Annotated in this window: 50 protein-coding genes and 1 tRNA gene (1 of these 51 only partly in view); 30 read left to right on the top strand and 21 right to left on the bottom strand. The window is 62.0% G+C overall.

Annotation, left to right across the window (positions count from 1 at the left end):
• Together ACFQ2F_RS00005 and ACFQ2F_RS00010 are read right to left on the bottom strand one after the other, a co-directional pair.
• Positions 1-627: hypothetical protein (locus ACFQ2F_RS00005; protein ID WP_449288914.1), on the bottom strand; the 627-nt coding region annotated here is incomplete at its 3' end.
• Positions 628-710: 83 nt separating this feature from the next.
• Entirely contained in the window at positions 711-2,054 is a 1,344-nt protein-coding gene (locus tag ACFQ2F_RS00010) for an NAD(P)/FAD-dependent oxidoreductase (RefSeq protein ID WP_379083862.1), read from the bottom strand.
• A 302-nt stretch (positions 2,055-2,356) separates the two neighbouring features.
• Between ACFQ2F_RS00010 and ACFQ2F_RS00015 the strand changes: the two genes are divergently transcribed.
• Entirely contained in the window at positions 2,357-3,079 is a 723-nt protein-coding gene (locus tag ACFQ2F_RS00015) for a FadR/GntR family transcriptional regulator (RefSeq protein ID WP_379083864.1), read from the top strand.
• Here ACFQ2F_RS00015 and ACFQ2F_RS00020 read toward each other — a convergent pair.
• A complete protein-coding gene (locus ACFQ2F_RS00020; protein WP_379083866.1) occupies positions 2,988-4,085 on the bottom strand; it encodes a GlxA family transcriptional regulator in 1,098 nt (365 codons plus the stop codon). The two genes, ACFQ2F_RS00015 and ACFQ2F_RS00020, sit on opposite strands and share 92 nt — an antisense overlap.
• A 90-nt stretch (positions 4,086-4,175) precedes the next feature.
• On the opposite strand from ACFQ2F_RS00020, the gene ACFQ2F_RS00025 reads away from it, so the two are divergent.
• The 4 genes from ACFQ2F_RS00025 to ACFQ2F_RS00040 are packed head-to-tail and all read left to right on the top strand — an operon-like array spanning position 4,176 to position 9,263.
• On the top strand, positions 4,176-5,426 hold the full coding sequence (locus tag ACFQ2F_RS00025; RefSeq protein WP_379083868.1) for a sarcosine oxidase subunit beta family protein: 1,251 nt from the start codon (positions 4,176-4,178) through the stop codon (positions 5,424-5,426).
• Between the two features lie 27 nt (positions 5,427-5,453).
• Positions 5,454-5,741 (top strand): sarcosine oxidase subunit delta, encoded by a 288-nt coding sequence (locus ACFQ2F_RS00030; RefSeq protein ID WP_379083870.1) that lies wholly within the window; start codon positions 5,454-5,456, stop codon positions 5,739-5,741.
• Entirely contained in the window at positions 5,738-8,701 is a 2,964-nt protein-coding gene (locus tag ACFQ2F_RS00035; RefSeq protein ID WP_379083872.1) for a sarcosine oxidase subunit alpha family protein, read from the top strand. The genes ACFQ2F_RS00030 and ACFQ2F_RS00035 overlap by 4 nt, the downstream gene beginning before the upstream one ends.
• Positions 8,694-9,263, top strand: a complete 570-nt coding sequence (locus ACFQ2F_RS00040) for a sarcosine oxidase subunit gamma (protein ID WP_379083874.1) — start codon at positions 8,694-8,696, stop codon at positions 9,261-9,263. Before ACFQ2F_RS00035 ends, ACFQ2F_RS00040 begins: the two co-directional genes overlap by 8 nt.
• Positions 9,264-9,345: 82 nt before the next feature.
• Here the strand turns inward: ACFQ2F_RS00040 and paoC are convergent, their stop codons facing one another.
• The 3 genes from paoC to paoA are packed head-to-tail and all read right to left on the bottom strand — an operon-like array spanning position 9,346 to position 13,151.
• Positions 9,346-11,544 (bottom strand): aldehyde oxidoreductase molybdenum-binding subunit PaoC, encoded by a 2,199-nt coding sequence (paoC, locus tag ACFQ2F_RS00045; protein WP_379083876.1) that lies wholly within the window; start codon positions 11,542-11,544, stop codon positions 9,346-9,348.
• A gap of 18 nt (positions 11,545-11,562) precedes the next feature.
• Entirely contained in the window at positions 11,563-12,513 is a 951-nt protein-coding gene (locus tag ACFQ2F_RS00050; protein WP_379083878.1) for an FAD binding domain-containing protein, read from the bottom strand.
• Positions 12,510-13,151 (bottom strand): aldehyde dehydrogenase iron-sulfur subunit PaoA, encoded by a 642-nt coding sequence (gene paoA, locus ACFQ2F_RS00055; RefSeq protein ID WP_379083880.1) that lies wholly within the window; start codon positions 13,149-13,151, stop codon positions 12,510-12,512. Before paoA ends, ACFQ2F_RS00050 begins: the two co-directional genes overlap by 4 nt.
• Before the next feature lie 321 nt (positions 13,152-13,472).
• Between paoA and ACFQ2F_RS00060 the strand changes: the two genes are divergently transcribed.
• Together ACFQ2F_RS00060 and ACFQ2F_RS00065 are read left to right on the top strand one after the other, a co-directional pair.
• Entirely contained in the window at positions 13,473-14,411 is a 939-nt protein-coding gene (locus tag ACFQ2F_RS00060) for an XdhC family protein (RefSeq protein ID WP_379083882.1), read from the top strand.
• A gap of 27 nt (positions 14,412-14,438) precedes the next feature.
• Positions 14,439-15,029, top strand: coding sequence for a nucleotidyltransferase family protein (locus tag ACFQ2F_RS00065; protein ID WP_379083885.1), 591 nt, complete (start codon positions 14,439-14,441; stop codon positions 15,027-15,029).
• Positions 15,030-15,045: 16 nt separating this feature from the next.
• On the opposite strand, the gene ACFQ2F_RS00070 is transcribed toward ACFQ2F_RS00065, so the two are convergent.
• The 4 genes from ACFQ2F_RS00070 to ACFQ2F_RS00085 form a co-directional block, all read right to left on the bottom strand.
• Positions 15,046-15,252, bottom strand: a complete 207-nt coding sequence (locus ACFQ2F_RS00070; protein WP_379083888.1) for a hypothetical protein — start codon at positions 15,250-15,252, stop codon at positions 15,046-15,048.
• A gap of 7 nt (positions 15,253-15,259) precedes the next feature.
• The gene (locus ACFQ2F_RS00075) at positions 15,260-15,694 is read right to left on the bottom strand and encodes a GFA family protein (protein ID WP_379083891.1); all 435 of its coding nucleotides are present in this window, start codon (positions 15,692-15,694) and stop codon (positions 15,260-15,262) included.
• A 48-nt stretch (positions 15,695-15,742) separates the two neighbouring features.
• Complete coding sequence (nhaA, locus tag ACFQ2F_RS00080) at positions 15,743-16,951, bottom strand: Na+/H+ antiporter NhaA (protein ID WP_379083893.1); 1,209 nt, start codon at positions 16,949-16,951, stop codon at positions 15,743-15,745.
• 72 nt (positions 16,952-17,023) lie between these two features.
• Complete coding sequence (locus ACFQ2F_RS00085; RefSeq protein WP_379083896.1) at positions 17,024-17,233, bottom strand: DUF465 domain-containing protein; 210 nt, start codon at positions 17,231-17,233, stop codon at positions 17,024-17,026.
• 101 nt (positions 17,234-17,334) lie between these two features.
• On the opposite strand from ACFQ2F_RS00085, the gene ACFQ2F_RS00090 reads away from it, so the two are divergent.
• The gene (locus ACFQ2F_RS00090; RefSeq protein WP_379083899.1) at positions 17,335-18,234 is read left to right on the top strand and encodes a hydrogen peroxide-inducible genes activator; all 900 of its coding nucleotides are present in this window, start codon (positions 17,335-17,337) and stop codon (positions 18,232-18,234) included.
• A 67-nt stretch (positions 18,235-18,301) separates the two neighbouring features.
• On the opposite strand, the gene ACFQ2F_RS00095 is transcribed toward ACFQ2F_RS00090, so the two are convergent.
• Positions 18,302-19,405 carry a hypothetical protein gene (locus ACFQ2F_RS00095; RefSeq protein WP_379083902.1) on the bottom strand — a complete coding sequence of 368 codons (1,104 nt, stop codon included), beginning with the start codon at positions 19,403-19,405 and terminating at the stop codon, positions 18,302-18,304.
• 323 nt (positions 19,406-19,728) lie between these two features.
• On the opposite strand from ACFQ2F_RS00095, the gene ACFQ2F_RS00100 reads away from it, so the two are divergent.
• From ACFQ2F_RS00100 to ACFQ2F_RS00115, 4 genes are all read left to right on the top strand, one after another.
• Entirely contained in the window at positions 19,729-20,976 is a 1,248-nt protein-coding gene (locus ACFQ2F_RS00100; protein ID WP_379090533.1) for a Zn-dependent hydrolase, read from the top strand.
• A gap of 164 nt (positions 20,977-21,140) precedes the next feature.
• Positions 21,141-22,049, top strand: coding sequence for an arginase family protein (locus ACFQ2F_RS00105; RefSeq protein ID WP_379083905.1), 909 nt, complete (start codon positions 21,141-21,143; stop codon positions 22,047-22,049).
• Positions 22,046-22,579, top strand: coding sequence for a MarR family winged helix-turn-helix transcriptional regulator (locus tag ACFQ2F_RS00110; protein WP_379083908.1), 534 nt, complete (start codon positions 22,046-22,048; stop codon positions 22,577-22,579). Before ACFQ2F_RS00105 ends, ACFQ2F_RS00110 begins: the two co-directional genes overlap by 4 nt.
• 288 nt (positions 22,580-22,867) lie before the next feature.
• Complete coding sequence (locus tag ACFQ2F_RS00115; protein WP_379083911.1) at positions 22,868-24,127, top strand: tyrosine-type recombinase/integrase; 1,260 nt, start codon at positions 22,868-22,870, stop codon at positions 24,125-24,127.
• A 78-nt stretch (positions 24,128-24,205) separates the two neighbouring features.
• Here ACFQ2F_RS00115 and ACFQ2F_RS00120 read toward each other — a convergent pair whose 3' ends face one another.
• Both ACFQ2F_RS00120 and ACFQ2F_RS00125 read right to left on the bottom strand, forming a co-directional pair.
• Complete coding sequence (locus tag ACFQ2F_RS00120) at positions 24,206-26,140, bottom strand: UvrD-helicase domain-containing protein (protein WP_379083913.1); 1,935 nt, start codon at positions 26,138-26,140, stop codon at positions 24,206-24,208.
• The gene (locus ACFQ2F_RS00125) at positions 26,133-28,430 is read right to left on the bottom strand and encodes an ATP-dependent nuclease (RefSeq protein ID WP_379083916.1); all 2,298 of its coding nucleotides are present in this window, start codon (positions 28,428-28,430) and stop codon (positions 26,133-26,135) included. The genes ACFQ2F_RS00120 and ACFQ2F_RS00125 overlap by 8 nt, the downstream gene beginning before the upstream one ends.
• A 399-nt stretch (positions 28,431-28,829) precedes the next feature.
• Here ACFQ2F_RS00125 and ACFQ2F_RS00130 point away from each other — a divergent pair, with 399 nt between their 5' ends.
• The 9 genes from ACFQ2F_RS00130 to ACFQ2F_RS00170 all read left to right on the top strand — a co-directional run bounded on the left by ACFQ2F_RS00130 (position 28,830) and on the right by ACFQ2F_RS00170 (position 38,704).
• Positions 28,830-29,825, top strand: a complete 996-nt coding sequence (locus tag ACFQ2F_RS00130) for a hypothetical protein (protein ID WP_379083919.1) — start codon at positions 28,830-28,832, stop codon at positions 29,823-29,825.
• 125 nt (positions 29,826-29,950) lie between these two features.
• Entirely contained in the window at positions 29,951-30,172 is a 222-nt protein-coding gene (locus ACFQ2F_RS00135; RefSeq protein WP_379083922.1) for a helix-turn-helix transcriptional regulator, read from the top strand.
• A 65-nt stretch (positions 30,173-30,237) separates the two neighbouring features.
• Positions 30,238-30,714: a helix-turn-helix domain-containing protein gene (locus ACFQ2F_RS00140; protein ID WP_379090535.1), complete on the top strand. Its 477-nt coding sequence runs from the start codon at positions 30,238-30,240 to the stop codon at positions 30,712-30,714.
• The gene (locus ACFQ2F_RS00145; RefSeq protein ID WP_379083925.1) at positions 30,695-31,759 is read left to right on the top strand and encodes a tyrosine-type recombinase/integrase; all 1,065 of its coding nucleotides are present in this window, start codon (positions 30,695-30,697) and stop codon (positions 31,757-31,759) included. Before ACFQ2F_RS00140 ends, ACFQ2F_RS00145 begins: the two co-directional genes overlap by 20 nt.
• A gap of 64 nt (positions 31,760-31,823) precedes the next feature.
• Positions 31,824-33,407: a type I restriction-modification system subunit M gene (locus ACFQ2F_RS00150; RefSeq protein ID WP_379083927.1), complete on the top strand. Its 1,584-nt coding sequence runs from the start codon at positions 31,824-31,826 to the stop codon at positions 33,405-33,407.
• Between the two features lie 2 nt (positions 33,408-33,409).
• On the top strand, positions 33,410-34,654 hold the full coding sequence (locus tag ACFQ2F_RS00155; RefSeq protein WP_379083930.1) for a restriction endonuclease subunit S: 1,245 nt from the start codon (positions 33,410-33,412) through the stop codon (positions 34,652-34,654).
• Positions 34,655-34,660: 6 nt separating this feature from the next.
• Positions 34,661-35,308 (top strand): hypothetical protein, encoded by a 648-nt coding sequence (locus tag ACFQ2F_RS00160; protein WP_379083933.1) that lies wholly within the window; start codon positions 34,661-34,663, stop codon positions 35,306-35,308.
• Positions 35,305-38,196 (top strand): type I restriction endonuclease subunit R, encoded by a 2,892-nt coding sequence (locus ACFQ2F_RS00165; RefSeq protein ID WP_379083935.1) that lies wholly within the window; start codon positions 35,305-35,307, stop codon positions 38,194-38,196. The genes ACFQ2F_RS00160 and ACFQ2F_RS00165 overlap by 4 nt, the downstream gene beginning before the upstream one ends.
• Complete coding sequence (locus ACFQ2F_RS00170; RefSeq protein WP_379083938.1) at positions 38,186-38,704, top strand: hypothetical protein; 519 nt, start codon at positions 38,186-38,188, stop codon at positions 38,702-38,704. The genes ACFQ2F_RS00165 and ACFQ2F_RS00170 overlap by 11 nt, the downstream gene beginning before the upstream one ends.
• Positions 38,705-38,791: 87 nt before the next feature.
• Here the strand turns inward: ACFQ2F_RS00170 and ACFQ2F_RS00175 are convergent.
• Positions 38,792-38,868 (bottom strand) — tRNA-Arg (locus tag ACFQ2F_RS00175).
• 242 nt (positions 38,869-39,110) lie between these two features.
• Complete coding sequence (locus tag ACFQ2F_RS00180; protein ID WP_379083940.1) at positions 39,111-41,498, bottom strand: TonB-dependent receptor; 2,388 nt, start codon at positions 41,496-41,498, stop codon at positions 39,111-39,113.
• A 494-nt stretch (positions 41,499-41,992) separates the two neighbouring features.
• On the opposite strand from ACFQ2F_RS00180, the gene ACFQ2F_RS00185 reads away from it, so the two are divergent.
• From ACFQ2F_RS00185 to polA, 3 genes are all read left to right on the top strand, one after another.
• Positions 41,993-43,051, top strand: coding sequence for an acyltransferase family protein (locus ACFQ2F_RS00185; protein WP_379083943.1), 1,059 nt, complete (start codon positions 41,993-41,995; stop codon positions 43,049-43,051).
• Between the two features lie 213 nt (positions 43,052-43,264).
• A complete protein-coding gene (locus ACFQ2F_RS00190; protein ID WP_379083946.1) occupies positions 43,265-44,974 on the top strand; it encodes an FAD-dependent oxidoreductase in 1,710 nt (569 codons plus the stop codon).
• A gap of 302 nt (positions 44,975-45,276) precedes the next feature.
• Positions 45,277-48,240, top strand: a complete 2,964-nt coding sequence (polA, locus tag ACFQ2F_RS00195; protein ID WP_379083949.1) for a DNA polymerase I — start codon at positions 45,277-45,279, stop codon at positions 48,238-48,240.
• Here the strand turns inward: polA and ACFQ2F_RS00200 are convergent.
• The 3 genes from ACFQ2F_RS00200 to ACFQ2F_RS00210 all read right to left on the bottom strand — a co-directional run bounded on the left by ACFQ2F_RS00200 (position 48,237) and on the right by ACFQ2F_RS00210 (position 49,682).
• Positions 48,237-48,620: a hypothetical protein gene (locus ACFQ2F_RS00200; protein ID WP_379083952.1), complete on the bottom strand. Its 384-nt coding sequence runs from the start codon at positions 48,618-48,620 to the stop codon at positions 48,237-48,239. The genes polA and ACFQ2F_RS00200 overlap by 4 nt on opposite strands.
• A 336-nt stretch (positions 48,621-48,956) precedes the next feature.
• Complete coding sequence (locus ACFQ2F_RS00205; protein ID WP_379083955.1) at positions 48,957-49,268, bottom strand: hypothetical protein; 312 nt, start codon at positions 49,266-49,268, stop codon at positions 48,957-48,959.
• A gap of 159 nt (positions 49,269-49,427) precedes the next feature.
• On the bottom strand, positions 49,428-49,682 hold the full coding sequence (locus ACFQ2F_RS00210) for a hypothetical protein (RefSeq protein ID WP_379083958.1): 255 nt from the start codon (positions 49,680-49,682) through the stop codon (positions 49,428-49,430).
• 170 nt (positions 49,683-49,852) lie between these two features.
• Here ACFQ2F_RS00210 and ACFQ2F_RS00215 point away from each other — a divergent pair, with 170 nt between their 5' ends.
• Positions 49,853-50,320 carry a COG4315 family predicted lipoprotein gene (locus tag ACFQ2F_RS00215; protein WP_379083961.1) on the top strand — a complete coding sequence of 156 codons (468 nt, stop codon included), beginning with the start codon at positions 49,853-49,855 and terminating at the stop codon, positions 50,318-50,320.
• Between the two features lie 88 nt (positions 50,321-50,408).
• Here the strand turns inward: ACFQ2F_RS00215 and ACFQ2F_RS00220 are convergent, their stop codons facing one another.
• Positions 50,409-51,908, bottom strand: a complete 1,500-nt coding sequence (locus ACFQ2F_RS00220) for a gamma-glutamyltransferase family protein (RefSeq protein ID WP_379083964.1) — start codon at positions 51,906-51,908, stop codon at positions 50,409-50,411.
• Between the two features lie 22 nt (positions 51,909-51,930).
• Positions 51,931-52,671, bottom strand: a complete 741-nt coding sequence (locus ACFQ2F_RS00225) for a HugZ family pyridoxamine 5'-phosphate oxidase (protein WP_379083967.1) — start codon at positions 52,669-52,671, stop codon at positions 51,931-51,933.
• A gap of 152 nt (positions 52,672-52,823) precedes the next feature.
• On the opposite strand from ACFQ2F_RS00225, the gene ACFQ2F_RS00230 reads away from it, so the two are divergent.
• From ACFQ2F_RS00230 to ACFQ2F_RS00250, 5 genes are all read left to right on the top strand, one after another.
• Positions 52,824-53,519, top strand: coding sequence for a response regulator transcription factor (locus tag ACFQ2F_RS00230; protein WP_379083970.1), 696 nt, complete (start codon positions 52,824-52,826; stop codon positions 53,517-53,519).
• 22 nt (positions 53,520-53,541) lie between these two features.
• Entirely contained in the window at positions 53,542-55,359 is a 1,818-nt protein-coding gene (locus ACFQ2F_RS00235; RefSeq protein ID WP_379083973.1) for a stimulus-sensing domain-containing protein, read from the top strand.
• Between the two features lie 59 nt (positions 55,360-55,418).
• The gene (locus ACFQ2F_RS00240; protein WP_379083976.1) at positions 55,419-55,868 is read left to right on the top strand and encodes an HPr kinase/phosphorylase; all 450 of its coding nucleotides are present in this window, start codon (positions 55,419-55,421) and stop codon (positions 55,866-55,868) included.
• A gap of 76 nt (positions 55,869-55,944) precedes the next feature.
• On the top strand, positions 55,945-56,346 hold the full coding sequence (locus ACFQ2F_RS00245) for a PTS sugar transporter subunit IIA (protein WP_379083979.1): 402 nt from the start codon (positions 55,945-55,947) through the stop codon (positions 56,344-56,346).
• 8 nt (positions 56,347-56,354) lie between these two features.
• Complete coding sequence (locus tag ACFQ2F_RS00250; RefSeq protein ID WP_379083982.1) at positions 56,355-56,663, top strand: HPr family phosphocarrier protein; 309 nt, start codon at positions 56,355-56,357, stop codon at positions 56,661-56,663.
• Positions 56,664-56,666: 3 nt separating this feature from the next.
• On the opposite strand, the gene ACFQ2F_RS00255 is transcribed toward ACFQ2F_RS00250, so the two are convergent.
• Positions 56,667-56,835: the 3' portion of a VIT1/CCC1 transporter family protein gene (locus ACFQ2F_RS00255; RefSeq protein WP_379083985.1), read on the bottom strand. 569 nt of this gene lie beyond the right edge of the window; 169 of the gene's 738 nt are visible here — the last part of the coding sequence; its start codon lies beyond the right edge, outside the window — the gene reads right to left on this strand; its stop codon occupies positions 56,667-56,669.

A 56,835-nucleotide genomic window follows, 5' to 3' on the forward strand; every position in this document is an offset into this window, starting at 1 on the left:
GATGATGTCGAGGCCCATGGCGCGGGAGTACTCGATCACCTTCATGTAGACCGGGCGCAGGCTCTCGAACTGGTCGATGTGATAGCAGTAGGGGTTGGAGTAGCCGCCGTTGGGCTGGCCGTTCTCATCCTTCTTCAGCCACATCATCTCCGGCTCGGTGCCGCAGCGCAGATGCAGGCCGTGCTTCTCCTGGAAGGTCTCGTGGAGGCGGCGGAGATTGCCGCGTGAATCGGCGGTGAGGAAGGCACCCGGATCCTCACGCTCCTCGCGGTTGCGGAACAGCGTGCAGTAAAAGCGGCCGACGCGCTTGTCCCAGGGGAGCTGGCAGAAGGTGTCGGGCTCGGGGATGCCGACCAGCTCGGCGGCCTCGGGGCCGTAGCCGAAATAGTCGCCGTTGCGGTTCGTGAACAGATTGACCGTGGCGCCATAGACGAGCTGGAAGCCCTTCTTGGCGATGGACTCCCAATGGTCGGCCGGGATGCCCTTGCCGCAGATCCGGCCCGTGATCGACGGGAACTGCAGATAGAGATACTCGATCCCAAGCTCGTCGATCTGCCGGCGAACCTCTTTCACCAGCTCAGCGCGGCCGGGGGCGTCTACAAAATTCTCAATGTCCGTCTTTGACACGGGTTCCTCCCTTTATGGTCCGGCGGACCCCTGAAGGAGCACCGCCTTCTTTCATTGACTTGTCTTCGGCGCTTCCGTCGGCGTCAGCTCCAGGGGAACGGGCTGTGAGATGTCGGGTGCAGCTCGCCCTTCTCGAAGCGGTCGAAGCGGAACGGCTTCAGCAGGTCCTGCTCGTCGCCCATGACCTCGTCGGCCACGAGCCGTCCGACGCCGAGCATCTTGTAGCCGTGGTTGCTGTCGGCGATGACGGTGGCGTTCTCGTTGAAGCGGTCGAAGACCGGGAACGAGTCCGGCGTGAAGCAGCCGATGCCGCCGGATGGCTCCCGGTGATAACGGGGCATGGAGCCCTGGAAGCGCTTGTGGCAGTGGGCCAGCGCCGAGACCCACATGTGCGCGAAGTCGGGGCTGGAAACGAATTCCGGGCTCGCCGGACCGTAGGGGTCGATGGCGACCTCTTCCGCCGGGGTGGGCACCTTGTAGGGCGCCGCACCACCCTGAACACCGCCGAAATGCCAGTCGGGCTTGTAGTAGATGCCCCACATCTTGTCGGTGATCATGCTGCCGTCGACGTCGGACATCAGCGGCGCGTCGGTGTCGACGTGGATGACCGGCGGGATCTTGCCGTCATTGGTCAGCAGGGTGTCGGGATCGACCTTGAGGACGCCCTCCTCCAGCTGCCAGAAGCGCCACATATCGACGCCTTCGGCGACCTGGCCGTCGGGGCTCTTGACCCGGATCTTGGTCGGCAGGCCGAGCATGTTCCAGAAGTCTCGGACCCATGGGCCGGCGCCGACGATGAGCTGATCGCAGCCGATGGTGCCGCGGTTCGTCTTCACGGCGCGTACCGCGGGCGAGCCGCTCTCGGTGATCAGCTCCAGCACTTCGGTGCCGGTGATGATCCGGACGCCGAGATCCTCGGCCTTCTTGGCCAGGCCGTACATGGATTTTGTGTTGTTGGCGTAGCCGCCGCGCTTCTCGTGGAGCACGGAGGTGATGCCTTGCGCCTGCCAGTCGTCGAAGAACCCGCGCATGTAGTTGGCGGAGTCCTTCTCTCCTTCGATGAAGACGCTCTCATAGCCGATGGCCTGCTGCTCCCGATGGATCTGCGCGACGTCCTCGTGCATGGCCTCGCAGGAGATCTGCATGTAGCCGACCGGGTGGTAGCTGAAGGCTTTGGGGTCGCTTTCCCAGACATCGACGGAATGGGCCATGAGATTGCGCATGGCCGGCTGGAAGTAGTTGTTGCGCACCACGCCGCAGGCGATGCCCGAGGCGCCGGCGCCGATGCCGGCCTTGTCGAGAACCACGATGCGGCCCTCCACGCTTTCGCCCTTCTCTTGCAAGCGTTCGGCAAGCCGCCACGCGGCTGAAAGGCCGTGAATGCCGGCGCCGATAATTACGAACTCCGCATGCTCAGGAAACGACACTTGGATCCTCCCCATTTGGCCGTTTCAACGGTCGGTCTGGCGCTTGTCCCGCTCTGGCACCGCCGTTGAATAAACCGCAACAATGAAGATGATCCTGTCCGCATATGATCCAAAAATCAAGCAGTTTTGGTCCACTTACTGCGGAAGGAGTAGTTTAAGGCTTGTTTTGGTTCTATATTGGTACTATAGTTTTCCCTATCGGCTGATAGCTTCTGGCTATGAATCGATTGGTATGCGACAACTTGACACTAATCGGGCTAGGCTCGATCCCCCGTGGTATTGGTCCACAAATGGAATTCACTTTGGCTCAGACAGAAAACGATTTTTCCTCCGATCCGACCCGCCCCTTGGAGACTTATTCGGGCTCTGCGGACCTCGCCGCGGTGCTCCGGCGCGACATCAAGGAGGGCCGTCTCGCCTCCCATGAAAGGCTGCTTTCGGAGCGCAAGATGGCGGATCAGTTCGGGGTCGCGCGCGGAACCGTCCGGGAGGCGCTGCGCCAGCTGGTGGATGAGGGGTTGGTGGAGATCAGGCGGGGCAGCGGCGCCTATGTGATCTTCGAGCCGCCGGAGCCTTCAAACGACATCATCGAGAACGCGCGTCCGCTGGAGCTGATGGATACGCGCTTTGCGGTGGAGCCTCATATCTGCCGGCTGGCGGTGCTCCATGCCCGGCCCAAGGATCTCGCCTTTGCGGGCTCGCTCCTAGAAAAGATGGAAGCGAGCGAGAACGATCCGACCGCGTTCGCGGCGGCGGATACGGCTTTCCATACAAGGCTGGCGGAAAGCACCGGCAATTCGCTGCTGATCTGGTTTGTGGGTCAGATCAACTCCGTGCGGCATCAGCGGGAGTGGTCGATGATGCGCGAGATCACGCTGAGCGAGAACATGATCAAGGAATATAACCGGCAGCACCGGGCGATCCTGGAAGCCATCATGGCTCGCGAGCCGGAGCGGGCGGCGAATCTGATGAAGGAGCATCTGGAGACGGCGCGGCTGTCCCTGATGCGGTCCGCGGCGGCGTAGGTTCGCCCTCCTCCGGTTTCTTCGGTTTTCGAAACGCAGACGGGCTCGTGCCGAACTCGGTGCGAAACGCGGACGAGAAATGCGCCGAGTTGGCGAAGCCCGTGGCGAGGGCGATATCGGTCAGCGGCAAGGTGGATTGCTGCAGGAAATTGCGCGCAACATCAAGGCGCAGGCGCCGGTAGAAGGCCATGGTGCTGCGCCCCAGCCTTTCCCTGAAAAGACGATTGAGCTGCCGCGGGCTGGTGCCGGCAAGGGTTGCGAGCTGCGCCAGGCGCAACGGGTCGGCCACATGGTTCTCCATGGCCTCGATGGCCTGGATGACGGCCGCCTCGGTCGTGCCGTGACGTTCCACCAATCCGGACCGCTGGGGGCCGCCGGACGGGCGCACCTCCGTATGCATGAACCAATCCGAAATCGCGCGTGCGAAATCGGGCCCCTGGCGCTCGGCTAGGAGCGCGTACATCAGGTCCAGCGGCGCAGTACCGCCGGCCGAGGTGATGCGGTCGCGATCGACCACATAAAGGGTGCGCTCGATCAGAAGCTCGGGATAGATCTCGGCCAGCGCTCCGGCATGCTCCCAGTGCACGGTCATGCGGCGGCCGGCCATGACGCCTGCAAGCGCCAGGATGACTGGTCCGCCGGACACGCCGCCGAGACGTACGCCGTGTCGGCCCAGGGAGCGCAGCCAGCTGAAGCTGTGCTCGTCTTCGAAACTCACGGGATCGCCGCCCGCCACGACCAGCACCAGATCGAAATCAAAGTCGACGCCGATTTCCGCATCCGCTTCGATACGGGCACCGCTTGAGCTGGTGGCGAAGGCGCCTGCGGGCGCGGCATGGCTGATCTCGTAGACCCGCCGGCCGGCGAGCAGGTTGGCCGCCCGGAGCGGCTCTACGGCGGCCGCGTAGGACATCAGGGCGAAGCCATCGATCAGCAGAAAGCAGATTCGGTAGGCGTCGCTCTCCCTATCCGGTTCGCGATTTCCCTTTCCGTCGGCGCTGTCCATTTCCTGCAAATATCCGTCGACTTTAGAAAAGTCAATTCGTCGCATCCGATTCTAGCGTTTGGTTCGAACCAGACGGAGCGTTTGCAGTCCATGCGGTACTCAGCTTTCAAGATCCTCAGCGAAGGCCTGAAGGGCAACAAGGGTTGGACGCGCCAATGGCGCGACCCGGAGCCCCGCAAGGAATACGACGTAGTGATCGTCGGCGCCGGCGGCCACGGTCTGGCCACCGCCTACTACCTCGCCAAGGAATTCGGCATCACCAATGTGGCGGTGCTGGAAAAGGGGTGGCTGGGCTCCGGCAATATCGGCCGCAACACGACGATCATCCGCTCCAACTACCTGCTCGAAGGCAACGAGCCCTTCTACGAGTTCTCCATGAAGCTCTGGGAAGGGCTGGAGCAGGACCTGAACTACAACGCCATGGTCTCCCAGCGGGGGATCATCAATCTCTACCATAATGACGGACAGCAGGCGGCCTACTTGCGTCGCGCTAACGCCATGCGCATGGCAGGCGCCGACTCGGTCATGCTGAACAAGGAAGAGCTGCAGAAGATCTGCCCCTTCCTCGATTACGAGAACGCCCGTTTCCCCATCAAGGGCGGCATCATGCAGCCGCGCGGCGGCACGGTGCGTCATGATGCGGTGGCCTGGGGCTATGCCCGCGGCGCAGACGAGCGCGGCGTCGACATCATCCAGAACTGCGAGGTCACGGGCTTCCAGATCAAGAACGGCGTCTGCTCAGGGGTCGAGACGAGCCGCGGCCCCATCAAGGCGAAGAAGGTGGCGGTCTGCGTGGCCGGCTCCTCGAGCCGCGTGATGGAGAAGGCCGGCATCCGGCTGCCCATCGAGAGCCATGTGCTGCAGGCCTTCGTGAGCGAGGGTCTGAAGCCCATCGTGCCCGGCGTGGTGACCTTCGGCGCCGGCCATTTCTACGTCAGTCAGTCCGACAAGGGCGGCCTGGTCTTCGGCGGCGATCTCGACGGCTACAACACCTATGCCCAGCGCGGCGGTCTTCCCGTGGTGGAGGATGTCTGCGAGGGCGGCATGGCGATCATGCCGATGATCGGCCGCGCCCGCCTGCTGCGGAGCTGGGGCGGCATCATGGACATGTCCATGGACGGCTCTCCCTTCATCGACCACACGCCGGTGGACGGGCTCTATTTCAATGGCGGCTGGTGCTACGGCGGCTTCAAAGCCACGCCGGCTTCCGGCTTCTGCTACGCGCATCTCATCGCCAAGGACGAGCCTCACGAGGTGGCCACGGCCTACCGGCTCGACCGCTTCCGGCGCGGCGCGATGATCGACGAGAAGGGCATGGGCGCCCAACCGAACCTCCACTAGTCAGTACGGAACCAGGCAGATCCGACCATGATCATCGACCACCCTCTTCTCGGCCCGCGCGACTCGGCAGAGTTTGTCTATCTCGGTGACGCCTGCCTGATCGAGCGTCCGGACTGGGAAGCCGAGAATGCACAGGATGCGTTCCACGACTATCTCTATCTGCGCGACAACCCGGCGGGCGAGCATCGCGAGCTGTGGTTTCACGAGCAGGGCGACCGCTCCTGGCTGGTCGTGACGCGCAACACCCTCACCCACGAAATCACGAAGGTCGAGCTTGCCCGGGATGTCGCCCGTGCGCTCGGACGGAGCAAATGAGCGAGAACGGTTCGCGTCAGTCCAATCGTCTTTCCGGCGGCCTCGTCGATCGCGGCCGGACCCTGGGCTTCACCTTCAACGGCACCCGCTATCAGGGCTTCGAAGGCGACACGGTCGCCTCGGCTCTGGTGGCCAACGGCGTGAAGCTTGTCGGCCGGTCGTTCAAGTATCACCGGCCGCGGGGCATTCTGACAGCGGGCTCCGAAGAGCCGAATGCGCTGCTCACCATAGGAGAGGGCGCGTGGACGGAGCCCAACACCCGCGCTACGGTGGCGGAGCTCTATGACGGGCTTGCCGCAAAGAGCCAGAACCATCGCGGACCGCTCGGCTTCGACGTGATGGCGGTGAACGACTTCCTGTCGCCGTTCCTGTCGGCCGGCTTCTACTACAAGACATTCATGTGGCCTCGCTCCTTCTGGGAGAAGGTCTACGAGCCGCTGATCCGGAACTCCGCGGGCCTTGGCGCGCTTTCCGGCGAGCCGGACCCCTCGACCTACGACAAGGGTTTTCTCCATTGCGACGTGCTGGTGATCGGCGCCGGTCCTGCAGGGCTGATGGCGGCCAAGACCGCGGCACTTTCTGGCGCGCGGGTCATCCTGGCCGATGAAGATTTCCGCCTCGGCGGCAGGCTGAACTCCGAGACCTACGAGATCGACGGACAGCCCGGTGCCGAGTGGGCGAAAGAGATCGTCCGCGAGCTTTCGGAGATGGACAATGTGCGGGTGATGCCGCGCACGACCGTCTACGGATCCTACGATCACGGCATCTACGGCGCGCTGGAACGTGCCGGCGACCATCTGCCTGAGAATGGCGGCAAGCCGCGGCAGATCCTGTGGCGCATCTATTCCAAGCGCGCGATCCTGTGCGCCGGCGCTATCGAGCGTCCCATCGCTTTCGGCGACAACGACCGGCCGGGAATCATGCTGGCGAGCGCGGTGCGCTCCTACGTGAACCGCTGGGCCGCGGCGCCGGGCAAGCGGATCGCCATCTTCACCACCAATGACGACGGGTGGCGGACAGCTTCGGATCTGGCCTCCAAGGGCATCGAGATCGCGGCGGTGATCGACCCGCGAACCGGGACCGCGCCCTATCAGATTCCGAACGCGCAGATCTTCATGGGCGATGCGGTCGCCGGCACCTATGGCCGGAAAGGCATCACCCAGATCGCGCTGGCGGGCGGGCGCGAGATCCCGGTCGATTGCCTCGCGGTCTCCGGCGGCTGGAGCCCCAATCTGCAGCTCACCTGCCATCAGCGCGGCCGCCCCGCCTGGCGGGAGGATATCGCTGCCTTCGTGCCGGACCAGGGGATGCCCGTCGGCATGAGCGTGGCGGGCGCCGCCAATGGCGGGCTTTCGCTTCAGTCGGCCCTGACCGAAGGGCTGGCCCAGGCCAACGCGGCCCTGAAGGATCTCGGCTTCAAGACGGGCCCGCAGGCCGCGCCCAAATCCGACGACGAGCAGATCGCGGTGACGCCCTTCTTCTACGTGAAGGAAAGCACGTCGCGCGCCTGGGTCGATCAGCAGAACGACGTCACGGTCAAGGACGTGAAGCTGGCCCATCAGGAAGGCTTCCAGTCCGTCGAGCATCTGAAGCGTTACACCACGCTCGGCATGGCGACCGATCAGGGCAAGACGGCCAATGTGGTCGGCCTCGCGATCATGGCCGACCAGCGGGGCATCAGCATTCCCGAAGCCGGCACGACCATCTTCCGCCCGCCCTATACGCCTGTGCCGATTGGCGCGCTTGCGGGGCGTGCGCGGGGCAAGGAGTTCCGTCCCTACCGCCTGACGCCGAGCCATAGCTGGGCCGAGGAGCAAGGCGCCTCCTTCGTGGAGGTCGGCATGTGGATGCGGGCCCAGTATTTCCCGAAACCCGGCGACAAGAGCTGGCGCGAGACGGTCGACCGTGAGGTCGAGACCACGCGCAACTCGGTTGGCATCTGCGATGTGACCACGCTCGGCAAGATCGACATTCAGGGCCGCGACGCCGCGGAGTTCCTGAACCGGGTTTACATCAACGGTTTCGCCAAGCTGGCGGTGGGCAAGACCCGTTATGGCATGATGCTACGCGAGGACGGCATAGCCGTGGATGACGGGACCACCGCCCGGCTTGGCGAAACGCATTACGTGATGACCACGACGACGGCGAATGCCGGGCCGGTGTTCCGCCATCTGGAGTTCTGCCGCCAATGCCTGTGGCCGGATCTGGACGTGCATCTGATCTCGACCACGGACGGCTGGGCACAGTTTGCCGTGGCCGGCCCGAACTCGCGCAAGCTTCTCCAGAAGGTCGTCGATTCCGACACGGATCTTTCCAATGAAGGCTTCCCCTTCATGGCGTGCTCGGAGATCACGGTCTGCGGCGGCACGCCCGGGCGTCTGTTCCGCATCTCGTTCTCCGGCGAGCTCGCCTACGAGATTGCGGTGCCGGCCCGTTATGGCGATGCGCTGATCCGCGCGCTCATCAAGGCTGGCGAGGAATTCGGGGCGGCGCCTTACGGCACCGAAGCGCTGGGCGTGATGCGTATCGAGAAGGGCCATGCGGCGGGCGCAGAGCTGCCCGGCACGACCACGGCCCAGAATCTCGGCATGGGCGGCATGATCTCCAAGAAGAAAGACTGCATTGGCAACACGCTTTCCGAGCGGCCCGAGCTCAATCGCGAGGATGGCCTGCGGCTCGTCGGCTTCCGCCCGGTGGATCGCGGTCAGCAGCTCAAGGCCGGCTGGCACTTCCTGTCCAAGGGGTCGCCCGCCGACATGGCCCATGACGAGGGGTGGATGACGTCGGTCGCCTTCTCCCCGTCCCTCGGCCATTCCATCGGCCTCGGCTTCATCAAGAGCGGCAGCGACCGCATGGGCGAGATCGTCCGCGCTGTGAGCCCCGCGACCAATGTCGACATCGAGGTGGAGATTGTCTCGCCTCACTTCATCGATCCCGAAGGAGAGCGTCTCCGTGTCTGACACTGCACTCTATTCCACGCCCGCGCTGGACGGGTATCGCGCCGAGACGGACGGGCTTCTCGTCGAGGAGCTGACCCGGCTCGCAATCGTCTCCATCGCCACGCCGCTCGGCGGCGACAAGGCTTTGGCGGATGCGTTCCAGAAGAGCTTCGGTGCGGACGTGCCGGAAACCGGACGCGTGACCGTCTCGAAAGACGGCAAGATCCGATTCCTCGGCATGGCGCCGGGACAGGTCTTCGCGGTGTTCAATCACGACGGGCCGGACGCTGAAGCGCGGCTCGCCAAAGAGTTCTCCGACGCCGCCTATACGACGGATCAGACCGATGTCTGGGTCGCGCTGCGGGTGGCGGGCACCGAGGTCGTCTCGGTTCTGGAGCGGATCTGCCCGCTCGATCTCCACAAGGACGCCTTCCCGGCTGACCGCTGCGCCCGCACGGTGATGGAGCATATGGCGGCGATCGTCCTGCGGGACGGCGAGGACGGGTTCGCGCTGCTCACCGCCCGCTCATCGGCGCGTTCCTTCCTGCATGCCGTGGAAGTCTCGATCGAAAACGTTCTCTAGCTGGCTTGTTTGAAAGTCAGGCTCCCTCCGACTAACTGGGCTCTTCGCGTATCGAGGGCCCAGTTTTTTTGTCTGGAGTCGCCTACGCCAGCCGGCCGAGATGGTTCTCCAGGGTAATGGGATAATCGCGGGTGCGGATGCCTGTCGCGTTGTAGATCGCGTTGGCAATAGCAGCGCCCACACCGCACAGCCCCAGCTCGCCGACACCCTTCGCCTTCATAGGCGAGGAGTACGGATCCACATCATCGATGAAGGTGACCTCCTGATGCGGGATGTCGGCGTGGACCGGCACCTCGTAATTCGCCAGATCGTGGTTCACGAAGAAACCGAAGCGGGTGTCCACGGCGAGATGCTCCATCAGCGCCGCGCCGGCGCCCATGGTCATAGCGCCGATCACCTGGCTGCGGGCCGCTTTCGGATTGAGGATGCGTCCAGCGGAGCAGACGGCGACCATCCGGTCGATGCGCGGAACGCCGGTGAAGCGGTTCACCGACATCTGGACGAAGTGGCTGGCGAAGGTCGCCTGCTGATACTTCTTGTCGACATCGGCGTATTCGATGGCGTCCTCACCGACGAGCTCGCCATCGGCGGTCGCCTCGGTGAGCGGCACGCTCTTGTTGCCCAGATGAATCCTGCCGTTGGTGAAGTTCGCCTTCTGGGGATCGAGGCCGACCTTCTCGGCCGCCTGCTCGCGCAGCTTCACGCAAGCCGCATAGACGCCGGCGGTGGAGTTGTTGGCGCCCCACTGGCCGCCGGAGCCGGCGGAGATCGGGAAATCAGAATCGCCCAGGGTCACCTTCACCTTCTCAAGAGGCAGGCCCATCATCTCGGCCGCCGTCTGGGCGAGGATGGTGTAGGTGCCCGTGCCGATATCGGTCATGTCGGTCTCGACGCTCACGACGCCGTCCTTGCCGAGACGCACGCGGGCGGCGGACTTCATCAAAATATTGCCTCGGTAGCCCGCGGCCATGCCCATGCCGACCAGCCAGTCGCCGTCGACGGTCTTGCCCGGTGTGGCGCTGCGCTTGTCCCAGCCGAAGGCTTCCGCGCCCTGGCGCAAGCACTCCACGAAGTTGCGCCGTGAGAACGGCCGGTCGGGATCCATGGGATCGACTTGGGTGTCGTTCACGATGCGGAACTCGACCGGATCCATACCCAGCTTCTCGGCCATCTCGTCCATGGCGATCTCGAGCGCCATGAGCCCGGGCGCTTCGCCCGGCGCACGCATGGCGTTGCCTTCCGGCATGTTCAGCTCCGCCAGACGCAGGGCGACCTTACGGTGAGCGCCCGCATAGAAGACCTTGGTCTGATTGACCGCCTCTTCCGGCTTGCCGCCCGGCAGGTTGCCAGAGGTGCTTTCATGGGCGATGGCCGTCAGGCGACCGTCCTTGGATGCGCCGAGGCGGATGCGCTGGATCGTTGCAGGACGATGGGTCGTGTTGTTGGCGATGAGCGGACGCTGCAGGGCCACCTTCACGGGCCGCCCGGACTGGCGTGCGCCGATGGCCGCGATCACCACGTCGGAGCGGATGAAGAGCTTTGAGCCGAAACCGCCACCGAGGAAGGGGGAATCCAGGCGGACTTTCTCCTGAGGGATCTTCAGTGCGTTGGCGAGGTCGCGCTTGCCCCACTGAATCATCTGGTTGGACGTCCAGACCGTGAGCTTGTCGCCGTCCCAATTGGCGATGGTCGCGTGGGGCTCCATCATCGCGTGGGTTTCGGCGGGCGTGCGATAGGTGGCGTCGGTGGTGACCTCAGCACTCTCGAAGGCTTTGTCGAAATCGCCATGGCGCTCGACCAGGTCTTCGCCCTCGGGACCTTTCGCATAGTCCGCAGAGTCGGCCTGGGCCTCTAGGTCGAATGTACCGTCGTTCCGCTTGTAATCGACCTCGATGAGATTGGCGGCGGCGCGGGCCTCCTCGAAAGTCTCCGCCACCACCAGAGCGATTGCCTGGTGATAATGGTCGATCTTGGCGCCACCGAAGAGGTTGGCCGTGTTTTGGGGGCCCAGAGGCGCAGGCTCGTAATCGAGGGTCGACACCACGTCGATAACGCCCGGGGCTTGCTTGGCCTTGCTCACATCCATGGACCGGATGCGGCCCGTGGCGATAGACGAGCCCAGGATGTAGCCATAGGCCTGGTTCGGCACCACGTCGTGGCGCTCGTAGGCGTACGGCGCATTACCGGTAACCTTGAGCGGGCCGTCGATCCGGTCCGTCGGCTTGCCGATCACCTTCTGCCGGTCGATCGGATTACGAGATGCGGGTGTGTCGAACAGCATGAGCCTAGCTCCTTAAGCCTAGCTTTTGGCCTTCTCGATCACCGATGCGAGCGTGCGCTCGACGAGCGGGACCTTGAATGCATTGTGTCGGGTGGTCTTGGCGCCATCGGTCAGCACGCGGGCGACCGCGGCAGCCCCTTCGGGTAGCGCCGCATCGGCTTCCGGCTTCCGCCAGGGCTTGGGCGCGATGCCGCCGATGGCGACCCGGCCGGTGCCGTCGGGCTGGATGATGGCGGCCACAGACACCAGAGCGAAGGCGTAGGACGCCCGGTCGCGGACCTTGTGATAGAAATGCTTGCCGCCCACTGGCGGAGGCAGGATCACCGCGGTGATCAGCTCGCCGGGGTTGAGGGCGTTCTCGTCCTCGGGCGTATCGCCGGGCAGCTTATGAAACTCTTCCAGCGGGATCTGGCGGGTTTCGCCATCGGGGCCGATCGTCTCCACCACCGCATCGAGGACGCGCATGGCGATCGCCATGTCACCTGGATAAGTGGCGATGCAGCTATCGCTCACGCCGACGATGCCAAGCTGACGGCTGTAGCCGCCGATGGCCGCGCAGCCCGATCCGGGCTCGCGCTTATTGCACGGCATGTTGGTGTCGTAGAAGTAAGGGCAGCGGGTCCGCTGGAGCAGATTGCCGCCGGTGGTCGCCTTGTTGCGAAGCTGACCGGAGGCGCCCGCGACGAGGGCGCGGCTGAGTACGGAATAGTCGCGCATCACGCGCTTGTCGGCGGCGAGGTCCGTGTTGCGGACCAGGGCGCCGATCCTGAGACCGCCCTCCTCCGTCTCGGTGATCTCGTCGAGACCGAGACCGTTCACATCGATCAGGTGGGCGGGCGTCTCGACCTCGAGTTTCATCAGGTCGATCAGATTGGTGCCGCCGGCGATGAATTTGGCCTCCTTGCGCGCCATGGCCGCGACGGCGGCATCCTGTGGCGTGGAGGCGCGTTCGTAGGTGAAGGTCTTCATGCGGGGACTCCTGCAACTTCAGCCATGGCCTCGGCGATGTTGGAATAGGCACCGCAGCGGCAGATATTGCCGCTCATGCGCTCGCGCATCTCCATGTTGGTGAAGCCGGGCTTGGCCATGAGATCCTCGGTGACGTGGCTCGGGACGCCGGCCTCGATCTCCTTCAGAGTGGCGACGGCGGAGCAGATCTGGCCGGGGGTGCAGTAGCCGCACTGATAACCGTCATGCTTGATGAAGGCGGCCTGCATGGGATGCAGATCGTCCGGCGTGCCGAGGCCTTCGATGGTGGTGACTTCGTCGCCCTCATGCATGACGGCGAAGCTGAGACAGGAATTGATCCGCTCGCCGTTGACGAGAACCGTGCAGGCGCCGCATTGGCCGTGATCGCAGCCCTTCTTGGTGCCGGTCAGCTTCAGATGCTCCCGGAGCGCATCCAGCAGGGTGGTGCGGGTATCGACATCGATGTCGCGCGTCTCGCCATTCACCTTGAGACTGACGCCGCTGCGGGACGGTGTCGGAATATTCGTCGACTTCGTGATCTGCTTTGCCGCTCCCGGCGTCGCCATGAGCGCGGTGAAGGCCACGCTGCCAGCGAGAAAGCTCCGTCGGGAAAGTGGGAAAGACTGTCGTAGATTCATGGATCTCGCTCCGGCCTAGGGACTTGATGGGATGAGCCGATCCCATGCATGTAATGAAAGAATTTCAATGCGGTAGGTGAAACCATCCGGCCGCAGTTTGGTTCGATGGCCGTAGCAATACAAGGGAGCGACCCGAGGTCGCGCTTGGATCCGGCGCTCCAAGACCGACCTAAGACGATATCCTGCAACCGATATTTTCGGCTTGAATCCGCGGCCCGCGACGCCCGAAGAGCGGTCCCTGAAACGCGGTACAACCCCCGACTTCAGCGCCGGTCATTTTTCTTCCCGCGTGGCCCGCAGCCGCCGACAAAAAAGGACTTCATGAACGCGTTTTCCGATCTCTTGCGCTTTCTTCTCCACGCCACCGAGCACGGCGAGCGCACAGCGCTGGTGACGATCACCGACGTGATCGGCAGCTCTCCGCGCGCGCCGGGCACCCATATGGGGGTGACCGAGAGCAGCGCCTATTTCGGCTCGGTCTCCGGCGGCTGCGTGGAGGCGGCGGTGGCCACGGAGGCGGTCCGCATCATGAAGTCGGGACGCGCGGAGGAGATCCGGTTCGGCCGGGGTTCGCCCTTCATGGATATCCGCCTACCTTGCGGCGGCGGCATCGATCTCCTGTTCACGCCGCAGCCCTCTGCGCAGGTGCTGGCCGAGGCGCTGCGCCGTCATGAGGACCGGCGCCCCCTGGCCCTGGCGCTGGGCCGGGACGGAAGTCTCGAGCTGGTCGAGCAGAACGGCGCCGGGAGCGTCTGGCACGGCGACGTCTTCTTTGCTTCCCACCGGCCGCGGCTGAAGCTGTGCGTGTTTGGGCGCGGGGCAGAGGTCCGGTCGCTCTTGCAGCTTGCGCCGGGGCTCGGGGTGGATCTCTGCATCGCGACTCCGGAAGAAGAGCTGATCGCGGCGGCGGAGGCGGCAGGCGCTCAGGCCCATCACCTCATATCGCGAGAGAGTCCGCCTGGGTTCACGATCGATCAGGACACCGCGGTGGTGATGCTGTTCCACGATCACGGTTGGGAGCTGGATATTCTGGAGCAGGTGCTGCCCCATCCGGCGCTGCTCATCGGCGCCATGGGAAGCCGCCGCACCCATGCGGACCGGCTGGCGGAATTGCGGGCGCGCGGTGTCGACGAGGCCATGCTGGAGAAGGTGGTTGGACCGATCGGCCTTATCCCCTCGACGCGGGATCCCCAGACCCTGGCGCTGTCCGTGCTTGCTCAAGTCGTGGAGCGCTATAATGCGGCGGCGTCCAGCCGGTAGCGGTCTGGCGCGTAGCGAAAGCCCGACATGACAACTTCGCCCTTCATCGCAATCCTTGCCGCGGGCCGCGCCAGCCGCTTCGGCAAGCCGAAACTGGATGCGCCGCTGGCAGGCAGGCCCGTCGGACACTGGGTGCTGGAGGCGGTCTCATCGGCGGGACTCCCGCCCGGCGTTGTGGTGGTCGGTCCGACACCGCCGGACTTTCTCCAGGCGTGGCCAGACTGGGAGAGGCTGGAGAACCCCGATCCTGGAAGAGGGCTCGGGTCTTCGCTAGCGATTGCCGCGCAGGAAGCCGCGACGCAGGAAGCGGATGCGATGCTCGTACTGCTCGCCGATATGCCGCTGCTCGACCCGGTGTTTCTCAACGAACTCGCCTCCGCCGAAACCCCTGCCGCAACGATACAAGACGACGGACGACCCGGAGCCCCGGCTCTGCTGCCCCGCTCTTCCTATGAAGCGCTGCAGGCGCTCGACGGGGATCGCGGCGCAGGGAAGCTGCTCGCCCAAGCGCCGGGACTTACCCTCCTTAGGCCACCTACCGGCATGCTGATCGATATCGACCGGCCGGAGGATTTGGCCCGCGCGGAAGCGGAGCTTGCTTCGCGCGCCAAGCGTTGAGCGCCAAGTCGTCGTTTCAGCAGCCGCCGAAATTCTCGGTTTCGGAGCGATGGGAGGTGGGGCGGAATTCCCAGCTCTGAGCGCCGGACGGAAGGTCGGTTAGCTTCGATGCGATCCGCCAATCCTCGCCTTCCCGATAGACATAGACCGGCTTCGACTGGGCATCGGCCTGTCGCACGGCTTCGGTGCATATTTCAGAGGGTGGCTGGCCGGAAACGGACATGGCGCGCTCAGAGGGGGTTGCCGCGCATGGTGCCGGGAAACTGCGGAAGATCGTCTTCGATCTCGTAATAGTCGCCTTTCTCGGCGACGAAGATGTGCCGCACGGTCTGCAGCCCGGTCGGTGGGTCCAGGGTGCCGGCGGCGATTGCGATGGAGGAGCCCTCCGCCGGGTCCCAGAACAGGCTCCCCCCGCAAACCGTGCAGAAGCCCCGGCGCGCTTTCTCCGAAGATCGATACCAGCGGAGGCCAGTCTCCTCGGTCAGGACGAGGTCCTCTCTTTCCGCGGAGGTGTAGCCGATGAAGTGGCCGTGGGTCTGGCGGCATTGGACGCAGTGGCAATTCACCACCGGGCGCAATGTCCCCCGCACCTCATACCGCACGCTGCCGCAAAGGCAGTGGCCGGTCTTTACGTCTGCTCTTGCGGTGCTCGTACCGTCCGCCACGCTTTCCTCCCTTAACCGATGGGAAAAGCGTAACGCGCAAGGCGGCTTCTATGAAGCCTGAGTGTGTCCAACTGGTCGCTCGGCGACTGTCCTGGGTGATGCGGTGGCGAGCACTGTCACGCCGATCACGGCGGATATCAGCGACCCGGTCAGCACACCCATCTTTACCGCGTCGATCTGATCTGCATCGGTAAAGGCAAGACCGCCGATGAACAGGCTCATGGTGAACCCGATACCGGCAAGGCAGGCGAGACCGTAGACGTGCCGCCACGTCACGTCGGGTGGCAGGGTCGCCAACCTCGTTTTCGCAGCGATCCAGCAAGCGCCGAAGACGCCGATCTGCTTGCCGAGGACGAGACCGGCGGCGATGCCCAGCGAAAGCGGTGCGAGCAGCGCTTCGAGCCCGGCACCAGCGAACGACACACCCGCATTGGCGAAAGCGAAGATGGGCAGGATCAGGAAGGCCACCCACGGATGAAGTGCGTGTTCCAGCCGCTCCAGCGGACGTTCGTCGCCGGTCGCGATGGGCACGAACATCGCCGTCACGACACCCGCCAGCGTCGCGTGGACGCCTGACTTGAGCACGCAGATCCACAAGAATGCGCCAAGCAAGAAATAAGGGATCGTCCGCGCCACGCCCAGCCGGTTCAACAGCAGCATGCCCACTGCGGGAACGAGCGCGAGTGCAAGCGCACTGAGGTTCATGTTTTCGGTATAGAAGAGCGCGATGATCGCGATTGCGCCGATGTCGTCGATGATAGCGATCGCCAGCAGCAAAGCCTTCAGTGCCACGGGCACACGGCTGCCAAGTAGCGCGAGAAGGCCGAGTGCAAAAGCGATATCGGTGGCAGCCGGGATTGCCCAGCCGTCGAGGTTCTCCGGGGATCCGGTATTGAACGCGACGAAGACCAATGCGGGCACGATCATGCCACCCAGCGCGGCATAGACGGGCAGCGAGGCTTGCTTCCAGCTCCTCAACTGCCCGGTCACGATCTCGCGCTTCACTTCCAACCCGATCAGGAAGAAGAACAGCGCCATCAGCCCGTCGTTGATCCAAAGCAGCAACGGCTTGTCGATCGCGACGAGATTGCCCGCGGTGAAGCTAACCGGCGTGGCGAGGACGCTTTCGTAGCTGCCGAGCAAGGGCGAATTGGCAATGCCGAGAGCGATCGCGGCGGCGGCGATCAGTACGATGCCGCCTGCGCTCTCGCCGCCGATAAACTCGATCAAGCGCTCGGTAGGAGTGGGTTGGGTCATTGGAATTGAGTCATGGGAAAAAGGGCGACGATCCGATTCGGGGGGTGGGGGCGAGGATCGTCGCCCGGAGGGTCAGCTTGCGAAGCTGCGCCCATAATAGTGCCGCTGAAGCGCTGCGATCTTGTCCTTCAGGCGGAGGCGGAGACGCTTCATCGCCTTCAGCTCCTCGCGCGCACCGGGCGCCTTGGTGGTATCGATCAGCCTGTTGAGCGCACGGTGCTCCCGCAAGAGCTTGCGCAGGTGGGGAATCATGATTTTTTCGTCGGGGGTCGTTCGGGCCATCACACTCTCCATCCTTCGATGGAAGGACAATGCGGCTTTCGAACGCGATAATCCAATTCGAACTATTGCCTCGCCTCGATAAAGTTCTCTAATGAGAACTGATGTTCACGCTCAAGCAGATTGAGATCTTCGTCCGGCTCGCTGAGACCGGCAATATGGGCGAAGCGGCGACTGCGCTCGGACTGACGCAACCCGCATTGAGCCATCAATTGCGCGCGCTCGAACACCGCCTGGGTCTTCAGCTGTTCGAAAGAGTGCCGAAGGGTATGCAGCTCACGCCGAGCGGACGTGAGCTTATCGCCGCAGCCCGCGGCGTTCTCAGCGCGACGCGCGACTTCGGCGACGCGGCCGATTATGTCGCGGCCAAGCCCGCCGGGTCGATCCGGTTCGGGGTCACTCCAACGCTCGGCCCATATTTGATGCCGCGTGTCATCAAGGTCCTGCACAAGCGCTATCCGGAGCTGCGCCTCTTGATCCGGGAGGGCATTCCGGCGCTGCAGCAAGCCAAACTCGCGGCAGGCGAGCTCGACATGCTTCTGTCGCCCATGCCGATTGACGGAAGGGGCGTGCACATCGAGCCGCTGTTCCGCGAACCCTTACGCATTGTGGCGCCGCCCGACGATCCGCTGCTGGCATCGGAGAAATTGCGAAACGAGGACTTCGAGGGCAGGACGTTCCTAACCCTCGATCACCGCCACCATTATCACCGCCAGCTCGAAGCTATCTGTGAGGCGTTGGGCGCCAAGATTTCGGCCGACTACGAGGGCACCAGCCTCGACGCGTTGCAACAGATGGCGGGTTCGGGCGCCGGTCTTGCGCTGTTGCCCGAACTCTATATCCGCTCGGGTGCGGGCGGTCTCGACGTCGTCAGAATCGCCGAGCCGGAAGGCTGGTCGGAGTATCGAAGCGTCGCCGCCGCATGGCGGTCAGGCGCTGCCTACGCCGAGCTGTACGCTGAAGTCGCTCACGTCATCGCTGAAGAAGGGCGGCTGAAGAGCTAAACCGCCCTGGCGGCGGTTCCGCTCGAACGCTCTGCTTGTAGCCTGACCAACCGAGAGACTGGCGCACTCACGCAATCCGGATGGATTCGATCATGGCGTCGACCGCTCGCTGAACGTCGGGCTGATCCAGGCGGGCCATGGCGATGATCTCGACATACATGTGGCCTTGGCCGAGCCAGGCATGCCGCGTGGCGACCGGCTGGGCCACTTTGCCGAAGCCGGCGAGATTGGCGCCCGCCGGCATCTGCCTGACCAAGGAGAACCCGTGCAGACCGCCGAGGGACAGATCCTTCGTCGTCTTCAGAACCTTCAGCTTGTAGATCTCGGCCCAGGGGTCGTTGAGCACCTCGTCGAGGGTCTTGGTCAGAGGCTCCTGGCGGATGGTGAGGGTCAGCCCTGAATCCGGTGCGCCGCGCACGATGAGGTTGTTCCAGCCTGCGCCGTCCCGATAGGGCTGCTCCTCGCCGGGGCGGATGAGGGTCTCCAGCAAGGTCACCCCGAAGATTCTCAGCGGGCCGATACGGTCGTTGCTCATAGTCGCGGCCCAGGCGGCGGGCACGTCGATGGTGACGCCCGTGCGGTCATGGTGGATGCGCCGGATCGCATCGGGAACCTCGCTATCGCCGGCGCTTGGCTCAGCCGCCGTTGCCGGCTTCGACTCAGCCTTCAGGAACTCGGCAGCACTTTCGCCAGCCCAGCGGGAGAACCCATCCCGCCACGCCTCAAGGGTGCGCAGCATATCTTCCGGATTGTCGAGCCCATGAAAGCCGGGATGGCGGCGCTCGCGTTTTCGATTCCTCCAGCGCATGTCCGGATCGAGCGCCCGCCACCAGACGGCATCGGCGCTGATCTTGAATTCGCGGATTTCGCCAGGCTTCAACGACCGCATCAGCTTATCGCCACGGATGGAGAGAACCCGCCTGTCGGTGATCGCATAGGCCCAGTTGGCACCCCTCTCGTTCCAGAGATTGCTGAAGATCACCAGCGCCGGCCCGACGACTACGAGCGCGAGAAGAATGCGTGTCCCGGAGAGCGGTTCACCGGGAATGGAGATGTAGTTGTCCAGGGCGCCGTAGGCTGCAAGGCCACCGCCTGCGATGAATGCCAGACAGACGGCCATGCCCACCGGCGACAGGAAGGTGTTCGGCCGCGGCGCGCCCTGCCAGAGCACAGTCTCGCCGTCCTCCAGATGCTTCGTGATGCGCGGGTTGAGATCGGCGGCAGGGATGGGGTTGAGGGCGGGCAGGAGACGCCTCCTCGATGATCAAGCGCAACAAGACGCCCCACGCGGATCGTGAGGACCCGCGTCGCACTGGGGTGGATACGAGGTGTACACGCATTTCTTAGCACAACCGGAGCCTGCAGAAACACAGGTGAGGGAGGATAGATGTGGACACGACGCGCAAAGCCCGCCTCGTAACGCCGTTCTAAGGCTCGATCCCCCATATGGCTGAGCTACTATCCGGTGAGTTCGTTGCTCTGAAAGTACCCGACATGCCCGACCACAAGACCGTCCGCGTCGACGCCGACCGCCTCTGGAACAGCTTGATGGAGATGGCCAAGATCGGACCGGGCGTGGCCGGCGGCAATAACCGGCAGGCCCTGACGGACGCCGACGCCGAAGGACGCGCGCTGTTCGCGGCCTGGTGCCGGGAGGCCGGGCTGGAGCTCACCACCGACACCATGGGGAACATGTTCGCGCTCCGCGCCGGCACCGAGCCCGGACTGCCCGCGGTCTATATGGGCAGCCATCTCGACACCCAGCCGACGGGCGGCAAATACGACGGCGTTCTCGGGGTTCTGGCGGGGCTGGAGGTGGTCCACGCCCTGAACGATGCCGGGATCGAAAGCCGATACCCCATCGCCATCGTCAACTGGACCAACGAGGAAGGCGCCCGCTTCGCCCCGCCCATGATCAGCTCCGGCGTGTTCGCCGGTGCCATCGACCTCGACTACGCCTATGGCCGCCGCGATGACGATGGAAAATCCTTCGGTGAGGAGCTGGAGCGCATCGGCTGGAAGGGCGGCGAGCCTGTCGGGGAGCGCACGATGGCCGCCTATTACGAGCTGCATATCGAGCAAGGGCCGGTCCTCGAAGAAGAAGGCTGCGATATCGGCGTGGTCACCGACTGCCAGGGACTTTGGTGGCTGGAGTTCACCCTGACGGGCCGCGCGGCCCACACGGGCTCCACGCCCATGGGCATGCGAGTCGATGCCGGCCTCGCCATGGCCCGTATTATCGCCATGCTGCGCGAGGTGGTGGAGAAACACGCCACGGACAATGCCATGGGCGGGGTCGGCCATATGGGCTTTGCGCCCAATTCACGGAACGTGCTGCCTCAAACGGTGGTGTTCACGGTCGATCTTCGCTGTCCCGACAAGGCGGTGCTCGATGAGTTGCGCGAGACCGTGGAGGAGAAAGCAGAAGCGATCTGCGCCGCGCTCGGTGTGGGCTGCGCGGTGGAGGCCGTCGGGCAATATGCGCCGGTGCATTTCGATCCGGGCCTGGTGGCCACCGTGCGCGAGGCTGCCGAGGCCCTCGGCCTGAAGCATCGCGACATCATCTCCGGCGCCGGTCACGATGCGTGCTGGGTGTCGAAGGTGGCGCCGACGACGATGATCTTCTGCCCCTGCGTCGGCGGCATCTCTCATAACGAAGCCGAAGAGATCACGGCAGAATGGGCGGAAGCCGGTGCGAACGTGCTGCTGCAGGCCCTCTGCAAGACCGCAGGCGCAGGCTAGGATCTCGGGGACCCGCACTCAGGCGCACCGCTCACGCCGCGGCTACCTGCTGTCTTTACTGCAGCCCCCTTCCGCCTTGTCCTCAGCGTCCTTTCGCCTTGACGAGCCGGCGGCGTCACGATAGATGCATGATGCATCGATCTTTACAAACCCGCGAGACCAGCATGGTTCAGAACTTCAGTATCATGGGCGCCCCCGTCGACAGCGAGGGAACGCCGGCCGGCACGTCCCGGGGCCCGAGTGTCATGCGGCAATTGGGGATTTCGAACGTGGTGCCCCATGTTGCGGATATCGGCGATCTACCGGTCTCCATTAAGAGCACCGAGCGGGATCCCGTCAGTGGCATGAAGGCAGCGTCCGAAGTGATCGATCTCACCGCGAAGACGCGCTCGGCGGTCGCAGGAGAGATCCGTTCGGGGCGAAAGCCCCTGATCGTCGGCGGCTGCTGCGCACCCATCATAGGGGCCATGGCCGGAGCGCGCGACGCGCTTGGCGATGTCGGGTTGGCTTATGTGGACGGGCATGCGGACCTCTATGACGGCAAGACCTCGCCCAGCGGCGATTGCGCGGACATGCCCATGGCGTTTTTGCTGGGCCGGGCCGGAGACCTTCTTAGGGAGGCTGCAGGCCCGAACGGCATTCTCGCTCCGGAGGAGGTCGCGCTGCTGGGCTATCGCGACGACTACATTGCAGGGCCGGAGGGATCGCTGATGCCCGAGGACATCGGAGACTCACTCTATCGCCGTAATCCGGATGCCCTGCGGCGCGACGGGATGGCGTCAGCCGGCCTGTCCGCCCTCTCCTACTTGCGCGCCGGCCCCGGCCGCTTCTGGCTGCATCTCGACTGGGACGTTCTGGACGAGGACGAATTTCCCTCTTCCGATTATCCGATGCCGAACGGGCTGACTTGGTCCGAGCTGGCCGAGCTCGTGCGGCCGCTGGGCTGGTCGCCCGAACTGATCGGCATGTCGCTTGCCTGCTACAATCCGGACAACGATACGGATCTCACAGACGGCCGGAAAATTATCCGCTGCCTGGACGCGATATTTTCCGGCGACGGAGGTGCCCAATGACAACCGCAAAGACCGCAAACGTTCTTGGCGCGCTCGCCCTCACCTTGTCCGACCGCATCCAGGCGGAGGCCGAGGACGTGGCCGGTCTCGGCGGCATGGGACCGGCCATCCTCGTCGGCGTCCATGAGGATCCGGGAATCCTGATCGAGCGTCTCGCGGTGGAGCTCGGCCGAGGCCAGTCCAGCATGGTCCGGGCCGTGCAGCAGCTCGAGCGCAGCGGATTGCTGGAAAAGCGTCAGGGCAAGGACCGGCGGACCTTCGGCCTCCACCTCACCAGGTCCGGTCGGGCCCGCGTGCGCTCCATCCTCGACAAGCGTGCGAAAGCGCTCGACGCCGCGCTGGGCGTGCTGTCGCCGAAGGAGCAGGTGGCGCTTTCGGGACTGGTCGAACGGATGCTTGAGGGACTCGTCAGGGTCGAGGACGACCGCTTTCCCATGTGCCGGCTTTGCGATGAGGCGGCCTGCGGCCCGTATAGCGAGTGTCCGGTCGAACGCGGCGCGGCGCGGTGCCGGGAGGATCCGGGTGCGTAACGGGGAGCGACTGCCACAGCCGGCCGAAGGATTTGGGAAAATGGCGCGCCGCGATGGATGCGCTGCAGAAAGTGGCGCACCCGACAGGATTCGAACCTGTGACCTCTGCCTTCGGAGGGCAAGGGATTGTGTTTTCTGAGCATTCCTGATCATTCCTCAAAATCCTTCAAACATCAGAAAAACAACAAAAATATAGGATATTGCCTTCTGGCGGTTCCTTGACGTTCCATCCTCGGTGGTTACTATGCGGTTCCTTCCCGCAAAAAGTAACCACCGAAGTTGGAGCCGATGTCGAAGAAGCTTTCGAAATCCGTTGTCGATCGCGCACAACCCAAGGCGGGCGACTACTTCATCTGGGATGGTGAGCTGAAGGGCTTTGGCGTGAAGATCGCCAAGGGCGGCCGTAAAACGTACGTCTGCAAATACAGGGCCGGTCGCGGGCGTTCCGCGCCAACGCGGCGCATGACCATTGGCGCTCATGGTTCGCCCTGGACAACGGATCAAGCTCGGGCGGAAGCGCGGAAGGTCCTTGGGCGGGCGATCAATGGAGCAGATCCCGCAAGAGAAAGGCAGGAAGCGAAGAAACAGATCACCGTGGCTGAACTCTGCGACCTCTATCTTGAGCAGGGAACTGGCACAAAAAAACCAAGCACTCTCGCGACCGACAGGGGACGCATTGAGCGTCACATCAAGCCGCTCTTGGGCAAGAAGAAGGTGCCGGACGTGACGCGCGCCGACATCAAGCGCTTCTTGCAGGACATTGCCAGCGGCAAGACCGCAAACGACGAGAAAACCGGTCCGCGCGGACGGGCTATCGTGAAAGGTGGAAAGGGTACGGCAACTCGTACCGTCGGATTGCTTGGCGGCATTTTCTCGTTTGCCTTCGATAGTGGCCTGATCACCGAAAATCCCGTGCGGGGCGTGAAGCGCTTTCCCGACAACAAAGGGCAACGTTACCTCAGTCAGAACGAACTGGCGTCGCTTGGCCAAGCCTTCGACAAGGCCGCCGAGGAAGATACGAACCCCTTCGCTGTAGCGATCTTGAAGCTCTTGATTTTTACAGGTGCACGTCGGGGCGAAATCGAGGCGCTCAAATGGAAAGAGGTCGATCTCGAAGCCGGCTACCTCCGTTTGGCCGATTCGAAGACCGGACAGAAAGCGATCTTGCTAAGCGCTGGTGCGCTTGAAGTTCTGTCGCAGGTGCAGCGATTCGAGGGCAGAGAGCATGTTTTCCCATCCAGCTCTGGAGACGGTTACTTTGTCGGCACACCGAAGGCATGGCGCAAAATTCGAGAAGCGGCGGGTTTGGCCGACGTGCGCATCCACGACCTGCGGCACAGCTTTGCCAGCATCGCAGTTTCCGGTGGGGCCAGTTTGCCAATCGTCGGCGCCCTTCTTGGTCATTCAGACAGTTCGACGACCCAGCGTTACGCGCACTTACATGATGACCCGTTGAAAGCGGCGAGTGAGGCAGCTGGCCACAAGATCTCGGCGTCGCTTAGTGGGGGCATGCGCGAACTTCGACCGGTGAGAGATTCAACCGAATAGCCGCTTTTGGGCCTGGAGCGGACAGGCTACTTTCTGATGGTGGGAATAGGGAAGCGGCCGATCGAGCCGCGACGGCAGCTAAGCGAGCGCGTCCTGCGAGAGGATATCCGCTTCCGGGAAGAGCCCGAGCCCGCGAATGTGCGCTGTCGCCTTTGCGGGATCGGCCACGAAAAGAATGACCACTAAGTCTTGCCGAGCACGTGTGCAGCAAACGTAAAAGAGCCGCCTCGTTCGCTCGACGCCGGTTTCACCGCCTTCCTCCAGCGTCGTTTTGTCCCGCGCGGAAAGCTCCTTCAGCCCAAAGTATTTTTCATAGGAGAACTGAAAGTGCGTGCCTTCGTCGTCGTCGAGCACAACAAGCACTCGATCAAATTCAGCCCCCTTCACACCTTGCTGGGTGGAAAAAGGCGACTCCTCGCTGACGTAAGCTTGATAAGGCCGGAGCTGATTGGCCGGGCACGCGAGGAACGCGGCCATCGAATTGATCTCTTTTGAAAGATCTTCCTCCACCTCCGCTTCGCCGTCTTCGTTCTCTTCGGCCTCGGGTCCATTCGCCGCGATATCTTCAAGGTAAGCGGAGAGGCGGGGGTCAAACGCCACCAAGCGGCTATCTTTGACAAGCATCAACACATCACGGATGGTCGCCTGCGATTCCGGCCCCATCAGATCACCGATCTTATTGCTCACAGCCTGAAGTTGATTGAGGCGCTCGGCGACGTTCACTCCTTGCAGATTGGCCTTCACGAGCAGCGGTGAATGAAGGCGAAGCAGTCGCATCGTATCGAAATCTCTCCCGTCGCGGACAGCCTCCGCAAGCGGTAGTAGAAACGAAACCAACGGTCGCAGCGGCCAGGCCGTCGCATCCAGAAATCCATTTTTGAAGGCTTCCGGCGCCTTGTCGTTCAACGCTGCGTAGAGGTCTCCGAAACCCAATCGCTTCGCCGCCATGCGATGCACGATCACCAGCATTTTCACCGGATCGTTCTCGGCGCCGGGCTGCCACAGCTCGTCATCGTTTGCGTTCGCAACCCACGCCCGAACTTCCGCCACGCGTTCGTCGCGATGGGGGTCGGTCGGCAGGACGAACAGCCGCGCCGTGCCTACGATCGGCACTTCCTCCTCGCCTTCTTTCTTCTTCCGGCCACCGACCTGAACCAGATCGTCGCCGTCACGCCGGATGGCATTTGCGAGGTTCAGTACCGATGTCGGCGAACGGAAGTTTTCCGGCTTGGGGATCGCCCGCCAATCGTCGGGTTTGGGTACCGTCCCGATACCGGTGGGATAGATGCGTTGCATCGGGTCGCCGAAGAACCCGAGGCAAAAGCGGGCCTGCTCCTGCTGCTGAACCGCCATCAACGCTTCGACGATGACAGGAAAGGTATCCTGGCTCTCGTCCACGAAAACGAACGGAAATTGCTGCGCGACGAGAGTTCGGAAAAGCGGGCGATGGATCATCAACTGCGAAGCCATCTTGATGATATCGTCGTGGCCGAGGATGCCCTTGGCGTAGTCACTTCCGGTTCCATAAGTAAAGGTACGAACTCGAGCGATAGCCTCGCGCTGCTGCTCGTAGCGCACGACATCGCGGGCATTCTTGTCTCGTGTTTTCTGCTGAACGCGAGGGCCAAAATTGGCGGCGGCGTGCAGCAATTCTCCGATCCGCTCGTCGATCCTGTTTGCGACCCAAACGGCGATGTCTCGCTGGAAGCCGCGCGCGATCGACCAAAGGAAACTATGGATCGTGGAGACATGAACGAGGGGGTTATTCCCCACGTCCGCCCAAATCTCCCCGGCGGCGATCTCGGTATAGGTGATGCATGCCACGCGCTGCCTGCGCAGCCGCAAACGCTCGCCGTGGATGGCGAGGATCGAGGCGAGCCCCTTAATCAGCGACGTGGTTTTGCCCGAACCCGCCCCAGCGACCATGTTGAAGCTGGTCGGCGGCTGCGCTTCCAGGCAGTGCCGAAGGTCTATGTCGGCCTGCGTGTCGAGCTGTTGCGCGCGGCTATTCACCCACCCCGGCCCCTTCTATTTCGGCCTCTACTTCAAGATCGATCTGTACCTTGAGCCAAGTGAGACCGTCTCGAATGTACGCCGGAACCTGCCACTCTTCCGGTCCGGCCGTTAGCACCCCAAGGGCGAACTTGGTCTTGTCGAACTTGTCGCCACTAACCCGCTTGTGAAGCCCCGCCGCCAGCGCGGCAGGATCAGCCAGTGCACCGCGTAAGCGCAGCCCCAACTTTCTCTGTTCTGCGCTCTGGCACCATTCGGCGTTCTCGAGCCCAAAGGCTTCTTCCAAGGTCCGCCCGGCCAGTTCGGCGGTATAACCATTCCACACGACGGGCACGGGCGTCTGATAGGCCACCCGGACGCGGGTCGTGCCCTCCGCCGGGGTTTCCTTCTCTTGCTCTGTCGCCGCGAAAAGATCGTCGATCGAATGCTTCGCGGGAAGCCATTTCACGAGGGTCTGGTTGGAAGTGACCGCCCCGGCCACGCCCGGCAGGCATTTCTTACCGTAGCGACGGGCGGGCGCAGGGCCGGCAGCCTCGCCGGCCGGCGCGGGCGAAGCGTCACCGTCCAACAACGCCTCGAAGTCATCACCGGCTTCCGCTTCCGTGCCCTCGACTTCGATCTCAAGCTCGACATCGTCGTCATCATCGCCGTCATGATCGGCAGATAACAGGGTAACGCTGTCCACGTCGGTGATGATCAGCGTGACGATTCCGAGGAATTCAATCAACGATTTGAACTTGTGACCAAAGGCACCGCCAACCTCGAGAATGCAGATGCAGGAGGAACGCAGCGATCTCGCCGTTTTCGATATCATGATCGGGAGCAGCAATCGCTCGACGTTGCCCTCCACGAGCACGGCGGCATCCGAGAAAAACAAATCGCAGTGGGTGAGCTTCAGATACCGCTGCAGAAAATCGCGATGCTCTGTTTCCTGCGCGTAGAACGCGGAAAGGTTGAGTACTTCGGTGACCTGATCGTTTCCAACCAAATCGCGCCGGAAGTAGCGGATCGGCTGAAAGCCGCGCTCGTAGAGGATGTGCGGCGAGTGTGTCGTAATGACCGCTTGGCTGGCGAATGATCCCTCGGCCTCACCCGGTATGACCAGCAAGTCGAGAATATTGCGTATGAACACCTGTTGGAGTTGCGCGTGAAGGTGCGCCTCGGGCTCCTCAATGAAAATGAGATGGAGGGGAGCGCGCCTCTCCTCTTCGGCCTTCCAGCGCTCCTGAAGGTCGAGTACCTCGACCACCATATAAATCAGGTTTTTAAAGCCGAGTCCGTTGTAGGTGTCAGGCAGCATGATCGTCTGCGCACCTTCGCCCACGACGTAGTGGACGCGCGCGTCCTGCGCCATGATGGACGCGGGGCTCAGACCCGACTTGATTTCGAGCCGTGGGTTATTGAGGCCGGGATAACCCAAGCGTCCCAATCGCTCCAACGTGTCTTTGAAAACTTCCGCGAGATGCTGGTCGAGACCCACCTCAGACTCGAACAGCGCCTTGAGCGCCTGATGGTCGTCCTGACGCTGATCGAGATTGCGCTGATAGAAGCGGCTTAACCGCTTCGACAAATCCTCCGATCGGCCGCCGACGCCGGAAACCGTTGATGGGTCCGCGAGGTGCCGCTGCGCATTCAGGAAATCGACCTTGATGAGCGATTTTAGCATGGCAGCGCCGCCCGGTTCGTTGCCTAGCGGTAGCGGCTGATATCCTTCCTCCGCCTGAAACTTCGCATCAAACTGCGTGTGATCGAGGACGAAGTAGCGCAGCTCGTACTCGAGTCTCAGTTCCTCAAGCAAATAAGCCGAGAGCGATTTCGGCCAAGGTACATAATCTCCCGCGCCACCGACCAGCGCCGCGGCCTTCGCCCGGCCATCATCTCGAGCGGCGCGGTAACGCTGGATCAATTCGGCGATGTTCTTTGGCGCGAATTCTATACGAACGCCAACGAGCGTTCCGGCCCAAGCCATCGAAGGCAGGATGGGGATAACGAGATAGAGGTCTTCCGCTCCTACCTCGAACCAAAGGTCGAGCGAGACGGCAGGAAATTCGGCTTCGGCGATCTCGCCCTCTCGTTCGCCGATCTCATCCAGCAACGGCCAAACATGCGAGCTGAAATCATACAGCGAGAATGCATCTTTGCCGCCGGAGAGAAACATCTGCATCGCCTGCGTCGCAGATGTTTTTCCGCTGTTGTTTGCCCCGACGAAAATGGAGATGTCGGATGCAAGCTCGACATGCACGTCCCGAAGCCGCCGGAAATTCCGCAGTCGATACGAGTGTAGGTGCATCGTGTTTCCCCCAGGATGGAGGCTACCGGCTGACAACCCGCTTGGGAATCTCAAACACACGCCGTTTCAGCGATTGAATCTGTTGGTGCGGGCTGTCCCTAGTGTCGTCGGTTTCCGATACAGCTCATGAGCGTCCGCTTTCAGAACTGGATCGGCCGAGACTGAATGTCCGAGTAGAGGGCGCGTATCAGCCATAGCCCGCAAGCTGAGCGAAGGACCGCTCTCGGGTGTTCGGACCGGAAGCCAGAACGACCAGGTTTGGGGCGCAGAAGCGCCATCCGCGCTTACATAGCCGCTTAGCGGCCACTTCAGCTGGGCGAAGGGACGACCCCTCTCCCAGGTTGCGATCATCGGGGCAATCGTACAATCTCCATCGCTCTGCAAGTCTGGGGCTCGCGATTGGTCGACGAAAACTACACCCTGCTCGGGCCGCTCCATCCCGCTGAAAAGTGTTACCTCTTTGAGGTGTTGCTGTGGCGTGCTTTCGCTCGGCTTCCGGAACCGTACTTTATTGAGGATCAAGAGTGGCGCTTCCACCGGGAAATGCTGGAGTCTTACGACGCCCCAAATCCCGTTTGTGACGCGTTGAGCGACGAAGAGTGCGCCTACGCTGGAATTCCGCCAGATCCGCGCTTTGCAGCGCTCCTTGGCAATCAGGAAACACTTCCTGTCGAGCACTATGACAGGATGATCCAGCTGGTTGAGGGATTTGACCCGCCCGAACCGGAGAAGCTCAAGGAGCAGATCGAAAGCCGAGAGCGCGCAGTCTCGTATCACGCCGAAGTCGCTGACTGGCTTCCCTTGCTGGACGACTATCTGGACCAATTCAAAATCCAAATCTGTCTCGCGCTCTTGCAAGGCAATTTGACCGCTTACGGCACCGAACTACCCCACAAGGATATCAACGAGTGCGATCGTATCCTGGGCGAAGAAGATATGTGGCTCGATGAGCTGCCCGTCTTGCCTGTTGAGAAAGAGTGCTGGGTTTCTTCCGGAATCGAATGGGAGCGAAGTGCGCTCAAAACCCGGACCCGCCACTTCATCTGGGTGCATCTCGTCGTGAAGGATGTGATGCAAGTGTTTCCGCCCACGATCCTCCTCTCAAAAGATAGCTTAAGACCGATTGGGGGCAATTTCGCGCTTGTGGGTGGAGCCTTCTCGGCATCAGCCCAACATACCACCAAGCGGGGACGCCCGAGCCTTCCGTGGGATGATTTTCACATCGAGGTGGCGCGTATGTTCCGCGATGCCGAAATGCCAGACAAAAAGGAAGCGGCCATAGCGGCGCTGCAGCAGTGGTTTATCGAGCGAAAAGGAAAAACGGTGAGCCGTGCCGCAATCGGCCAGCGATTGACCGGCTATTTTGACGCTTTGATACGCAAAGACAAAAAATAGCTGATCGCGATATTCTGTCTCTTTCCGATACATTTATGGCCGCGAAGAATTTGAACTGAAAGCCTTCGCAATCCCACTCTCCAGCATGTTCCGGCACTGTCCGGCCAACCGATGGAGATGGACCAATGAGCATCGAATCCCCTCTTGTTCTGAACGCGGCAGATGTCGCAAGGCGGCTGAACCTTTCAGTCAGCACACTCGCGAAGATGCGGCTATCCGGGGCTGGACCCGCCTATTCAAAACTTGGCCGCCGAGTTGTCTACAGGCTTGATGACCTTGAAGCTTGGATTGCGGCTAACCGGTTTAGGTCGACATCCGAGTACTCGGGCAAGCGCGTTCGGGTCTAAGCGTGCGGAAAGCCAAAAAGCGAAACGTCGATCTCCGCAAAATACGCCCCACCAAGGTCTATTCGGTGATTGAGGTCGCCGAAGCTCTTGGTCGATCGCGGACCACGGTCAATCGCTGGATACGCCACGGCCTGCCTACTCTAAGCCCCGATCGGTCGCCGCTCATCTTGGGGGCCGAATTGCGCGACTGGCTGAAGACACAACGGGACGCGCGCAAACACCCCTGCGCGTTGTTCGAGCTCTACTGCTGCCACTGTCATCTTCCCAGGGCGGTGGCATCCGGATCAGGTCGCATTCTTCAACGTTCGCTCAAAACAGTCGCCGTTCAGGGTCGCTGCGCCGTTTGCAATACGCGGATGAAGATGACCCGGTCTCGATCAGATCTGTCGGAATTGGAGAGACACTTCGGATCAATGAAACCGGAATTGCCAGCCCTAGATGTGTGTCCCAATCCCGGCGCAGATAGTCTCATTCGCCCGCTCCCAATCCTCCCACCCGATCAGGCACCGAAAGGCCAGGAAGATGAGCAAAAGGAATGCTGAAAACGAGCGCGCGAAGCTTCGCTATCTCGAGATTCTCAGGCACGCCGACGGAAGGTCTGAACAGACTGTACGGCAGATCGAAAAGGCACTGCTACGCTTTGAGGAGTTCACGGGGTTCGCCAGCTTCAAAACATTCAATCAGAAGCAGGCCGCCGATTTCAAGCGCGCGCTCTCGAACAAAGGGCTTGCGCTGGCAACAACGCTTTCGACGCTGAAAAGCCTGAAGAAGTTCTTTGTCTGGCTGTCGTCTCAACCGGGATACAAAAGCAGGATCAACGCCGACAGCATCGCCTATTTGCGCCTATCTGAACGGGATGAACGCATCGCCCGTGCGCCTGCCGACAAGTCCTATCCAAGCCTTCTCATGGTCGAAAGGGCGGTGAGTTTGATGCCGTCGGAAACGCCAATAGAGAAGCGTGATCAGGCGATGATTGCCCTTGCGGCAGTCACCAACATTCGCGTTGGCGCTCTGATTTCGCTCAAACTCAAGCACTTCGATCCCGACCGGATGCTGGTTTTGCAGAATCCGAAAGAGGTCTCTACCAAGTTCGGCAAGCCGATTTACACGTTCCTGATCCAGCTCAACGATGATTTCGAGCGCATATTCCTAGACTGGTGCCGTTTCCTTCGCGAGGTCGAACTCTTCGGCGACAACGATCCGCTGTTTCCGAAAACGGCGATGGCCCATGATGATGAAATGTGCTTCGTTCCGGCCGGTCTGTCGCGCGAACACTGGGCGACGAGCGCGTCTGCGCGAGAGATCTTCAAGGCTGCCTTCCGGACCGGCGGGCTTCCGGAGTTCACACCCCACAGTTTCCGACACATGCTGGTTTCTGAGGCCTACCGGCGCAAATTGACGCCGGCCCAGCTGAAGGCGTGGAGCCAGAACCTCGGACATGAGAGCCTGCTGACCACTCTCGGCAGCTATGGAAAACTGTCACTGGAAGAACAGGGGCAGCTCATTCGCGAAGTCGCCGCAACGCCGGAGGAGCCGCCACTCACTTCCTCGCAACTTGAGGAAATCCTGCGCAGGCGCGGGCTGTAGCGTGCAAACCCCACATGTTCACGCTACCAATGTCCTTTCGTGTGAGTGATTGGGGGGCATCGCTATGACCGAAGAGCAGAAGCGCCGGCTCGAACAGCAGCTTTGGAACATCGCCAACACGCTGCGCGGCCGCATGGATGCGGACGAGTTCCGCGACTACATTCTCGGCTTCATCTTCTACAAATACCTCTCCGAGAAGATGCTCGCCTATGCCGATTCGATTCTGGAACAAGACGGGCTGACCTACCTCTCCATCGAGGAGGCGCAGGCCGAGGGCGAAGAAATCCTTGAAGCCGTCAAGGAAGAGGCCGTTGCCGAACTTGGCTACTTCCTGCGCCCGTCGGAGCTGTTCGGTGAACTTGCCAAACGTGGCGGCGCGAAGGGGAAGGAAGGCGTTAGCACCTTCATCCTCGACGACCTGACACGTATCCTGAACAATATCGAACAGTCCACCATGGGCACGGATAGCGAGGAGGATTTCGACAAGCTATTCGAAGATCTAGACCTGCAGTCCACCAAGCTCGGGCGCAACGAACAGGCTAAGAACGACCTCATTGTAAAGGTGCTCACCCACCTCAACGAGATTGATTTCGAGCTCTACAAATCCGATTCCGATGTGCTGGGCGATGCCTATGAATATCTGATCGGAAAATTTGCGGCTGGCGCCGGCAAGAAGGCGGGTGAGTTCTATACGCCGCGCGAAGTCTCAACCGTGATCGCCCGAATCGTCACCACCGGCAAGGACCGGCTGAAGACGGTCTACGATCCAACATGCGGCTCCGGCTCGCTCTTGCTGCGCGTTGCACGCGAGGCAAAGAATTCCGAAGAGGTCGAATTCTTCGGCCAGGAAATGAACCGGACAACTTACAACCTGGCGCGCATGAACATGCTGCTGCACGGCGTGCACTACACGCGGTTCGACATTCGCCAGGAGGATACGCTCGAGCACCCGCAGCACGAAATGGACCGGCGCTTCGAGGCGGTGGTGGCCAATCCGCCCTTTTCGGCCAAATGGAGCGCGAACGTCACGCTGGAAACCGACAACCGGTTTTCCCAGTACGGCCGCCTGGCGCCGTCGTCCAAGGCCGATTTCGCTTTTGTGCAGCACATGCTGCATTACCTCGACGACAACGGCACCATGGCCGTCATCCTTCCGCACGGCGTCCTGTTTCGTGGCGGTGCCGAAGGGCATATCCGCGAATATCTGATTCGTGAAAAGAACTGGCTCGACGCGGTGATCGGCCTGCCAGCCAACATCTTTTACGGCACCTCGATCCCGACCTGCATTCTGGTGTTCAAGAAATGCCGCGAGAAGCCGGACGATATCTTGTTCATCGATGCGAGCGCGCATTTCGAAAAGCAGAAGAACCAGAACTATCTGAGACCCGACGATGTGGACCGTATCGTCACGACGTACCGAGACCGGACCGAGACCGAAAAATTCAGCCACAAGGCGGCGCTGAGCGAGATCATCCAGAACGATTTCAATCTCAACATCCCGCGCTATGTCGACACCTTTGAGGAGGAGGAGCCGGTCGATCTCGATGCCGTGACGGCGGAGCTGAAAGCGCTCGAAGCTTCGATGGCCGGAACTGACAAGACCATTGCCGATTTCTGCGCGGAACTCGGCATCAAGGCGCCCTTTTAGCCATGGCCGACACCAAGCCAGGTGTGCCGCAACTGCGCTTTCCCGAGTTCGAGGGGGAATGGCCGGAAAGGCGTCTTGGTCAGTTTCTCGAATTCAAAAACGGCGTGAACGCCGACAAATCGATGTATGGCCGCGGCCACAAGTTCATCAACGTCATGGATATTGTTTCCGATCAGCCGATCACTTCGGAAAATATCATCGGCAGTGTTTCTATCCCGGATTCAGAGTTCAAAAAGAATGAGGTCCTGTGCGGCGACCTCCTGTTCCAACGCAGTTCTGAGACTCGCGAAGAGGTTGGCCAAAGTAGCATCTACGTTGACGCTGAAAAGTCTGCGACCTTTGGAGGATTTGTTATTCGAGGTCGGCCCATATCGGATATGGAGCCGATGCATTTTCACTGGATGCTGAAAACGGCGCGTGTTCGAAAGGACATGACGTCTCGCAGTGGTGGAAGCACGCGTTACAATGTGGGGCAGGACGCTCTTGCTGCGGTCGTTGTTTATCCCGCACCCACTCTCCCCGAACAAAAGAAAATCGCTGCCTTCCTCGGAGCCGTGGAGGCGAAGCTCAACGGACTGCAACGCAAGCGCAATTTACTTACCGGCTACAAGCGCGGCGTGATGCAGCGGCTCTTTTCCGGAGTTCTCCGCTTCAAACGCGATGATGGCAGCGCCTTCCCCGATTGGGAGGAGATGCGGTTAGGCGAGGTACTGTCGGAGCATGGCCTGAAAAGTACTGGCCTAGAGCCGGTCTTTTCCGTCTCTGTCCAGAAGGGCTTGGTAGATCAAATTGAGCACTTAGGCCGCAGCTTCTCGGCCAAGGAGACCGACCACTACAACCGAGTGTTGCCGTCGGATATAGTATACACGAAGAGCCCAACCGGCGAATTCCCATTGGGAATTGTGAAGCAAAGCAAACTCTCATCAGAGGTTATCGTATCACCGCTGTATGGTGTTTTTGAGCCAGAAACGAAGTGGCTGGGCGTGATGCTGGATGCCTACTTCGCGTCAAACATAAACACGACCAACTATCTCAAGCCCATCGTTCAGAAGGGCGCAAAAAATACGATCAACGTTACAAACACTGGTTTTTTGAGCGGAACTCTGCCCCTTCCAATCGACCATGGCGAACAGCGCAAAATCGCTGATTTCCTGTCCGCACTTGATGCAAAAATAGATGCCGTCGCCTCGCAAATCACCCAGACAGAGGCCTTTAAAAAGGGCCTGCTGCAACAGATGTTTGTGTGAGACACCATGCAGTCGCTCAAAGACCTCATCGAACGGCACTCACCTGAAGAAAGCGACTTTCGCTACTACATCCCGCTCATTGAGAAGGCCAAGCGCAACGAGGTCGACCATTCGGATATCTGCATAGAGTGTTGCTCTTCCCTGTTTCAGGGAATTTCCAAATCCATTGTATTTCGGCTCGATAGAGGCTGTAACCGGCCCGCGTTCGAAAAGCTCTCTGTGCAGCAACAAGTCAAACAGGCGCTGCGTCTACTCAAGCAAAACGATGATGTATTGGAGGACGCGTTTCCAGTTGCCGCAGAAAATTTGGCGCGCATCGCCGGAACGCTGCGGAACACGCGCGGGGACATTTCGCATGGCCGAGCAACGCCGAAGGAGCGGCAAAGCGATCGCAGCCTAGCGCGCGTCGTGTTGAAGGTCTCCGAGCCCGTCCTTCGATATATGCTGGCTTCGTACTTCGCCATTAAACCGGAGGTCGAACCCGCTATCGAGTATGAGGCAAACCCCGAGTTCAACGCATTTCTCGACGAAGAGAATCCGATTGCCGGAAAGCCGCTCTACAGCCTGGCGCTCTATCAGCAGTTTCATGAGGACTATCGCATTCAGCTATCCGCCTTCCTTGACGACGAAGAACAGGAGGGGGCAGCAGAGTGACTCAATCCGAAGCCGAGCTTGAGAGGAACCTCGTCACGCGCCTGACCGGGCTCGGATATGAGCCCGTCATCATAGGCGACAGCGCCGCGCTTCTGGCCAATCTGCGCACCCAGCTTTTCAAGCACAACGAGAAAGCGCTCGGCGGCATACCGTTCACCGATGCCGAGTTCGAGAAAGTGCTCAACCATCTCGACAAGGGAAACGTATTTCATCGCGCCAGGACGCTGCGCGACCGCTTCGCGCTCAGCCGTGAGGATGGCACGACCGCCTATCTCCGGTTCATCAACATGGAGGAGTGGTGCCGCAACGAATATCAGGTCACGCACCAGATCCCCCAGGAGGGCAGCTACAAGAACCGCTATGACGTCACGCTTTTGATCAATGGGCTGCCGCTGGTGCAGATCGAACTCAAGCGGCGTGGCATCGAGATGAAGGAGGCGTTCAACCAGATCAACCGCTATCAGCGGCACTCGTTCTGCGCCGAGCGGGGGCTGTTCAATTACGTGCAGATCTTTGTCATCTCCAACGGCGTCAACACCAAATACTACGCCAACCAGCGCAAGCAGCATTTCAAGCAGACATTCTTCTGGGCCAAGCCCGACAATTCCCTGATTACCCACCTCGATGAATTCGCGGACGCGTTTTTGGAGAAGTGCCACGTCTCCAAGATGATCTGCCGCTATATCGTGCTGCAGGATACCGACCGCATCCTGATGGTGTTGCGGCCTTACCAGTATTACGCGGTCGAGCGTATCGTCGAGCATGTCAAGAGCAGTCGGAAGAATGGCTATATCTGGCACACCACCGGCTCGGGCAAAACGCTGACCAGCTTCAAGGCTGCGCAGATTCTCACTGGCCTGCCCAAAATTACCAAGGTGGTCTTCGTCGTCGACCGCGCCGATCTCGACTATCAGACGACCAAGGAGTTCAACCACTTCTCCGAGGGCAGCGTCGACGGCACCAACAACACGCACCAGTTGGTTAAACAGTTCGGCGATCCGAACCGAAGGCTGATCGTCACCACGATCCAGAAGCTCAACAATGCGGTGACCGGGGAGCGGCACGACAAGACCATGCAGGCGGTCAAGGACGAGCGCGTGGTCTTTATTTTCGACGAGTGCCACCGCTCCCAGTTTGGTGACATCCACAAGCGCATCACTGAGTATTTCTCAAAGGCGCAGATGTTCGGCTTCACCGGAACACCGATTTTTGCCGACAACGCTGCCCGCAACTTACTCGGCAAGCGCACCACCAAGGATCTGTTCGGCGAGCAGCTGCATCAATACGTCATCACCGACGCCATTCGCGATCATAACGTCCTGAAATTCTCGGTCGAGTATTGGGGCAAGCTCAGGCGCAAAGACGGCAGCCTGATCGACGAAAAGGTCGCCGGCATCGACACGAAGGAGTTCTTCGAAAACCCGGACAGAACCGAAGGCATTGTCGATTGGGTCATCGCCAATCACGGCCGCAAGACTCACGGCCGGGATTTCACCGCCATGATGGCGGTCGGCAGTGTCGATATGGCGATCCAGTATTACGAACAGTTCCAGGCCAAACGTGAAGCCGGCGAGCACGATTTGCGTGTAGCGACCATTTTCACCTTCGCGGCGAATGAGGAAGACAAAGACGCTGACGGTTTGATCGGCGACCCCGATTTCAACATCACGAACACCGCGCCGGAGAATCGCCACAGCCGGGAAAAACTCGATCAGTTCCTTGCCGACTACAACGCGCTCTATGGCACCAATTTCAGCACCAAATCGAATGACGGTTTCTACAACTACTACAAGGATATCGCGAAACGCATCAAAGAGCGCGACAAGGAAGGCTTTCAGGACAAGGAGCGCGTCGACGTCCTGCTTGTCGTCAACATGTATCTGACTGGCTTTGACGCCAAGAAGGTCAATACGCTCTATGTCGACAAGAACCTGCGCTACCATGGGTTGATTCAGGCCTATTCGCGCACCAACCGCATTCTGAACGATGTGAAGAGCCAGGGAAATATCGTCAGTTTCCGCAATCTGAAGGCGAACACGGACGAGGCGATTGCGCTGTTCTCCGACAAGAACGCCAGCGAAGAAATCCTGATCGAGCCCTACGAAACCTACGTCGAGCAATTCAACGAGGGAGTAAAGGAGCTCCTGCAGATCTCGCCGGCGCCCAAAGCGGTTGATCTTCTCGAGGACGAGAACGAGCAGCTGGCCTTCATCAAGGCGTTTCGGAAGCTGATCCGGCTCCTCAACGTTTTGACCAGCTTCTCGCAATTCAGCTGGGCCGATCTGTTCATGGACGAACAGACCTTCAAAGACTTCAGGAGCAAATACCTCGACCTTTACGACCAGACGCGCGGCCAGCAGGGCGAAGAGGACAGGGCATCAATCCTCGACGAGGTTGACTTCGAGCTTGAGCTGATCCGCCGCGACGAGATCAACGTCGCGTACATTTTGTCGCTTCTGGCAAGGCTGAAGGAAGCCGAGACCTCAAGCGATGAAAATGAGCGCGCGTCGGTCGATCAACGACGCAAAGCGATCCTCGATCTTCTGGGATCGGAGCCGCAACTTCGCAGCAAACGTGAACTGATCGAGCGCTTCATAAACGAGAACCTAGCGCACATAGCGACTCCTCAAGATGTTGAAAGCGAATTCGACAGCTTCTGGATGGCCGAGCGTGAAAAGAGTCTGGCCGCCTTATGTGAAGACGAAGGATTGGAGCAGGACAAGGTCGCGGAGATTATCTCCGACTATCACTTCACCCAGCGCATGCCGCTCAGGGAGCGCATTGTTGCGGCGCTTTTGGAGAAACCGAAAATCCTGGAGCGCAAAACACTCATTGAGCGGGTCACGCAAAAGCTGATGGATTTGATCGGGACTTTTGATGACGTCTGATTCTAAGTCCGGCAGTTCCGAGACTGTTGCGTGGTTGCAGTCAACCCTCCCCGACTTTGCCAAACTCACAGGGGATGATATCGAGGCAGCGACTGATTTTTTGCTGTTGTGGAGTGTATTCGAGCTGCAAGCGCTGGACGGCAACGCGAGCGTAAACACGATTTCTGAGTTCGCAAGGCGTGTTTCTGACGGTGGCAAAGTGGACGCGAACGTCATCCAGAAAGCCGCCCACTATTTTCGCCAAAGGTATTTTGAGGACGGGGATTTCACCAACGCGTTCCACGAGCTTTACGCTCGAGACGACAAGGGAAAGTCAATGGTTGAGCAGTTCCTGTCAGCAGCTCAATTCTCGCCGGACGACTCACTCCAAGCAAACCTGCTGATCACCTATCGTCTCAAGAACAATTTCGTACATGGCTCGAAAATGGCCTATGGCCTGGCGGGTCAGTTCGAGAATTTTCGCCATGCAAACGCCGTCATCAAAGCGGCATTGAACGCCATCTACTGACGGCCAACTTAGTGTGGCAGTGGTTACTATGTGGTTCCTTTTGTGGAAACCAAGAACGGCACATCCATGCTAAGTCATTGAAAAGAGTGGCGCACCCGACAGGATTCGAACCTGTGACCTCTGCCTTCGGAGGGCAGCGCTCTATCCAGCTGAGCTACGGGTGCTTGATCGCGTGGACGCGACAGTACTGGAGCCCCGGCCTCGGGGCAATCGCAGCGCGTCAGAGGTGTAGGCGTTGCGGCGCGATTTGCCAAGGGGCCAGGTGGAACAGGCAAGAAGCAAAGTGGCTCTTGTTATTCACCGCACATTATGAAAATCGCCGCTCTTGGAGAGAGTCTCTTGGAGCCTCCTGCGGAGCCGCCGGCCTGCAGGCCGGCGGCTTTAGGCGTATCCGTGGCTCTGTGGCCTAGAAATGCCCGTTGAGGGTCACCCCGACGATGCGCTCCTCGCCGACGAAGGCGTAGGCCGGCGCCAGGGGAGGCGCGTTCGTGCGATCGACCTGGGTCAGATACTGTTCGTCGAACAGGTTCTTGGCGAAGGCGGTCAGAGTAAATCGCTCCCACTCCCAGCCGACACGCGCGTCGACCACGACGTAGCTGTCGACCTCGCGCAAGGGGCTGTTGGAGAGGTCGCCGGTGCTGAAATAGCCGCCCGTGTAGCGCAGATTGCCGCCAGCGAACCAACCCATCTCGGACCGATACATACCGCCGGCGGAGAAAGTGACGGGCGGTGCGTCGGGGAACTGGTTGCCCGCGAAATCGCCCTGGCTGGTGGTCATCTCTTCGAATTCGGTCTCAAGCAGGCCGAGTGCTGCGAAGAGCTGCAACGGCTCGACAGGACGCCAGCGCGCCTCGAGCTCCGCGCCATAGGCCTGGGACTTACCAGCATTGAGGATCTCGGCCACACCGTAATACTGGTTCAGCACCGTCACCTGCTGGTCGGTGTAGTCGTAGAAGAAGACGTTCGAATTGAAATCGAGCGTATTATCCAGCCAGGTCGAGCGGTAGCTGAATTCGTAATCGTCGAGATATTCCGGGTCCACGGTGACGTAGCGGTTGTCCGGTGTCAGCTGCTCGAAACCGGTCCGGTAGCCCTTGCTGTAGCTGACGCCGATGGTCTGGTTGTCCGTCAGGTCGTAGGTGATGCCGAGCTTGGGCAGGAACTCGTTGAAGCTCGCTTCGGAGTCCTCGGCAGCGGAATCGTACGGATTGACCGTCGGGTCGAAGAAGCTGGCGAACAGGTTGTCGAGATTGAGCGCTGTGCCGGCACCATGGGTCGTGACCTCGTCATGCAGAAGCCGGCCGCCGCCGATGAAGGACCAGCGATTCAGCCGATAGCGAAGATCGGCATAGGCGGCGAGGCTGTTGGTCTCCGCACTGAGGGTGGCGTCCCGGTAGGGCGCCGTATCGATCGGTAGACCCTCGCCGAAAAAGTACGGCAGATAGATGGTCTGATCGTTATAGGAGGCGCGCTCGAAATAGCCGTAGAACAGACCGGCCACGCCTGAGAGGCCGTTGCCCTCATTGGCCAGCTCCAGCCGCAGATCCTGGGTGAAGTCCTTGCCGGTGGTGGAGTCGCCATTGCGGCTGAACGCGGCTCCGGCGGCCGTCTTGATCAAGGTCTCGGTATCGGCAAATGCCGACACGCTGCGCAGTGTCAGGTCCGGATTGATCTCATAGGCGATGTCGGCGACGTAGTTGTCGGAGGTGGCATCGCGGAAATCGGTGAAGGCTGCGGAGCGCACGAACTGGCGCTCGAAGAAATCGGACTCCGGGGCGATCGGATCGTCGGACAACGCCGAAACGATCGAGGAGCCCGGCTTGTCGACGGTATGGGAGATCGTGAACAAGGCGCTGAGAGCCGGCATGGTGTCCGGTTCGATCAGCAGCTTGCCGCGCAAGTTCCAATACTCGTCTTCGCCCATCTCCGCGTTTGCGGGAATCGCATAGTCGATATCCCTCTCGTGATTGTAGCTGTAGCCGGAGATGCGGAAGGCCGACTGTCCGGCCGCGATGGGCGAGTTCAGCACAAAGCCGCCAGTGGTCAGCTCGCTGGTGCCGGCCGTTCCCTCGACGATAATCTCGCGCTTGTAGGTCGGGTCGTTGGTCTTGATGACCACAGCGCCGCCGAGTGAGTTGCGCCCCTGAAGGGTCGATTGGGGCCCGCGCAGCACTTCCACCTGATCGATGTCCCAGAGGCCGCGGGCGCCCCGGCGCACGGCATCCGGATTCTGGGTGGCGCCGTCGATGGTGACGGAGATCAGCGGCACGCCGGAGATGTGCTGCAAGCCGGTCAAGCCTTCGGAGTTCAGACCTCGGATGGCGAAGCCGGTGCTGTCGTCGGAGGTGACGACATTCGGCTGCTGAGACAACACTTCCTTCAGATCGAAGAGCTGACGGTCGGTGATCTCCTGGCCGGTGACGATGCTGACGCTGGTGGTCGTGTCGTAGATCGTGCGAAGCACCTTCTCGCCTTCGACCACGACCCCCGGCAGCGGCGTCGTTCCTTGGCTCTCGCCGGAGCCGGCCGGCGCCGGCGTGGCAACCGGCGCGGCTCGCATGGCCTGCTTCTTTTCGTTGCGCTTCGCGGGTGCGGCCTCGACGACCACCTCAGGCAGCACGTAGGCGCCGGAATCAGCCGAATCGTCCTGCGTGGACGCATCCGGGCTCTCAGGCAGGGAGGTGGACGGCTCCGATGAGCCTCTCTCCTCCGTCGCCTCTTGTGCAGTTGCAGTTAGTGAACTTCCCCCAAAACTCGCCAGAATCACGGCGATGGCCGTTACGCCAGAACGCATAATCTTCCCCCAAAACTCAAAAATCGGGCTGAAAACGCCCGGCACGTTCGAGGATCAGATTTGATTGAGGTCCTGGAATTCGTTCTTCGCCGCCGACCGCAGTCGAGCGGAAAGATCCTGTAAGCCCCTAGCCCGTCCCCATTGATCCGTTTAGTTTTTATTAACTCTGACTACAAGAGTCATATTTTGCACTTCGGGGCAGACTTTTGCCCTCCCAATGGGCCGCAGCCGTGGCGAGCAGGTCTTTGCCGCGAGGCTGATGGGCGATGGAAACTCGGCTTCATATTGAAACAGTGGGCTGTCTAGACTGTCCCGCTATGGGGCAAGCCCGGGTGGCACGAGGGAAGACGCCCGGGGTGGCCCGGCAGAAGACTCCCCAGATTCCTGCAATTTTTTATGGTTAGCGAAAGGTTAGCCCCGCTCTTGCAAGGTCTTAAGGCATCCAATCTTTTCACGGCCATCCTCTGGGGGAGCCGTGGTAGAGGCCGGAGATCATGGAAGCCAATAAGCAAAGAGTCGGCTGGGTCGATTACGCCAAGGGGTTCTGCATCGTCATGGTCGTGATGATGCATTCCACCCTCGGCGTTGAGGCTGCGGTGGGCGAGACCAGCTGGATGGGGGCGCTGGTCGCGTTTGCGAAGCCCTTCCGCATGCCCGATTTCTTCCTGATCTCCGGTCTCTTCCTCGCGCGGGTCATCGACCGGGACTGGAAGACCTATCTCGACAAGAAGGTCGTCCATTTCGCTTACTTCTACGCCCTGTGGGTGACCATCCAGTTCGCCTTCAAGGCGCCGGGCTTTGCTGCAGAGCTCGGCTGGACGGGCGTGATCGAGGAATACCTCCTCTCCTTCATCCAGCCCTTCGGCACGCTCTGGTTCATCTATCTGCTGCCCGTCTTCTTCTTGGTAACGAAGCTGACACGCCGGGTGCCCGTGCCGCTCATGTTCGCCGGCGCCTGCGCCTTGCAGATCGCGCAGCCGGAGACCGGCTGGATCGTTCTCGACGAGTTCTCCACCCGCTTCGTCTATTTCTATACGGGCTATGCGTTCGCGCCCTTCGTCTTCCGCTTCGCCGACCGGGTGATGGCGCAGCAGCGTGGCGCGATCGCCTTCCTTGGCGCCTGGGCGGTGTTCGAAGCCGTGATGGTGTTCGGCGGCTACTCCCATGTGCCGGGGATCGGGTTGGGCCTCGGCTTCCTGGGCGCCATGGCGGTGGTGGCCTTTTCGGCGCTCCTTTCCACCTGGAACTGGGCGCGGCCGATTCGCTTCGCCGGCGAGAACTCCATCGTGGTCTATCTCGCCTTCTTCCTGCCCATGGCGGTGACGCGCACGGTGCTGCTGCACCTCACGCCCGATATCAATGTCGGGCTGGCGGCCCTGACCGTCACGGCGGTGGGCGCGGTCACGCCGCTCATCTTCTATGTGCTGGTGCGCCGGACACCGCTGATGTTCCTGTTCCGCCGCCCAGCCTGGGCACATCTGGAAGCGCCACAGCGGGTCCGTACGGCGGCGCTCTCGGGCGCCGGGCAAGCGGAGCCTGCCGCGCGCTATTAGACGAGCGCCTTGAACATTTTCGTGGGGCCTACCGGTCGCTATTTGCGGGGGCTTACCAGCCCTGAGGGCCCAGCCAGAGGGACGGCTGGGCCCTCATTCGTTTTCAACCGAAGCGTCAATGTTGCAGCGCAGCACGACTTGACGTGGCCTGCCATAGGGGTACCTATCTGGGCAGGGTTGAGAGAAGCGATGCCCCCGGCAGGTGCGGGGCGAATGGGAAAGACTTTGGCGCAGAAAAACGCAAGCGAGAAAAGCCAGGACAAGAAGAAGGTCCTGGTGCTGGGCGGTGGCTTTGGCGGCGTGTTCGCAGCGAAGTCATTGGCCAAACGCGGCCGCGACACGGTCGATGTCGAGCTGGTCAACTCCAACAACTACTTCGTGTTTCAACCGCTGCTGCCGGAGGTGGCCGCGGGCGGCATCCACTCCTCCGACGCGGTCGTACCGCTGCGCCAGCTCCTGACCGGGGTGCAGGTGCGACAGGCCGAGGTGGCCGGCATCGATTTCGAGAAGAAGTCTGTCATCGTGGTGCAGGGCTCCAGCCGAATCCCGGTGGAGCTGACCTATGACGAGCTCATCATCTCGCTGGGCACCACCGTCGATCTGAGCCGCTTCCCGGGCCTGCCTGAGCATGCGCTCACCATGAAGCAGGTCTCCGACGCCCATAAGCTCCGGAACCATGTGCTTTCCTGCCTGGAGATGGCCGACGTCGCCACGAGCCCCGCTCAGAAGCGTCAGCTTCTCACCTTCGTCGTGGTGGGTGCGGGCTTTTCCGGCGTGGAGACCGTGGGCGAGGTGAACGCGCTGATCCATCAGGCGATCCGCTACTACCCCAACGTCACCAAGGACGATATCCGCGTGCTGCTCGTGGAGTATGCGGACCGAATCCTCCCGACCTTTGCCGAGGACCTTGCGAATTACGCGGCGCGGCGCCTGAAGCTCGAAGGCATTGAGGTGATCACCGGCGTCGGCACCAAGTCGGCGACCTCCACCGCGGTGGAGCTGACCAACGGCGCCCTGATCCCCACCGGCACCATCGTGGCAACCATCGGCAACGGGCCGCGCCAGCTCGTCCAGGCGCTTGGTCTCGATATGAAGTGGGGCCGCATCAAGGTGGACGACAACATGCGCGTTCTCGGCCACGACCATGTCTGGGCGCTGGGCGACGTCGCCCTGATTCCGCTGGAGGACGACCCGGGCGACGACCCGCAAGCCTATGCGCCGCAAACGGCCCAGTTCGCCGTGCGCGAAGGCCATCAGCTCGCCCTGAACCTGCTTGCCGCGGTGAAGGGCGAGGAGAAGAAGATGAAGCCCTTCGCCTACAAATCGAAGGGCTCGCTGGCCTCGCTGGGCACCACCAAGGCGGTCGCCGATGTCTACGGCTTCAAGCTCACCGGCTTCTTCGCCTGGCTCTTGTGGCGCGGCTTCTACCTCTCCTTCATCCCAGGCTTCCAGGCCAAGGCACGCCTGCTGTTCACCTGGATCCTGAATGCATTCATGCCGCCGAACCTGGTGCTCATTCAGGGCAACCCGCCGTCGACGCGCTACATTCACTACCGGAAGGGCGACATCGTCTTCGAGCCCGGCATGATCCTGGACGGCTTCTATCTCGTGCTGTCGGGCAAGCTGAAGCTCGAGATCGACAATCCGAACACGGACGAGCATCTGGTGCGGGAGCTGAAGCCGGGCGACCATATCGGCGAACGCATGATGGTCCGGCCTCTCCTGCGGACGGGCCTGGTCGAGGCGCTGGAGGACACCGAGGTGCTCTTCATGGTGAAGAAGGATTTCCTCCGCTTCGCCCACGACTTCCCGGTGCTGCGGAAATATTTCGAGAAATACATCGAGAAGAGCTTCGGCGGCGAGGGCAAGAGCTTCGCGCCCCAGGGCTCCGAGCAGCAGCCCGAGATGGAAAAGTCGAACTAGCGGGCTCCGCGCTCCTTGCTCATGCTGTCATCCCTGCGAAGGCAGGGATCCAGTAGCCCCTGCCTTTAAGACCAAGGCACGTCGGTGATTACTGGATTGCCCGGTCAAGCCGGGCAATGACGATGGAGTTGCTGCAACTCTCCCACGCCTCCTTCGAGGCTCGACCGTCATCCTGACGTGCCCGCGTAACGGGCGTCGAAGGATGACCGAGCACCTCAGGATGACGTGGGAGATGAACTCACACCGCCGCAGCCAAATCCCGCTGCTGACGGGCCGGGCGCGGCACCCTATATTCCCTCCCCATGACCCTCACTGACAGCGATGCACCGGCGGCGGAAAACACCGCCCACGCCAAGCCCGTGGCCAAGGGCGACCATGTCTATCTGGTCGACGGCTCCGGCTATATCTTCCGCGCTTATCATGCGCTTCCACCGCTGACGCGCCCTTCCGACAGCCTGCCCATCGGGGCGGTACACGGGTTCTGCGGCATGTTGTGGAAGCTCTTACGCGATGCGGGCGAGCTGCAGCCGCCGACCCATCTCGCTGTCGTCTTCGACTACTCGGAGAAGACGTTCCGCAATGATCTCTATGAGGGCTACAAGGCCCACCGGCCGGACACGCCGGAGGATCTGATTCCGCAATTCCCGCTGATCCGCGAGGCGGTGAAGGCGTTCAACGTCGCCTGCATTGAGCAGAAGGGCTACGAGGCCGACGACATCATCGCGACCTATGCCTGCCAGGCCCATTCGGCGGGCGCGGACGTCACCATCGTCTCATCCGACAAGGATCTCATGCAGCTCGTGCGTCCGGGCATCCAGATGTACGACACCATGAAGAACAAGGTGATCGGCGAGCCGGAGGTCGAGGAGAAGTTCGGCGTGCCGCCCTCCAAGGTGATCGAGGTGCAATCGCTGATCGGCGATACGACGGATAATGTGCCCGGCGTGCCCGGCATCGGCGTGAAGACCGCGGCGCTGCTGATCAATGAATACGGCGACTTGGAAACGCTTCTCGCCCGCGCCGACGAGATCAAGCAGAACAAGCGGCGGGAGAACCTGATCGAGTTCGCCGACCAGGCGCGGCTCTCCCACAAGCTCGTGACGCTCGATTGCGACATGCCGCTGGACGTGCCCCTGGACTTAACCGCGGTGCAGACCCCCGACCCCGACACGCTGACCAGCTTCATGCGCAAGATGGAGTTCACGACGCTCCTGAAGCGCGTGGCTGAGGGACTCGGCCATGAACTGCCCGAAGGCGCCGTGCCCACCAAGCCGAAGCGTGGCGGGGCCGCCTACGATCACCCTCTGCGAAAGAAGACGAACGGCGACGGCGGCATGGTGGCGCCGACCCGCGCCGGGGGCGAAGCCGGCACGCCGGCGCAGCTGGCCATCAACCGTGCCGAAGCGCTTTCGGAGATTCCGCTGGACCGCAGCCAGTACGAGACGGTGATCGATGCGGGCCGGCTGGAAAAGCTGCTGGAAGCGGCGCGGGATTGCGGCCATCTGGCCTTCGCCACGAAGCTGGACGAGCAGGTCGCCATGCGGGGCAACCTCACCGGTTTTGCACTCTCCCTGGAGCCGGGCAAGGCAGCCTACGTGCCCTTGGCCCACAAGGCCGAGGACGGGCTGGAGCTTTCCGGTGCGGCCCCCGACCAGATCGATATGCGCACGGCGCTCGATCTGCTGAAACCCATCCTTGAGGACGACAGCGTTCTCAAGATCGTCTCGAACGCCAAGTTCGACATGATCGCGCTGCGGCGCTACGGCATCGAGCTCACGGGCTTCGACGATCCCTGCCTGATGTCCTACGCACTGGATGCCGGACGCGCGAAGCACCTGCCTCACGAGCTTGCTGGTTCGCTCCTCTTTCACACCTGCCTCACCCAGAAAGAGGTGATGGGCACCGGCAAATCGGCGTTGACGTTCGACAAGGTCGAGATCCCCAAGGCGACGGAATTCGCCGGCGAGGAGACCGATATCGCGCTGCGGCTCTGGATGGTGCTGCGCCCGCGGCTTGCGGCGGAGCATGTCACCACGGTCTACGAGACGCTCGAGCGCCCAATCGCGCCGGTGCTGGCTGAGATGGAAGCGGCGGGTGTGAAGGTCGATCGCGCGTTCCTCGGTAGCCTCTCGGGCAAATTCGCCCAGGAGATCGCACGGCTCGAAGAAGAAATCGAGGAAGCGGCGGGCGAGAAGTTCAATATCGGTTCGCCCAAGCAGCTCGGCGAGATCCTGTTCGACAAGATGAGCCTGCCGGGGGGCAAGAAGACCAAGACCGGCGCCTGGTCCACCGACGCCTCGATCCTGGAGGAGCTGGCGGCTTCCGGCCACGACCTGCCCCAGATGATCCTGGACTACCGCCAGATCGCGAAGCTGAAGAGCACCTATACGGATGCGCTGCCCGGCTACATCAACGCCGAGACGGGGCGCGTCCATACCTCCTATGCGCTGGCCGCGACGACCACGGGGCGGCTCTCAAGCCAGGACCCGAACCTGCAGAACATCCCGGTGCGCACCGAAGAGGGGCGCGCAATCCGCAAGGCCTTCATCGCCGAGCCGGGCAAGGTGCTGATCTCGGCGGATTACAGCCAGATCGAGCTGCGGGTGCTGGCCCATATGGCGGAGATCCCGGCGCTGGTTCAGGCCTTCGCCGACGATCTCGACATTCACGCCATGACGGCAAGCGAGATGTTCGGCGTGCCCATCGAAGGCATGGACCCAAGCACGCGGCGCAAGGCGAAGGCGATCAATTTCGGGATCATCTATGGCATCTCGGCCTTCGGACTCGCCAATCAGCTCGGCATTCCGCGGGGCGAGGCCGCCGATTACATCAACACGTATTTCGAGCGCTTCCCGGGCATCAAGGACTACATGGAGGAGATGAAGGCGGAGTGCCGGCGGACCGGCTATGTCACCACCATCTTCGGCCGGAAGGCGCACTATCCGGAGATCAACACCAAGAACCCGAGCTTACGGGGCAATTTCGAGCGCGCGGCGATCAACGCGCCGATCCAGGGTTCGGCCGCGGACATCATCCGGCGCGCCATGATCAAGATGGCGGCGGCGCTGGAAGAGGCTGGGGTTCATGCGCGCATGCTCATGCAGGTGCATGACGAGCTGGTCTTCGAGGCGGACGAATCGGAAGCGGAGAAGACCATGGAGATCGCCAAGCAGGTGATGTCCCGTGCCGCCGAGCCGCTGGTGCAGCTCAAGGTGCCGCTGAAGGTCGAAGCGCGGGCGGGCGCCAATTGGGAAGCGGCGCATTAATCCGTGATCGGCATGCCTTCCGCCGCGCAGATCTCCAGAAGGATGTGTTGTCGGTTCGGCGTGGCGAGGTTTATGTCGGGCTTCCCGCTTGTGGGCCGCATCATGGCGAAGGCGCGCCAGCCCGGCCCGGAACGGACCTTGCCGCAGGTCTGGATGCCGCCATGGGCGGTGAGCGAGAGCACCTTGCCCAATTCAATCTCGCCTCCGCCGAGAACCGGCCTCAAGGTTGCAGCGATGTGCGCGCGTTCCTCGGCATCGGGCGTGTAGACCCGGCCGGGCGGATGGGTGATCCGGGGCGGATGATATGGCGCAGGGGGCTCGTCCGGGGTGGCGCAGGCAGCGAGTGTCCCGCAAAGCATGAAAACGACCAGCAATCGCATGGGCTAACTGCCCCCCTTTCCTCCCGAGGATAGCGATGGGGGACTGAAGAGATGATTACGAGAAACAGCGCCGAGCGTCGTTTTACGCGCTCGACCTCTCGGCGTCATGGCCGGGCATGTGCCGGTCATCCACGTTTGTCCGCCTTGCGCTGTCGTTTCGTGGATACCAACCGAAACACCGAGGCCTGCATCCTTCGAGACACGCGCTACGTGCGCCCTCAGGATGAGGAGAGATTCCGGGTGTGCGGCAGGCTAGCTGGCCGCAGCGTTTTCCTCATGGTGAGGGCTGGCGAAGCCAGCGTCTCGAACCATGAGGCCGCTGAGTCCGATACTAGACTAGTCCTCCAACCCCAGACCGCGCGAGCGGCAGCGGGCCATCAGGGCCTCTTCCTGGCCCGGCTTGCTGATATTCATGCGGGAGTTGCCGTCGGCCACCACGGTGAACTCGAAGATTGACCATTGGGTCTGGCGGCCCGAGGGCTCGATGGCGTGGACCATGCCGCAGGAATAGCTTCCGCCGCCCGGCACCAGCGCGAAGAGCGCCTTGCCGATTTCGGGCTTCATGTCCTTCGGCAGCTTCTGCTTCAGATTGTGCATGAGGATCGCCCGCTCCCGCTCCGTGGCGGGATGGGGCGACAGGCGCGGCATCGGAGGCTCGTTCTGCACCGGCTCGGGCGTCGTGGCACAACCCGACGCGGCCAAGCACAGCGATAGGGCGCAGACAGCGCCGACTATTTGATGACGTCTCCCCAAAACGCCGCCGACTTTAGCGCGGTTTCTCGCTAAGGCAATGCGGTGACTTATTATTTAGCCGCTCCTCGGCCGCACCACGGCGACGAGATTGGTCTGAACCACACCCTCGACCTTGGAAATATGCCGGAAGACGGCCTTCTCGGCCGCGTCCGATGTCTCGCAGTCGAGCTGGGCCACCAGCTTCTCGTCGGAGAGCTTCACCACGTTGGCAAACTGGCACTCTTCCATCTTCAGCGCATTCATCTGGTCCATGGCGACGGTCGGGTCGGCCGCACCCAGGAGTTCGATGAAGAGATAGACGTTGATCATGCTCGCTTCCTCCCTGTTGCCCCTTGTCTGGAGCTTCGTTGCACGGGAAGAAACGTTCGGCCGAAGGCGTGGTTCGCCGCCGGAGGCAACGCGAAATGCGGCGCGGGCGGACGGAACAGGTGGGGGCGTCAGGCGTCTACTCCCTTTAAGGACTTTAGAGGAGTGACCCTATGCGTATTGGATTTCTGGCGCTGATCGTCAGCGCGCTTTTCTTCGGCCTTCCTGCACAAGCCGCGGACGGCAAGATCACAATTCAGAACAACGAGACCCACGGCAACTTCATCGCCGATGCGGAAGGCAAACCGCTTTATCTCTTCACGACCGACACCCAGGGCACGGACGATACCAAGCCCGCCATCAGTTGCTCCGACGACTGCCTGAAGGCCTGGCCGCCCTACATCGCCAAAGAGGCGCCTGAAGCCGGCGAAGGCGTGAAGAAGGATCTGATCGGCGTGACGGACAGCGCGGGCTCCTCACAGGTTACCTATAACGGCTGGCCGCTCTATTACTTCGTGAAGGACGAAGGCAAGGACACGCCGCAAGGCCAGGACAAGCACGGCTTCGGTGGCGAGTGGTATCTGCTGACCGCCGATGGCGAGAAGGTGCACGAGCACGGCGAGGAGCACGACCACGATTAGTGGCGCTGCTCGACCTTTTCCGTCGAGCTCGTCCAGTCAGCTAAGCATAAGGCCACGTCATCCTGAGGCGTGGCCTTATCCCGCAACTTCAAACAATCACGCTGTCCCCGCCGCGGCGAGGATCGCCGGCACCTTCGAGCAATCCGTCCGGGTGGCGGCGGGCGGCGTGGACCCCGCCGAAGAACAGATTGCGCTCCGGCCAGGCATGGGATTCGGCCGCCTCATCCAGTGCCGCCCCCATGTCGAGGCCGGGCTCGTAGCTCAACACCCCCGATTTCTCCACATGCATGCGCGGGGCGCAGACGGCCTGCTCCAGATCCATGCCGTGCTCGACCAAGTTGAGGGCGACCTGGAGGATGGCCGTGCGGATGCGGTTGGAGCCGCCGGTGCCGAGCGCCGTCACCGTGCCGTCGGCCTCGCAGACGATGGTCGGCGCCATCATGGAGGATAGGCGCACGCCCTCGCGCCACTGGCCAATCCCGTCGGGCGACAGGTCCTCCTCCCCCAGCATGTTGTTCAGCATGAAGCCGTGATCGCCCACCATGTGACCGTTGCCCTCCCCGTTGGAGAGGCTGACGGCTGCGGCGTTGCCCTCCCCGTCGATGATGCTGATATGGGTGGTGCCGCGATAGGCCGGCGGATGGGTCGCGAGTTGGGCGAATTCATCCGCCAGCGCGGCCTCGCGCAGCCGATCCGCCAGGCCCTCGCCATGACGCCGGCGTGCGTCGTTCGTGGCGGCAAGGGCGCGATAAAGATGAAGCGTATCGGGCGGGCCGTCCTCGAGGGCTTCCAGCACGCCCAACCCGTATGCGATGAGGGGGCCACTGGCGGCGGGCGGCGGATTCAGGAACAGCTCCGCGCCGCTGTAGTGCCAACTGAGTGGATCGCGCTTGGCGACCCGGTAGCCAGTAAGATCCGCTTCCGTCAGATGTCCGCCTTCCGCGTGCGCCTGAGCGCAGATGGCCTGGCCAATCTCGCCATCGATGAAGAGAGATTCCCCTTCCTCCGCGAGACGCTCCAGGGTCTCGGCCAGCCCCACGTTCTTCAGCACATCGCCTTCGCCCAGCAGTTTTCCGTCTGGAGCGAATGTCGCGCGGGCGCTTGTCGATGCGGTCAGGATCGGCGCGATGACGCCGAAGAGATACGCCTGGAAGCGGGAGAGCCGCATGCCTTCGCGAGCGGCGGCGATGGCAGGCGCGAAGAGCCGCGCGACGGGAAGCGTTCCCAGCTCCTTATGGATCGCGAACATGCCCGGCACCTGGCCGGGGGTCGCGGTGGTGCCCAGCCCGATATGGAATTCCTGAGTGGCGGGACCGAAATCGGCAACGATCGCCTCGATGGGCGCCTCGCTCGCAGGCCGCCGGCGGAGCGGCGTCTCCACGAAGAAATCGTAGAGCGCCGTTTCGCCGTTCGCCCGGCGGGCCATGAGGAAGCCGCCCCCGCCCAGGGACGACAGCACGGGCTCTGCCACGCTCGCCATGGCGATCCCGGCGAGCGCGGCATCGAAGGCGTTGCCGCCTTCGGCCAGAATTTCAGCGGCGGCCTGGGCGGTGAGCCGGTGGCCGGCCGCGACGACACCGCGTCTCATGAAGTCTCGGCAGCCCGACAGGTCATGCGGCTTTGGCGCGAGCGCGCTGAGCCAGGTTCACCAGCCCCTTATGCACGTCTTCGGGCACCTTGGCCGGCTCGTCGAACGGCAGCCGGATGATCTTGGCCCCGAGTTGCAGATCGCAACCTTCCGAATCGCAGGAGACCATGCGCCAGCGACCCGGCTCGGCACCGAGAAGCTGGGTGGCATAGAGCTCGATGGCGTCGGCGTGATCCTCGTTCATGTGAGAGATCATGCCCTCTTCCGCCTCAAACAAAGCGTGCAGGTTGCGCGTGTCGGTCAGCAGCTCTTCGGGGGAAAAGTCGAGGATGCGGCCGAACCCGCCGATATAGTGTGCGCCGATAGGCTTCAGTCGCCAGAAGCCGAAATCGTTGAAGCCGGCATAGCCGGCGGACGATTCGTGGCGGGCGACGAAGCGCTTTGCGACATGCTCGTCCTTCACGGGCTCGGCCACGCCCTGGACGGAGATGCGCGCGCCTTCCAGCGGATTGCCCAGCCCGTCCGTACCGTCGATCAGGACGGATGCACTCGGATTCGCCACCAGGTTCTTGGTGTGGAGCGCCAGGGTCGAGATGAGGAAGGTGGGGCACCCTTGCGGATCGGTCGCCAGAGTGACGAGGGAAGCGTAAGGCCCGCCGGTCTCCGCATCCAGAGTGGCCAGGGCGCCTTTCAGGGCGCGGCGGAGAAGAGAACGGGCATCGGCGGCGAGTTCGGCTCGGCTCGGATTATCGTCGGTAGACATATTTACTTGCACCACAATGATCTATATTGATTTCCCACAACTTGGCGGCGCTAAGTGCGCCCCTATGCTGCCATAATTAAGAGCAGCCTTGCGCCCCACACACATACTCAGTGAAACGCTCAGGACGGGCGAAAGCCCTAAAGGCTATCTCAATGCCAACAATCGCACTTGTTGACGACGACCGGAACATTCTCACCTCCTTGCGGATGGTGCTCGAAGCGGAGGGGTATAAGACACAGACTTACAATGACGGCGCAAGTGCGCTGGACGGTCTGTCGGAGAACCCTCCGGATCTCGCGATCCTCGATATCAAGATGCCCCGCATGGACGGCATGGAGCTGCTGCGGCGCCTGCGCCAGCGGACCGAGTTGCCCGTGATTTTCCTCACCTCCAAGGACGAGGAAATCGACGAGCTCTTCGGCCTCAAGATGGGCGCCGACGACTTCATCCGGAAGCCTTTCCCTCAGCGCCTGCTGGTGGAGCGCGTGAAAGCGGTTCTGCGCCGGGCAGCGCCCCGGGACGGCGCCGCCGTGTCGGAAGACAAGTCCAAGGTGCTGGAGCGCGGCAAGCTCCGCATGGATCCGGAGCGCCATACCTGCGTGTGGGACGATCATCCGGTTACCCTGACGGTGACGGAATTCCTGATCCTGCAGAGCCTGGCTCAGCGGCCGGGCGTGGTGAAGAGCCGCGACGCCCTGATGGATGCGGCCTATGACGATCAGGTCTATGTGGACGACCGGACGATCGACAGCCACATCAAGCGGCTGCGCAAGAAGTTCAAGGCCGTAGACACCGATTTCGACGTGATCGAAACGCTTTACGGCGTAGGATACCGCTTCAAAGAGTGAGTCCTGACGGTAAGGGAGCGCGATGACCGCCGAGGCCGATAGGTCCTGGCCCGAGACTGAGTCTCAAGGCCGGTTGCAGCGGTGGCGTGCGGCCTTCGTTTCGAAGTCGCGCAAGGGCTGGCGCTGGCTGCGAAGCCTGCCCCTGCTCCGCTACGGCTTCCCGAGCCTGACCCGGCGGATCGTCGTGCTGAACTTGATCGGCCTGGCGATCCTCGTCTCCGGCATTCTCTACCTCAATCAGTTCCGCGCGGGCCTGATCGATGCCCGGGTGCAGAGCCTGCTGACCCAGGGCGAGATCATCGCCGGTGCGTTGGCCGCGTCCGCGGGCATCGACACGGATCAGGTGCAGCTCGATCCCGAGCGGCTGCTGGAGCTTGAGTCGGGCCAGGCGAGCAGCCTGGACGACGAGGCGCTGAGCGGGCCCCTGGAATTCACCATCGATCCCGAACAGGCCGCGCCGATCCTGCGGCGTCTCGTGAAGCCCACGGGCTCGCGCGCCCGCATCTATAACCGCGACGGCGCGCTGATCCTCGATTCCGACATGTTCTATAGCCGCGGCCAGGTGCTGCGCTACGACCTGCCGCCGCCGAGCGCCGAGGAACCGGACGCGCTCACCTCGTTCTGGCGGGCGGTGAAGACGCGGCTACGCTCCTACGACCTGCCTGTTTACGAGGAGATCGGCGGCGACAACGGGAAGGCCTATCCCGAAGTCGCCGCAGCGCTGGGCGGCACGCCCGTGCCCATCGTGCGGGTGAACGACAAGGGGGAGCTCGTGGTCTCCGTCGCCGTGCCCGTGCAGCGCATGCGGGCGGTGCTCGGCGTGCTGCTGCTCTCGACCCGTGGCGGCGATATCGACAACATCGTCGCGGCGGAGCGCTGGGGCATCGTGCGGGTCTCGCTATTCGCCGCCGCGGTGACCGTGATTCTGTCCATCATTCTCGCCAACACCATCGCCGGCCCCGTGCAGCGGCTGGCGGCAGCGGCGGAGCGGGTGCGCCACAGCGTGAAGGCGCGGGCGCAGATCCCCGACTTCACCAGCCGGCGCGACGAGATCGGGCATCTGTCCGGCACGCTCCGCGACATGACCAACGCGCTCTACAAGCGGATCGATGCCATCGAGAACTTCGCCGCCGACGTGGCCCATGAGCTGAAGAATCCGCTGACTTCGCTGCGCTCCGCGGTGGAGACCTTGCCGCTCGCCAAGACGCCAGAGGAGCAGGAGCGTCTGCAGGAGATTATCCAGCACGACGTGCTGCGGCTCGACCGGCTGATCAGCGATATCTCCGATGCGTCCCGGCTCGATGCGGAGCTGGCCCGCGAAGATCTCGTGGATGTGGACATGGCGGAGCTGCTGCGGACGACCGTTTCGCTATTCAACGATATCCACCGGGACGACGTGCCGGAAGTGGTGCTGAATATCACCTATAGCCCGGGCAAGGCGCCCTATGTCGTCGAAGGTCACGACAGCCGGTTGAGCCAGGTGATCGTGAACCTGCTGGAGAACGCCATCTCCTTCTCGCCGCCGGGCGGCCAAGTGCGGGTGTTCGCCAAACGCCAGGACAAGATGATCGAGATCGGCATCGAGGACGAGGGACCAGGCATTCCGGAAGAGAATCTGGAGCGGGTCTTCGAGCGCTTTTACACCGACCGGCCGGAGCAATATTTTGGACAGAACTCAGGGCTGGGGCTGAACATCTCCCGGCAGATCATTCAGGCCCATGGGGGCAAGATCTGGGCGGAGAACCGGCCCTTGAACTGGCGGGATGAGGCCGATCCGAAGAGCGAGCGCACAAGCGGCGGCGCCCGCTTCGTGATCCAGCTCCCCGCGGCCAACGTTTGATCTTTTCAGTTGCTTAGAGGACCCCATTGGCTCGTTCCGACGGATTGAATCGTGGTGACTTGCTGTACGGCACCTGCGTGGCTTTCGGGCAAAACGCGATTTTGCTGCGTGGGCGGTCCGGCGCCGGAAAATCGGACCTGGCGCTCCGTTGCCTGGCTTTGCAGGATCCGAAGTTTCCGCCCATGCTCGTCTCCGACGATCAGGTGAGGGTCGCACCGGATGCGGATGGCGGCGTCACCGCAGCACCGCCGGAACGGCTGGCGGGCAAGATGGAGGTGCGCGGGCTCGGGATCGTCGAGATGCCCTATCTGCCGCAAGCCAGGCTGATGGTGATCTGCGATCTCGTGCCCGATGAGGAGGTGCCGCGAATGCTGCCCGAACAACCGCAGACCGCCTCGGTGGTGGGAGCCTCTCTTCCCATCATCAAGCTGGCGGCCTTTCATCCTTCATCTGCCCTGAAAGTGAAGCTCGCCGTGCTGGCTGCGTCAGATTCACGCGTAGGACGTTAGGAAGTCACTTGCACACGTGTCCTCAGCCAACAAAGATAGCGCCCCTTGAGCCGGGGGCGGACGGAGATGGGGGAGCATGATCGGCGTCGTCGTCGTCACACATGGGAAGCTGGCCGAAGAGTTTCGCGCAGCGCTGGAGCATGTCGTCGGACCGCAGGAGCAGATGGAGACCATCTGCATCGGGCCTGAGGACGATCTGGACCGCCGCCGCGGCGAGATGCTGAAGACTCTCGCGCGAGTGGATTCGGGCTCCGGCGTGATCGTTCTCACGGACATGTTCGGCGGGTCGCCGTCGAACCTCGCCATCTCCGCCATGGAGCGGAAGAATGTCGAGGTGATCGCGGGCGTGAACCTGCCGATGCTGGTGAAGCTCGCCTCGGTGCGCGGCGAGTGCGGACTGGAAGAGGCCGTGCTTCAGGCCCAGGAGGCGGGGCGCAAATATATCAGCGTGGCCAGCCAGATCCTGGCGACGGACTAAGCACTCCGGTGAGAAGCGATCGAGACATCAAGAAGCGCGGCAAGCTCTATACGGCTGAAGTGCTGATCCCCAACAAGAAGGGACTGCATGCGCGAGCCTCGGCTCAGTTCGTGCGCACCGCCTCCAAGTATCCGTCCTGCGAGGTGCGGGTGAGCCGGGAGGGCCACACGGTCGGCGGCACGTCGATCATGGGGCTGATGATGCTGGGTGCCGCCCAAGGCCAGACGGTCACCCTGGAAGCCGAAGGCGACCAGGCGCGCGAAGCCATGCACGCGCTGATGGATCTCATCGAGGACAAGTTCGGCGAAGGGGAGTAGTCCCTAAACCGTTGTCCCCACCAGGCTGCCGATCACGTAGGTGGCGGCCATGGCGAGCGCGCCCCAGAAGGTCACCCGCGATACGGATTTCACGATGTTGGCCCCGCCGGCCAGGGCGCCGAGGAAGCCCAGGCAGGCCAGGGTCACCAGCGTGCCGATTGCGACGACAATC

Source organism: Methyloligella solikamskensis (assembly GCF_042676065.1).
GTDB classification, from domain to species: Bacteria; Pseudomonadota; Alphaproteobacteria; order Rhizobiales; family Methyloligellaceae; genus Methyloligella; species Methyloligella solikamskensis.

What these genes read in the sequence shown, in the direction of transcription:
- ACFQ2F_RS00020 (WP_379083866.1), bottom strand. Translation starts at nt 4,085, where the DNA reads ATGGACAGCGCCGACGGAAAGGGAAATCGCGAACCGGATAGGGAGAGC.
- ACFQ2F_RS00025 (WP_379083868.1), top strand. Translation starts at nt 4,176, where the DNA reads ATGCGGTACTCAGCTTTCAAGATCCTCAGCGAAGGCCTGAAGGGCAAC.
- ACFQ2F_RS00030 (WP_379083870.1), top strand. Translation starts at nt 5,454, where the DNA reads ATGATCATCGACCACCCTCTTCTCGGCCCGCGCGACTCGGCAGAGTTT.
- ACFQ2F_RS00035 (WP_379083872.1), top strand. Translation starts at nt 5,738, where the DNA reads ATGAGCGAGAACGGTTCGCGTCAGTCCAATCGTCTTTCCGGCGGCCTC.
- paoC (WP_379083876.1), bottom strand. Translation starts at nt 11,544, where the DNA reads ATGCTGTTCGACACACCCGCATCTCGTAATCCGATCGACCGGCAGAAG.
- ACFQ2F_RS00050 (WP_379083878.1), bottom strand. Translation starts at nt 12,513, where the DNA reads ATGAAGACCTTCACCTACGAACGCGCCTCCACGCCACAGGATGCCGCC.
- paoA (WP_379083880.1), bottom strand. Translation starts at nt 13,151, where the DNA reads ATGAATCTACGACAGTCTTTCCCACTTTCCCGACGGAGCTTTCTCGCT.
- ACFQ2F_RS00060 (WP_379083882.1), top strand. Translation starts at nt 13,473, where the DNA reads ATGAACGCGTTTTCCGATCTCTTGCGCTTTCTTCTCCACGCCACCGAG.
- ACFQ2F_RS00065 (WP_379083885.1), top strand. Translation starts at nt 14,439, where the DNA reads ATGACAACTTCGCCCTTCATCGCAATCCTTGCCGCGGGCCGCGCCAGC.
- ACFQ2F_RS00070 (WP_379083888.1), bottom strand. Translation starts at nt 15,252, where the DNA reads ATGTCCGTTTCCGGCCAGCCACCCTCTGAAATATGCACCGAAGCCGTG.
- nhaA (WP_379083893.1), bottom strand. Translation starts at nt 16,951, where the DNA reads ATGACCCAACCCACTCCTACCGAGCGCTTGATCGAGTTTATCGGCGGC.
- ACFQ2F_RS00085 (WP_379083896.1), bottom strand. Translation starts at nt 17,233, where the DNA reads ATGGCCCGAACGACCCCCGACGAAAAAATCATGATTCCCCACCTGCGC.
- ACFQ2F_RS00090 (WP_379083899.1), top strand. Translation starts at nt 17,335, where the DNA reads ATGTTCACGCTCAAGCAGATTGAGATCTTCGTCCGGCTCGCTGAGACC.
- ACFQ2F_RS00100 (WP_379090533.1), top strand. Translation starts at nt 19,729, where the DNA reads ATGCCCGACCACAAGACCGTCCGCGTCGACGCCGACCGCCTCTGGAAC.
- ACFQ2F_RS00105 (WP_379083905.1), top strand. Translation starts at nt 21,141, where the DNA reads ATGGTTCAGAACTTCAGTATCATGGGCGCCCCCGTCGACAGCGAGGGA.
- ACFQ2F_RS00110 (WP_379083908.1), top strand. Translation starts at nt 22,046, where the DNA reads ATGACAACCGCAAAGACCGCAAACGTTCTTGGCGCGCTCGCCCTCACC.
- ACFQ2F_RS00115 (WP_379083911.1), top strand. Translation starts at nt 22,868, where the DNA reads ATGTCGAAGAAGCTTTCGAAATCCGTTGTCGATCGCGCACAACCCAAG.
- ACFQ2F_RS00125 (WP_379083916.1), bottom strand. Translation starts at nt 28,430, where the DNA reads ATGCACCTACACTCGTATCGACTGCGGAATTTCCGGCGGCTTCGGGAC.
- ACFQ2F_RS00135 (WP_379083922.1), top strand. Translation starts at nt 29,951, where the DNA reads ATGAGCATCGAATCCCCTCTTGTTCTGAACGCGGCAGATGTCGCAAGG.
- ACFQ2F_RS00145 (WP_379083925.1), top strand. Translation starts at nt 30,695, where the DNA reads ATGAGCAAAAGGAATGCTGAAAACGAGCGCGCGAAGCTTCGCTATCTC.
- ACFQ2F_RS00150 (WP_379083927.1), top strand. Translation starts at nt 31,824, where the DNA reads ATGACCGAAGAGCAGAAGCGCCGGCTCGAACAGCAGCTTTGGAACATC.
- ACFQ2F_RS00155 (WP_379083930.1), top strand. Translation starts at nt 33,410, where the DNA reads ATGGCCGACACCAAGCCAGGTGTGCCGCAACTGCGCTTTCCCGAGTTC.
- ACFQ2F_RS00160 (WP_379083933.1), top strand. Translation starts at nt 34,661, where the DNA reads ATGCAGTCGCTCAAAGACCTCATCGAACGGCACTCACCTGAAGAAAGC.
- ACFQ2F_RS00170 (WP_379083938.1), top strand. Translation starts at nt 38,186, where the DNA reads ATGACGTCTGATTCTAAGTCCGGCAGTTCCGAGACTGTTGCGTGGTTG.
- ACFQ2F_RS00180 (WP_379083940.1), bottom strand. Translation starts at nt 41,498, where the DNA reads ATGCGTTCTGGCGTAACGGCCATCGCCGTGATTCTGGCGAGTTTTGGG.
- ACFQ2F_RS00185 (WP_379083943.1), top strand. Translation starts at nt 41,993, where the DNA reads ATGGAAGCCAATAAGCAAAGAGTCGGCTGGGTCGATTACGCCAAGGGG.
- ACFQ2F_RS00190 (WP_379083946.1), top strand. Translation starts at nt 43,265, where the DNA reads ATGGGAAAGACTTTGGCGCAGAAAAACGCAAGCGAGAAAAGCCAGGAC.
- polA (WP_379083949.1), top strand. Translation starts at nt 45,277, where the DNA reads ATGACCCTCACTGACAGCGATGCACCGGCGGCGGAAAACACCGCCCAC.
- ACFQ2F_RS00200 (WP_379083952.1), bottom strand. Translation starts at nt 48,620, where the DNA reads ATGCGATTGCTGGTCGTTTTCATGCTTTGCGGGACACTCGCTGCCTGC.
- ACFQ2F_RS00205 (WP_379083955.1), bottom strand. Translation starts at nt 49,268, where the DNA reads ATGCCGCGCCTGTCGCCCCATCCCGCCACGGAGCGGGAGCGGGCGATC.
- ACFQ2F_RS00210 (WP_379083958.1), bottom strand. Translation starts at nt 49,682, where the DNA reads ATGATCAACGTCTATCTCTTCATCGAACTCCTGGGTGCGGCCGACCCG.
- ACFQ2F_RS00215 (WP_379083961.1), top strand. Translation starts at nt 49,853, where the DNA reads ATGCGTATTGGATTTCTGGCGCTGATCGTCAGCGCGCTTTTCTTCGGC.
- ACFQ2F_RS00220 (WP_379083964.1), bottom strand. Translation starts at nt 51,908, where the DNA reads ATGAGACGCGGTGTCGTCGCGGCCGGCCACCGGCTCACCGCCCAGGCC.
- ACFQ2F_RS00225 (WP_379083967.1), bottom strand. Translation starts at nt 52,671, where the DNA reads ATGTCTACCGACGATAATCCGAGCCGAGCCGAACTCGCCGCCGATGCC.
- ACFQ2F_RS00230 (WP_379083970.1), top strand. Translation starts at nt 52,824, where the DNA reads ATGCCAACAATCGCACTTGTTGACGACGACCGGAACATTCTCACCTCC.
- ACFQ2F_RS00235 (WP_379083973.1), top strand. Translation starts at nt 53,542, where the DNA reads ATGACCGCCGAGGCCGATAGGTCCTGGCCCGAGACTGAGTCTCAAGGC.
- ACFQ2F_RS00245 (WP_379083979.1), top strand. Translation starts at nt 55,945, where the DNA reads ATGATCGGCGTCGTCGTCGTCACACATGGGAAGCTGGCCGAAGAGTTT.